Source organism: Bacillus sp. CCNWLW194 (genome assembly GCF_037120585.1).
Lineage (GTDB): Bacteria > Bacillota > Bacilli > Bacillales > Bacillaceae_G > Bacillus_A > Bacillus_A basilensis.
The window spans coordinates 1-56,674 of sequence record NZ_JBBBBL010000026.1 but is presented as its reverse complement, the minus strand read 5'-3'; the positions used below and the strand labels follow the sequence as shown (position 1 = coordinate 56,674).

Annotated in this window: 72 protein-coding genes and 2 other annotated features (1 of these 74 cut by a window edge); of the genes, 1 reads left to right on the top strand and 71 read right to left on the bottom strand. The window is 39.1% G+C overall.

The window, feature by feature from the left end; translation table 11 throughout:
• A protein-coding gene (kbaA, locus tag V7S50_RS32010; protein ID WP_242256471.1) for a KinB signaling pathway activation protein KbaA crosses the window boundary here: on the bottom strand, positions 1-317 show its 5' portion. The gene continues 295 nt to the left of window position 1, outside the view; the window shows 317 of its 612 coding nt (coding positions 1-317); the start codon lies at positions 315-317; its stop codon lies beyond the left edge, outside the window.
• A gap of 139 nt (positions 318-456) precedes the next feature.
• Here kbaA and gerD point away from each other — a divergent pair, with 139 nt between their 5' ends.
• Positions 457-1,074, top strand: a complete 618-nt coding sequence (gene gerD / locus V7S50_RS32005) for a spore germination protein GerD (protein ID WP_048562644.1) — start codon at positions 457-459, stop codon at positions 1,072-1,074.
• A 56-nt stretch (positions 1,075-1,130) separates the two neighbouring features.
• Here gerD and V7S50_RS32000 read toward each other — a convergent pair whose 3' ends face one another.
• The 70 genes from V7S50_RS32000 to ctsR form a co-directional block, all read right to left on the bottom strand.
• Positions 1,131-2,198 carry an Mrp/NBP35 family ATP-binding protein gene (locus V7S50_RS32000; RefSeq protein ID WP_016089666.1) on the bottom strand — a complete coding sequence of 356 codons (1,068 nt, stop codon included), beginning with the start codon at positions 2,196-2,198 and terminating at the stop codon, positions 1,131-1,133.
• A gap of 145 nt (positions 2,199-2,343) precedes the next feature.
• Positions 2,344-3,057, bottom strand: coding sequence for an N-acetylmuramoyl-L-alanine amidase CwlD (gene cwlD / locus V7S50_RS31995; RefSeq protein ID WP_060629217.1), 714 nt, complete (start codon positions 3,055-3,057; stop codon positions 2,344-2,346).
• 66 nt (positions 3,058-3,123) lie between these two features.
• The gene (locus V7S50_RS31990) at positions 3,124-3,552 is read right to left on the bottom strand and encodes a YbaK family protein (RefSeq protein WP_001101006.1); all 429 of its coding nucleotides are present in this window, start codon (positions 3,550-3,552) and stop codon (positions 3,124-3,126) included.
• 162 nt (positions 3,553-3,714) lie between these two features.
• Positions 3,715-4,107, bottom strand: coding sequence for a 30S ribosomal protein S9 (gene rpsI, locus V7S50_RS31985; RefSeq protein WP_000079986.1), 393 nt, complete (start codon positions 4,105-4,107; stop codon positions 3,715-3,717).
• A 21-nt stretch (positions 4,108-4,128) separates the two neighbouring features.
• Positions 4,129-4,566: a 50S ribosomal protein L13 gene (gene rplM, locus V7S50_RS31980; protein WP_001260793.1), complete on the bottom strand. Its 438-nt coding sequence runs from the start codon at positions 4,564-4,566 to the stop codon at positions 4,129-4,131.
• 152 nt (positions 4,567-4,718) lie between these two features.
• Positions 4,719-5,462: a tRNA pseudouridine(38-40) synthase TruA gene (gene truA, locus V7S50_RS31975; protein WP_309259595.1), complete on the bottom strand. Its 744-nt coding sequence runs from the start codon at positions 5,460-5,462 to the stop codon at positions 4,719-4,721.
• 14 nt (positions 5,463-5,476) lie between these two features.
• Positions 5,477-6,271: an energy-coupling factor transporter transmembrane component T family protein gene (locus V7S50_RS31970; RefSeq protein ID WP_242256475.1), complete on the bottom strand. Its 795-nt coding sequence runs from the start codon at positions 6,269-6,271 to the stop codon at positions 5,477-5,479.
• Positions 6,259-7,140, bottom strand: coding sequence for an energy-coupling factor ABC transporter ATP-binding protein (locus V7S50_RS31965; protein ID WP_242256477.1), 882 nt, complete (start codon positions 7,138-7,140; stop codon positions 6,259-6,261). The genes V7S50_RS31970 and V7S50_RS31965 overlap by 13 nt, the downstream gene beginning before the upstream one ends.
• Positions 7,116-7,958, bottom strand: coding sequence for an energy-coupling factor ABC transporter ATP-binding protein (locus V7S50_RS31960; RefSeq protein WP_142332871.1), 843 nt, complete (start codon positions 7,956-7,958; stop codon positions 7,116-7,118). The genes V7S50_RS31965 and V7S50_RS31960 overlap by 25 nt, the downstream gene beginning before the upstream one ends.
• 103 nt (positions 7,959-8,061) lie before the next feature.
• On the bottom strand, positions 8,062-8,424 hold the full coding sequence (gene rplQ / locus V7S50_RS31955) for a 50S ribosomal protein L17 (RefSeq protein WP_000331490.1): 363 nt from the start codon (positions 8,422-8,424) through the stop codon (positions 8,062-8,064).
• Positions 8,425-8,459: 35 nt separating this feature from the next.
• Positions 8,460-9,404, bottom strand: coding sequence for a DNA-directed RNA polymerase subunit alpha (locus V7S50_RS31950; RefSeq protein WP_000569643.1), 945 nt, complete (start codon positions 9,402-9,404; stop codon positions 8,460-8,462).
• A gap of 180 nt (positions 9,405-9,584) precedes the next feature.
• Entirely contained in the window at positions 9,585-9,974 is a 390-nt protein-coding gene (rpsK, locus tag V7S50_RS31945) for a 30S ribosomal protein S11 (RefSeq protein WP_000101797.1), read from the bottom strand.
• A 24-nt stretch (positions 9,975-9,998) separates the two neighbouring features.
• Complete coding sequence (gene rpsM, locus V7S50_RS31940; protein ID WP_000090790.1) at positions 9,999-10,364, bottom strand: 30S ribosomal protein S13; 366 nt, start codon at positions 10,362-10,364, stop codon at positions 9,999-10,001.
• 21 nt (positions 10,365-10,385) lie between these two features.
• Positions 10,386-10,499 (bottom strand): 50S ribosomal protein L36, encoded by a 114-nt coding sequence (gene rpmJ / locus V7S50_RS31935; RefSeq protein ID WP_000868344.1) that lies wholly within the window; start codon positions 10,497-10,499, stop codon positions 10,386-10,388.
• Between the two features lie 35 nt (positions 10,500-10,534).
• A complete protein-coding gene (gene infA / locus V7S50_RS31930; protein WP_001029884.1) occupies positions 10,535-10,753 on the bottom strand; it encodes a translation initiation factor IF-1 in 219 nt (72 codons plus the stop codon).
• Positions 10,754-10,821: 68 nt separating this feature from the next.
• On the bottom strand, positions 10,822-11,568 hold the full coding sequence (gene map / locus V7S50_RS31925; protein ID WP_000582539.1) for a type I methionyl aminopeptidase: 747 nt from the start codon (positions 11,566-11,568) through the stop codon (positions 10,822-10,824).
• Complete coding sequence (locus V7S50_RS31920) at positions 11,568-12,218, bottom strand: adenylate kinase (RefSeq protein ID WP_060629213.1); 651 nt, start codon at positions 12,216-12,218, stop codon at positions 11,568-11,570. Before V7S50_RS31920 ends, map begins: the two co-directional genes overlap by 1 nt.
• Before the next feature lie 56 nt (positions 12,219-12,274).
• Positions 12,275-13,576, bottom strand: coding sequence for a preprotein translocase subunit SecY (gene secY, locus V7S50_RS31915; RefSeq protein WP_060629212.1), 1,302 nt, complete (start codon positions 13,574-13,576; stop codon positions 12,275-12,277).
• Positions 13,576-14,016, bottom strand: a complete 441-nt coding sequence (rplO, locus tag V7S50_RS31910) for a 50S ribosomal protein L15 (RefSeq protein WP_000766083.1) — start codon at positions 14,014-14,016, stop codon at positions 13,576-13,578. The genes secY and rplO overlap by 1 nt, the downstream gene beginning before the upstream one ends.
• 33 nt (positions 14,017-14,049) lie before the next feature.
• Complete coding sequence (rpmD, locus tag V7S50_RS31905) at positions 14,050-14,232, bottom strand: 50S ribosomal protein L30 (protein WP_001085231.1); 183 nt, start codon at positions 14,230-14,232, stop codon at positions 14,050-14,052.
• Between the two features lie 13 nt (positions 14,233-14,245).
• Positions 14,246-14,746 (bottom strand): 30S ribosomal protein S5, encoded by a 501-nt coding sequence (rpsE, locus tag V7S50_RS31900; protein ID WP_000554646.1) that lies wholly within the window; start codon positions 14,744-14,746, stop codon positions 14,246-14,248.
• A 21-nt stretch (positions 14,747-14,767) separates the two neighbouring features.
• Positions 14,768-15,130, bottom strand: a complete 363-nt coding sequence (gene rplR / locus V7S50_RS31895; RefSeq protein WP_000628818.1) for a 50S ribosomal protein L18 — start codon at positions 15,128-15,130, stop codon at positions 14,768-14,770.
• A gap of 31 nt (positions 15,131-15,161) precedes the next feature.
• Positions 15,162-15,701: a 50S ribosomal protein L6 gene (gene rplF / locus V7S50_RS31890; RefSeq protein ID WP_063222355.1), complete on the bottom strand. Its 540-nt coding sequence runs from the start codon at positions 15,699-15,701 to the stop codon at positions 15,162-15,164.
• A 32-nt stretch (positions 15,702-15,733) separates the two neighbouring features.
• Entirely contained in the window at positions 15,734-16,132 is a 399-nt protein-coding gene (gene rpsH / locus V7S50_RS31885; protein WP_000245511.1) for a 30S ribosomal protein S8, read from the bottom strand.
• A 29-nt stretch (positions 16,133-16,161) separates the two neighbouring features.
• Positions 16,162-16,347 (bottom strand): 30S ribosomal protein S14, encoded by a 186-nt coding sequence (gene rpsN / locus V7S50_RS31880; protein ID WP_001085700.1) that lies wholly within the window; start codon positions 16,345-16,347, stop codon positions 16,162-16,164.
• A gap of 33 nt (positions 16,348-16,380) precedes the next feature.
• Complete coding sequence (gene rplE, locus V7S50_RS31875; protein ID WP_001080830.1) at positions 16,381-16,920, bottom strand: 50S ribosomal protein L5; 540 nt, start codon at positions 16,918-16,920, stop codon at positions 16,381-16,383.
• Between the two features lie 26 nt (positions 16,921-16,946).
• Positions 16,947-17,258 carry a 50S ribosomal protein L24 gene (gene rplX / locus V7S50_RS31870; protein ID WP_000558200.1) on the bottom strand — a complete coding sequence of 104 codons (312 nt, stop codon included), beginning with the start codon at positions 17,256-17,258 and terminating at the stop codon, positions 16,947-16,949.
• Between the two features lie 38 nt (positions 17,259-17,296).
• Positions 17,297-17,665 carry a 50S ribosomal protein L14 gene (gene rplN, locus V7S50_RS31865; protein ID WP_000615912.1) on the bottom strand — a complete coding sequence of 123 codons (369 nt, stop codon included), beginning with the start codon at positions 17,663-17,665 and terminating at the stop codon, positions 17,297-17,299.
• 43 nt (positions 17,666-17,708) lie between these two features.
• Positions 17,709-17,972, bottom strand: a complete 264-nt coding sequence (gene rpsQ, locus V7S50_RS31860; protein WP_000004106.1) for a 30S ribosomal protein S17 — start codon at positions 17,970-17,972, stop codon at positions 17,709-17,711.
• 20 nt (positions 17,973-17,992) lie between these two features.
• Positions 17,993-18,193, bottom strand: a complete 201-nt coding sequence (gene rpmC, locus V7S50_RS31855) for a 50S ribosomal protein L29 (RefSeq protein ID WP_000855718.1) — start codon at positions 18,191-18,193, stop codon at positions 17,993-17,995.
• Entirely contained in the window at positions 18,183-18,617 is a 435-nt protein-coding gene (gene rplP / locus V7S50_RS31850) for a 50S ribosomal protein L16 (RefSeq protein WP_000928969.1), read from the bottom strand. The genes rpmC and rplP overlap by 11 nt, the downstream gene beginning before the upstream one ends.
• Before the next feature lies 1 nt (position 18,618).
• Positions 18,619-19,278: a 30S ribosomal protein S3 gene (gene rpsC / locus V7S50_RS31845; protein WP_000529958.1), complete on the bottom strand. Its 660-nt coding sequence runs from the start codon at positions 19,276-19,278 to the stop codon at positions 18,619-18,621.
• A gap of 3 nt (positions 19,279-19,281) precedes the next feature.
• On the bottom strand, positions 19,282-19,623 hold the full coding sequence (rplV, locus tag V7S50_RS31840; protein WP_001148024.1) for a 50S ribosomal protein L22: 342 nt from the start codon (positions 19,621-19,623) through the stop codon (positions 19,282-19,284).
• 17 nt (positions 19,624-19,640) lie between these two features.
• Positions 19,641-19,919 carry a 30S ribosomal protein S19 gene (gene rpsS, locus V7S50_RS31835; RefSeq protein WP_000124454.1) on the bottom strand — a complete coding sequence of 93 codons (279 nt, stop codon included), beginning with the start codon at positions 19,917-19,919 and terminating at the stop codon, positions 19,641-19,643.
• 60 nt (positions 19,920-19,979) lie between these two features.
• Positions 19,980-20,810 carry a 50S ribosomal protein L2 gene (gene rplB, locus V7S50_RS31830; protein ID WP_000511584.1) on the bottom strand — a complete coding sequence of 277 codons (831 nt, stop codon included), beginning with the start codon at positions 20,808-20,810 and terminating at the stop codon, positions 19,980-19,982.
• A 28-nt stretch (positions 20,811-20,838) separates the two neighbouring features.
• On the bottom strand, positions 20,839-21,129 hold the full coding sequence (gene rplW / locus V7S50_RS31825) for a 50S ribosomal protein L23 (protein WP_001205558.1): 291 nt from the start codon (positions 21,127-21,129) through the stop codon (positions 20,839-20,841).
• Positions 21,129-21,752 carry a 50S ribosomal protein L4 gene (rplD, locus tag V7S50_RS31820; protein ID WP_001127258.1) on the bottom strand — a complete coding sequence of 208 codons (624 nt, stop codon included), beginning with the start codon at positions 21,750-21,752 and terminating at the stop codon, positions 21,129-21,131. The genes rplW and rplD overlap by 1 nt, the downstream gene beginning before the upstream one ends.
• A 25-nt stretch (positions 21,753-21,777) precedes the next feature.
• Positions 21,778-22,410, bottom strand: a complete 633-nt coding sequence (gene rplC, locus V7S50_RS31815) for a 50S ribosomal protein L3 (RefSeq protein ID WP_000160209.1) — start codon at positions 22,408-22,410, stop codon at positions 21,778-21,780.
• Positions 22,411-22,444: 34 nt separating this feature from the next.
• Positions 22,445-22,753, bottom strand: a complete 309-nt coding sequence (gene rpsJ / locus V7S50_RS31810; RefSeq protein WP_001040595.1) for a 30S ribosomal protein S10 — start codon at positions 22,751-22,753, stop codon at positions 22,445-22,447.
• 482 nt (positions 22,754-23,235) lie between these two features.
• Positions 23,236-24,423: an elongation factor Tu gene (gene tuf / locus V7S50_RS31805; RefSeq protein WP_001029617.1), complete on the bottom strand. Its 1,188-nt coding sequence runs from the start codon at positions 24,421-24,423 to the stop codon at positions 23,236-23,238.
• A 117-nt stretch (positions 24,424-24,540) separates the two neighbouring features.
• Positions 24,541-26,619, bottom strand: coding sequence for an elongation factor G (gene fusA, locus V7S50_RS31800; protein WP_242256479.1), 2,079 nt, complete (start codon positions 26,617-26,619; stop codon positions 24,541-24,543).
• Between the two features lie 207 nt (positions 26,620-26,826).
• On the bottom strand, positions 26,827-27,297 hold the full coding sequence (gene rpsG / locus V7S50_RS31795; protein WP_063222353.1) for a 30S ribosomal protein S7: 471 nt from the start codon (positions 27,295-27,297) through the stop codon (positions 26,827-26,829).
• 29 nt (positions 27,298-27,326) lie between these two features.
• On the bottom strand, positions 27,327-27,749 hold the full coding sequence (gene rpsL / locus V7S50_RS31790) for a 30S ribosomal protein S12 (RefSeq protein ID WP_001142341.1): 423 nt from the start codon (positions 27,747-27,749) through the stop codon (positions 27,327-27,329).
• Between the two features lie 114 nt (positions 27,750-27,863).
• Entirely contained in the window at positions 27,864-28,112 is a 249-nt protein-coding gene (locus tag V7S50_RS31785) for a 50S ribosomal protein L7ae-like protein (RefSeq protein WP_000121828.1), read from the bottom strand.
• Between the two features lie 113 nt (positions 28,113-28,225).
• A complete protein-coding gene (rpoC, locus tag V7S50_RS31780; protein WP_063222352.1) occupies positions 28,226-31,837 on the bottom strand; it encodes a DNA-directed RNA polymerase subunit beta' in 3,612 nt (1,203 codons plus the stop codon).
• Between the two features lie 37 nt (positions 31,838-31,874).
• A complete protein-coding gene (gene rpoB / locus V7S50_RS31775) occupies positions 31,875-35,408 on the bottom strand; it encodes a DNA-directed RNA polymerase subunit beta (protein ID WP_060629208.1) in 3,534 nt (1,177 codons plus the stop codon).
• Between the two features lie 291 nt (positions 35,409-35,699).
• A complete protein-coding gene (locus tag V7S50_RS31770; protein WP_242256482.1) occupies positions 35,700-36,299 on the bottom strand; it encodes a class I SAM-dependent methyltransferase in 600 nt (199 codons plus the stop codon).
• Between the two features lie 76 nt (positions 36,300-36,375).
• Positions 36,376-36,735, bottom strand: coding sequence for a 50S ribosomal protein L7/L12 (gene rplL / locus V7S50_RS31765; protein ID WP_000159737.1), 360 nt, complete (start codon positions 36,733-36,735; stop codon positions 36,376-36,378).
• A 67-nt stretch (positions 36,736-36,802) separates the two neighbouring features.
• Positions 36,803-37,303 (bottom strand): 50S ribosomal protein L10, encoded by a 501-nt coding sequence (gene rplJ / locus V7S50_RS31760; protein WP_029439120.1) that lies wholly within the window; start codon positions 37,301-37,303, stop codon positions 36,803-36,805.
• 39 nt (positions 37,304-37,342) lie between these two features.
• Positions 37,343-37,486: a sequence feature (ribosomal protein L10 leader region), on the bottom strand.
• 49 nt (positions 37,487-37,535) lie between these two features.
• The gene (rplA, locus tag V7S50_RS31755) at positions 37,536-38,228 is read right to left on the bottom strand and encodes a 50S ribosomal protein L1 (protein WP_063222350.1); all 693 of its coding nucleotides are present in this window, start codon (positions 38,226-38,228) and stop codon (positions 37,536-37,538) included.
• Positions 38,229-38,404: 176 nt separating this feature from the next.
• Positions 38,405-38,830: a 50S ribosomal protein L11 gene (gene rplK, locus V7S50_RS31750; RefSeq protein WP_001085872.1), complete on the bottom strand. Its 426-nt coding sequence runs from the start codon at positions 38,828-38,830 to the stop codon at positions 38,405-38,407.
• Positions 38,831-38,997: 167 nt separating this feature from the next.
• Positions 38,998-39,531 (bottom strand): transcription termination/antitermination protein NusG, encoded by a 534-nt coding sequence (nusG, locus tag V7S50_RS31745; RefSeq protein ID WP_000415794.1) that lies wholly within the window; start codon positions 39,529-39,531, stop codon positions 38,998-39,000.
• 131 nt (positions 39,532-39,662) lie between these two features.
• Complete coding sequence (secE, locus tag V7S50_RS31740) at positions 39,663-39,842, bottom strand: preprotein translocase subunit SecE (protein WP_001241321.1); 180 nt, start codon at positions 39,840-39,842, stop codon at positions 39,663-39,665.
• A gap of 32 nt (positions 39,843-39,874) precedes the next feature.
• Entirely contained in the window at positions 39,875-40,021 is a 147-nt protein-coding gene (gene rpmG, locus V7S50_RS31735; protein WP_002070160.1) for a 50S ribosomal protein L33, read from the bottom strand.
• Between the two features lie 128 nt (positions 40,022-40,149).
• Positions 40,150-40,809: an RNA polymerase sporulation sigma factor SigH gene (locus V7S50_RS31730; protein ID WP_000387198.1), complete on the bottom strand. Its 660-nt coding sequence runs from the start codon at positions 40,807-40,809 to the stop codon at positions 40,150-40,152.
• 67 nt (positions 40,810-40,876) lie between these two features.
• The gene (locus tag V7S50_RS31725; protein WP_063222349.1) at positions 40,877-41,389 is read right to left on the bottom strand and encodes an NYN domain-containing protein; all 513 of its coding nucleotides are present in this window, start codon (positions 41,387-41,389) and stop codon (positions 40,877-40,879) included.
• A gap of 3 nt (positions 41,390-41,392) precedes the next feature.
• Positions 41,393-42,136, bottom strand: a complete 744-nt coding sequence (gene rlmB, locus V7S50_RS31720; RefSeq protein WP_063222348.1) for a 23S rRNA (guanosine(2251)-2'-O)-methyltransferase RlmB — start codon at positions 42,134-42,136, stop codon at positions 41,393-41,395.
• A complete protein-coding gene (locus V7S50_RS31715) occupies positions 42,133-42,540 on the bottom strand; it encodes a Mini-ribonuclease 3 (protein WP_000564261.1) in 408 nt (135 codons plus the stop codon). The genes rlmB and V7S50_RS31715 overlap by 4 nt, the downstream gene beginning before the upstream one ends.
• 2 nt (positions 42,541-42,542) lie before the next feature.
• Entirely contained in the window at positions 42,543-43,940 is a 1,398-nt protein-coding gene (gene cysS, locus V7S50_RS31710; RefSeq protein ID WP_060629205.1) for a cysteine--tRNA ligase, read from the bottom strand.
• Positions 43,921-44,586, bottom strand: a complete 666-nt coding sequence (cysE, locus tag V7S50_RS31705; RefSeq protein ID WP_000476500.1) for a serine O-acetyltransferase — start codon at positions 44,584-44,586, stop codon at positions 43,921-43,923. The genes cysS and cysE overlap by 20 nt, the downstream gene beginning before the upstream one ends.
• Before the next feature lie 146 nt (positions 44,587-44,732).
• Positions 44,733-44,978, bottom strand: a binding site (T-box leader).
• 47 nt (positions 44,979-45,025) lie between these two features.
• The gene (gene gltX, locus V7S50_RS31700) at positions 45,026-46,483 is read right to left on the bottom strand and encodes a glutamate--tRNA ligase (protein WP_098557118.1); all 1,458 of its coding nucleotides are present in this window, start codon (positions 46,481-46,483) and stop codon (positions 45,026-45,028) included.
• 89 nt (positions 46,484-46,572) lie between these two features.
• Positions 46,573-47,049, bottom strand: coding sequence for a 2-C-methyl-D-erythritol 2,4-cyclodiphosphate synthase (gene ispF, locus V7S50_RS31695; RefSeq protein WP_000488386.1), 477 nt, complete (start codon positions 47,047-47,049; stop codon positions 46,573-46,575).
• Positions 47,050-47,164: 115 nt separating this feature from the next.
• A complete protein-coding gene (gene ispD, locus V7S50_RS31690; protein WP_242256484.1) occupies positions 47,165-47,845 on the bottom strand; it encodes a 2-C-methyl-D-erythritol 4-phosphate cytidylyltransferase in 681 nt (226 codons plus the stop codon).
• Positions 47,846-47,861: 16 nt separating this feature from the next.
• Positions 47,862-48,971 carry a PIN/TRAM domain-containing protein gene (locus tag V7S50_RS31685; protein WP_242256486.1) on the bottom strand — a complete coding sequence of 370 codons (1,110 nt, stop codon included), beginning with the start codon at positions 48,969-48,971 and terminating at the stop codon, positions 47,862-47,864.
• A gap of 160 nt (positions 48,972-49,131) precedes the next feature.
• On the bottom strand, positions 49,132-50,205 hold the full coding sequence (gene disA, locus V7S50_RS31680; RefSeq protein ID WP_242256488.1) for a DNA integrity scanning diadenylate cyclase DisA: 1,074 nt from the start codon (positions 50,203-50,205) through the stop codon (positions 49,132-49,134).
• Positions 50,206-50,208: 3 nt separating this feature from the next.
• Entirely contained in the window at positions 50,209-51,585 is a 1,377-nt protein-coding gene (gene radA / locus V7S50_RS31675; RefSeq protein WP_063222341.1) for a DNA repair protein RadA, read from the bottom strand.
• Positions 51,586-51,681: 96 nt separating this feature from the next.
• On the bottom strand, positions 51,682-54,117 hold the full coding sequence (gene clpC / locus V7S50_RS31670) for an ATP-dependent protease ATP-binding subunit ClpC (RefSeq protein ID WP_060629199.1): 2,436 nt from the start codon (positions 54,115-54,117) through the stop codon (positions 51,682-51,684).
• Positions 54,118-54,139: 22 nt separating this feature from the next.
• A complete protein-coding gene (locus tag V7S50_RS31665; RefSeq protein ID WP_242256490.1) occupies positions 54,140-55,204 on the bottom strand; it encodes a protein arginine kinase in 1,065 nt (354 codons plus the stop codon).
• Between the two features lie 4 nt (positions 55,205-55,208).
• Positions 55,209-55,757 carry a UvrB/UvrC motif-containing protein gene (locus V7S50_RS31660; protein ID WP_242256491.1) on the bottom strand — a complete coding sequence of 183 codons (549 nt, stop codon included), beginning with the start codon at positions 55,755-55,757 and terminating at the stop codon, positions 55,209-55,211.
• A gap of 173 nt (positions 55,758-55,930) precedes the next feature.
• Entirely contained in the window at positions 55,931-56,392 is a 462-nt protein-coding gene (gene ctsR, locus V7S50_RS31655) for a transcriptional regulator CtsR (RefSeq protein ID WP_060629196.1), read from the bottom strand.
• Between the last annotated feature and the right edge of the window lie 282 nt (positions 56,393-56,674).

Sequence of the window (56,674 nt, the reverse complement as noted above, 5' to 3'; positions counted from 1 at the left end):
CTTAAATACACGAAATCAAATAAAACAAATGCAATAAAGAAAAGCTGTACTGCATTCCATAAAGAAGATGATCGAAACATACCTAGCCCAAAACGATGGATTGTTAAATAGGCAAAGAACCCCATTTGACTTATAACACTAAAAATAAATCCTACACCCATCAACCAAAAGGAAACTGCTAAAATCTCCTTTCCGTCGAAATTTTGAAAAAATTTAGCGTACTTGTCCCACTCCAAAACAAACCCAATAATGACCGTACTAATCCCACCAAGAAACAACGTCGTAAAAAATAGTCGTACCCACTTGCGGCTATTCACAACACATCCCCCATTATCCTTATATTTCTAATTAAATTGTATCAATGACAATTTCAAAAAGCTAGCCATGTTCATGTATAAATTCCTTAAAGATATTTATATTAAAAAGAGAGAACTGTGCTGAAAGGAGTTCCAACTTATGAAACGGATGCTGCTCGTTTTGACTTCTTCTTTTCTATTTCTTGTACTTGTAGCATGTGCACAAGAAAAAGAAGCAAAGTCCGAACTTGATTATGATCAAACAAAGAAAATGATTGTTGATATTTTAAAAACCGATCAAGGTAAGAAAGCCATTCAAGATGTGTTAACTGATGAAAAAATGAAACAAGCACTCATACTAGATGAAACAGTAGTAAAGAAAACGATTGAAGATGCAATGGTATCCGACAAAGGGCAACAATTCTGGGAAAAGCTCTTTAAAGACCCTGAGTTCTCATCAAAATTTGCTAAAAGTATGGGGAAAGAACAAACAACCTTAATGAAAACATTACTAAAAGACCCAGAATACCAAGCAGGCGTTATAGAAATTATGAAAAACCCTGAAGTAGAAAAAATGATGTTACAAACAATGAAGAGCAAAGAATACCGTCAATATTTACAACAAGTACTAACAGAAACTGCTGAAAGCCCACTCTTCCAAGCTAAGATGATTGATATTATTAGTAAAGGTGTACAAAAAGCCGAAAAAAGTGGATCTGATAAGAAAGAAGCAGGCGGCGAGGGTGGTTCCCAAGACGGTAAAAAGGAACAGCAGTAAAAATAATAACGATAATAATGAGTGGACAATATATGTATCGCCCACTCATTATTATTTTATTTTTGTGCAACAGCTGTTTTATCAATTACTGTCTCAGCTATCGTGCGATAAATAAGACCTGTCGTATGTGTATCTTCATATACTGACGGTGCAAAGTCTTCTTTATTCCAATCGGGTTGTTGAAGCGGGATTCTGCCAAGTACTTCTGTTTGAAGTTCTGTAGCTAATTTATCTCCTCCACCTCTTCCGAACACATATTCTTTTTCACCGGTTGTTTTACTTTCGAAATAAGCCATATTTTCAACAACACCAAGAATACTATGTTCTGTACGTAAAGCCATAGCTCCAGCACGCGCTGCTACAAATGCCGCTGTTGGATGCGGCGTTGTTACAATAATCTCTTTACAAGCCGGCAACATTGAATGTAAATCTAGCGCAACATCACCTGTACCCGGTGGTAAATCTAAAACTAAATAGTCTAAATCGCCCCACTCCACTTCTGTAAAGAAATGATTTAACATTTTCCCAAGCATAGGCCCTCTCCAAATAACCGGTGCATTATCTTCTACAAAGAATCCCATCGAGATTACCTTTACACCTAGACGCTCCACTGGAATTATTTTATCTCCTCTTACAACAGGACGTTTTTCTATCCCCATCATATCCGGTACGCTAAAACCATAAATATCGGCATCAATTATACCAACCTTTTTCCCTAGACGAGCTAAAGCAATGGCAAGGTTAACAGAAACTGTTGATTTTCCGACTCCACCTTTTCCACTCGCTACTGCTAAAAATGTCGTTTTTGAATTTGGCGACAATAAAGATTCATTTTGCTCTTCTTCCTGTTCCGGTGCAAACTGAGCTAATTCCTCTTCTGTAAATTCTGCAAAGCGAAGCCCTACTGTTGCTGCCCCTAGTTCTTTTACTAATTTTACAATTCCAGATTGCAACTGCATTTGTTCCGCAGTACCGGTTTTTACAATTGCAATTTTAACACTTACATGTTCCTTCTCAGGCTTGACTGTTACCTCTTTAATTGCACCTGTTTCTTTTAACGTTTTATGTAAAAACGGATCTACAATCCCTTCTAACGCTTCCACTACTTGCTCTTTCGTTACCATAATTAGCCCAGCCCCCTGTATGAAAAATAACGTAATGTTAAATTAAATGTCTCTCTCTTTATTTTTGAAATAAATGCGTTTACATTTCCAGTATAACATATTTTCGGAAAACTTCGTTAACGAGATAAACTCAAAAAAATCCTCCTTATTCTGGAGGATTTCCTTTTTCCGTGAAATAACGTAATATACCACGATATACTGCAGCCGCTACCTTTTGCTGATATTTCTCCGAATTTAACATATACCTTTCATTTACATTCGATAAAAATCCAGCTTCAATTAAAGCGCCTGGTGTTTTCGCATACTTTAATAAATACACATGAGAAATTGTTTTAGCAGAACGATTTGTATTCTCTAAACTCGTTCTCAATTCAGCTTGTATAAATTTCGCAGCACGTTCATTTTCAATCGAAGAACGGTAATAGAACGTTTGTGCGCCTTTCGATCCACTACTAGTTAAAGCGTTTAAATGAATACTCGCAAAAAAGTCTACATCAGGTTTATTAATAATCTCTACACGCTTTTTTAAATCCTCTGCTTTACGTCTACTATATGATTTTGTATCTTTCTGAGCTAAATCATAATCTCCATCACGCGTTAAAATGACTAGTGCACCTTGCTCTTGTAAATAATCTTGTACCTTCTTTGTAATCTCAAGCGTAATATCCTTTTCTACAATATCCTTTCCACCAACAGCCCCTCCGTCTGGCCCACCATGCCCAGCATCTAATACAATTACTTTCCCTGATAAGGGTAAATTCCAAGCTCGCCACGATTTTGTAATTTGAAACTCTTGTTTGACTAAAAAAAACAAAACAACCGCAGCGAGTGCAAAAGAGATAATTCGAATTCTCTTCATACCTTTCCTCCTCCAGCTAGTCCCTCTAATTACTTATATGGGACAAGAGGAAAGTTTATGCTTGTCTTAATGAAGCTTTAAACGATATCTTCTTTCACCTTTTTCATACCCCTCCTGCCACCATAAGCCGATAAACTGCTGGCAAGATTCAAAAAGCAATTCCTCATCTTGTAACTTAATTTCCCTCATAGTCATGCTAGTTAAAAATTGAAATAGTGTTTCTGTTAATTGTTGCTCTTCTTCTAAGGCTCTATATTTCACATCAAAGAATGATTCACCATAATAACCAAACTTACTGTATCTCGCTCCTAATAAATACGACTCTATCCCTAATTCAATACAATAATCTTCATACTGACGATGAAGTTCCTGCATCTGAAAGGCATCCCTAATATTTGAACGTAATGTTTTTAATGATAATTCTCGCAGCATCTTCCGTTCATATTTCAACTGCTTTTCTTTTTGTTTTTCTTGTAAGCTGACAATGACATTCATAGTACTTATAAACCTCCCTAATACGTATTAGTCTAAACTTCTAAAGAAGAAGCATACGCGAGAGGATAGCACTAAAATATTCCAAACTACAAAAATCACAAAAGAGGAATGAAACATAAAAAAACCCCAACCAAAATGGTTGGGGTTTGTAGTTCGCAAAAATTAACGTTTTGAGAACTGAGGTGCACGACGTGCGCCTTTAAGACCGTATTTTTTACGCTCTTTCATACGTGCGTCACGAGTTAATAGACCTGCACGTTTTAGTGTTAGACGGTATTCTGGATCAGCTTTTAATAAAGCGCGAGAAATACCGTGACGAATAGCACCAGCTTGACCAGTGTATCCACCACCATTTACGTTTACAAGTACATCGTAGTTACCTAAAGTTTCTGTTGCAACTAGAGGTTGTTTCACTACTTCACGTAATGCAGCAAATGGGATATAGTTTTCAAAATCACGACCGTTAATGATAACGCGTCCTTCGCCTGGAACTAGGCGTACGCGCGCTACTGAACTCTTACGACGTCCAGTGCCATAGTATTGAACCTGTGCCAAAGTAAGCCCTCCTTTAATTGATTATCCGCGAAGTTCGTAAACTTCTGGTTTTTGTGCTTGGTGTGGATGCTCTGCTCCAGCATACACGTTTAGTTTCTTAGAAACTTGACGGCCTAAGCGTCCTTTTGGAAGCATGCCTTTAATTGCAAGCTCTAACATTTGTACAGGGTAGTTTGTACGCATTTCTAGAGCTGTTCTTTGTTTAAGTCCACCTGGGTGGTTAGTGTGACGGTAGTAAATTTTATCGTTTAATTTATTACCTGTTAAATGAATTTTCTCAGCGTTAATAATAATTACATGATCACCCGTGTCAACGTGTGGTGTAAATGTAGGTTTGTTTTTACCACGTAAAATGGATGCTACTTCACTAGCAAGGCGACCTAAAGTTTGACCTTCAGCATCAACCACATACCATTTACGCTCAACTTCGTTAGCTTTTGCCATAAAAGTCGTACGCATGTGTTTCCCTCCTCGTTATCTTTTCCATAGAAAAAATCTATTGTTTATCTTAAACACGATTTCCTTCCGGGGCTAATCGTGGTTTTAGAAACAATACCATATGTTATGATATACTTTTGAGTTTCTAATGTCAAGCAAATGTTACACCAGGATTAGTTGTTATAGTTTACCTGCCATAAGTAAAGCCCATGACCTGGAGCCATCTTTCCAGCAAACTGACGATTTTGTTTCGCCAAAATCTCTGGAATGCTATCAGGATCAAGCTTTCCCTGCCCTACGCTAAGCAACGTACCAACAATAATTCTGACCATATTATATAAAAATCCATTCCCTACAAAACGAAAAATTAATTCATCGTCTTGCTCAATTAACTCAATTTCATAAATTGTTCGCACTTTATCTTTTTTGTCAGTTTTTGCCGAACAAAAAGAAGTGAAATCATGCGTTCCGATAAAATAAGGAATCGCTTTTCTTATAGAATTGATTTCGAGCGGATATGGATATTGATATACGTAATTTCTACGGAATACATCCGCAGTCTTTGATAATAATACACGGTAACGATATTCTTTTCTCTCGACACCGTAACGCGCATGAAATTCTTCTGTTTTTTTCTCTACCTGTCTGATAACAATATCATCTGGCAGCATTGTGTTTAATGCATTACTCCATTGCCACTCTTCAAGAGACAACGGTGTATCAAAATGTATGACTTGTCCTTTAGCATGAACGGTAGAATCCGTCCTGCCCGATGCCTGAACACGAACAAGTTCTCCTTTATGCAATTTCTGCAAAGCTTTCTCTATCTCTTGTTGAACAGTACGATGCTGCGGCTGAATTTGATAACCACAAAAATGCAGGCCATCATATGCAACCGTACATTTTATTCTATCCATTTCTCTATTCTCCATTACGATCGCACCCATGCCAAAATACAAGCTAAACAAAGTAAGCTTATAATCGTTACTGTATCGCTTATTTTCCAGCGTAGTTGCCTAAATTTAGTACGTCCTTCGCCACTTTGATATCCACGAGCTTCCATAGCAATTGCTAAGTCCTCTGCACGCTTAAAAGCACTAATAAATAGAGGGACAAGTAGTGAAATAATAGCTTTCATCCTATCTTTTATCGGTCCCCCTGCGAAATCAATACCACGTGACGCTTGTGCCTTCATTATTTTACTCGTTTCATCCATTAATGTCGGGATAAAACGAAGAGAAATTGACATCATTAATGCGATTTCATGAACAGGAACTTTTATACGCTTCAACGGCTTTAATAACGTCTCCAGACCATCTGTAATCTCAATAGGTGTCGTCGTTAGCGTTAATAATGTTGTTATTAAAATAATAACGAAGAATCGTATAGAAATGTATATCCCTTGCTCTAATCCTTTTTCATGTATCGAAAACCAACCAAGCTGGAATAGTACTTCCCCTTCTTTATTTGTAAAAATATGCAGGAAAAATGTAAAAAGAAAAATCCATAGAATTGGTTTTAAGCCCGAAAGTACATAACGAATCGGCACTTTTGCAAAAAATAAAGCAATGAGTGCATATAAAAATAAAAATCCATATGAAATCGCATTATTTGCTAAGAAAACAACAAATACATATAAAAAGACAATCAGCAGCTTCGTACGTGGATCAAGTTGATGAATAAGCGAATTCCCTGGAATATACCTTCCAATAATCAACTGCTGCATGATTCATGACCACCTTTTCGTAATACCTGCACAACTTCATGAGTAAGATCCTCTAAAGATAAGGTAGCCTTTGGAATTGAAATACCAAACTTCTCTTCAATCGCACGTTTATACTTTAAAGACATAGGAAGATCCACGCCAATTTTCTCTAATTCATCAGCATGTGAAAATACTTCCTCTGCACTTCCTTGCAAAAAGACCGTTCCTTTATGCATAACTACAATCTGCTGCGCATATTGAGCAGCATCCTCCATATTATGCGTTACAAGGATAACTGTAAGACCTTTCTCCTTATGAAGCTTATAAAACATCTCCATAAGTTCATTCTGCCCTTTAGGATCTAGTCCAGCTGTAGGTTCATCTAAGACAAGCACTTCAGGTTCCATCGCCAGTACGCCTGCTATCGCAACACGCCTCATTTGCCCACCGCTTAACTCAAATGGCGAACGTGTTAACAGTGCTGGTTCTAATCCTACAAGTTCAATTGCCTCTCTTGCCTTTTGCTTCGCTTCTTCTACAGATACTCCAAAATTAGTAGGGCCGAAACAAACGTCTTTCTCCACAGTCTCTTCAAATAACTGATGTTCTGGGAATTGAAAGACAACCCCTACTTTTTTACGTAGTGGCTTTAGCTTTTTCTCTTTCTTTCCTGCCGAAATAAAATGTTCCCCAATTTGAACGGTACCACTTGTCGGCTGCAATAAACCATTTAAATGTTGAATCATCGTCGACTTACCTGAACCAGTATGACCGATAATGGCATAATAGCCCCCACTTGGAAACGACACGTCCACATCATAAAGTGCGCGTCTTTCAAACGGAGTTTTATATTGATAACGATGTTCTACTTTTTGGAATGTAATCTCCAAAGTTCGTTCACCAAGCTTTCCATTGTAAGATGCGTATTTTGCAAGAGAATTTCATTTCTTTTTAATAATTCTGCTATTTTCACTGAAAATGGTACATCTAATCCAATTTCTTGGAGCATATGAGAGGACTTGAAAATTTGTTCTGGAGTCCCTTCCTCTAATATCTCTCCCTTATTTAAAATAATGACACGGTCTGACTGTGCCGCTTCTTCTAAATCGTGCGTAATTGATAACACGGTAATACCTTTTTCATTAACAAGTTGTCTAACCGTTTCTACTACTTCACGTCTCCCTTGGGGATCTAACATTGAAGTTGCTTCATCTAGTATTAAAATAGATGGCTGAAGTGCTAAAATACCTGCTATTGCCACTCGCTGCTTTTGTCCACCAGATAACGAATGAGGCTCATCATTAAGAAAATCTTCCATACGGACAAGTCGCAAGGCCTGTTCTAATCTTTCTATCATCTGCTCTCTTGGCATTCCGATATTCTCTAAACCAAATACAACATCATCTTGCACTGTTGTTCCAACAAATTGATTATCTGGATTTTGAAATACCATTCCAATTTGTTTTCGAACATCCCATACCGTTTCCTCTGATAAAACCATTGTATCGTTTACTGTAATTGTCCCTGCTTCCGGCAAAAACAAACCATTCAATAATTTTGCAAGTGTAGACTTCCCTGAACCGTTTTGTCCAATAACAGATACCCATTCTCCCTCATATAAGGAAAATGAAACATCTTTTAATGCATAAGTGGCTGCCCCAGGATATTGAAATGATATATTTTCTGTCCGAAGTTTCTCTTTTTTCAATACAAGGCACCCTTTCCTTCGCCAAGTTAACCTATTTTTATATTTAAAAAAAAGGGCCATGACCAGTTTCTTGAAAAGAACTGTCCTGCCCTTTTAATTATCATTATACTAACTCGATAATTACCATTGGTGCTGCGTCTCCGCGACGTGGACCAATTTTTGCAATACGAGTGTATCCGCCTTGGCGCTCAGCATAGCGTGGAGCTACATCAGCGAATAATTTTTGAAGTGCATCTTGACCAGTCTCAGCGTTAGCTACTTCATTGCGAATGAAAGCTGCTGCTTGACGACGAGCATGAAGATCTCCGCGTTTACCTAAAGTGATCATTTTTTCCACTACAGAACGAAGTTCTTTTGCACGAGTTTCTGTCGTTTGGATGCGCTCGTTGATAATTAAATCAGTAGCTAAGTCACGTAACATAGCTTTACGTTGCGCACTTGTACGGCCTAATTTTCTGTATGCCATTCGTAGTTCCCTCCTTTGTTGATGGGTTTAAATCCTCAGTCGTCTTTACGTAAACCTAAACCTAATTCCTCAAGTTTATGTTTAACTTCTTCTAAGGATTTACGTCCTAAGTTACGAACTTTCATCATATCTTCTTCTGTTTTGTTCGCAAGCTCTTGTACAGTATTAATTCCTGCACGTTTTAGGCAATTATAAGAACGAACAGAAAGATCTAGTTCTTCGATAGTCATCTCAAGAACTTTCTCTTTTTGATCTTCTTCCTTCTCGACCATAATCTCAGCATTTTGTGCTTCGTCAGTTAAACCAACAAAGATATTTAAATGCTCAGTTAAGATTTTGGCACCTAAAGAGATAGCTTCTTTTGGCCCGATGCTTCCATCCGTCCATACATCAAGCGTAAGCTTATCATAATTAGCCACTTGTCCGACACGTGTCTTTTCCACTTGATAAGTCACACGTGATACCGGCGTATAAATAGAATCAATAGGAATTACTCCTATTGGTTGATCTTCGCTTTTATTTGCATCAGCTGGCGTATACCCACGGCCACGCTTTGCAGTTAAACGCACGCGGAAATGCGCATCTTTTGCTAACGTTGCAATGTGTAAATCTGGATTTAAGATTTCTACATCACTATCGTGAGTAATATCAGCAGCTGTGACAATACCTTCGCCCTGCACATCAATTTCCAACGTCTTCTCTTCTTCAGAGTAGATTTTAAGAGCTAACTTTTTCAAGTTTAAGATGATCGTCGTAACGTCTTCTACTACGCCCTCAACTGTTGAAAATTCATGTAATACGCCATCGATTTGGATAGCAGTAACAGCGGCACCAGGGAGTGAGGATAAAAGAATACGACGTAAGGAGTTACCCAAAGTAGTACCATATCCACGCTCAAGCGGTTCAATTACGAATTTACCATATTTAGCATCTTCGTTAAGTTCAACCGTTTCGATTTTCGGCTTTTCGATTTCAATCATTAACTAAACCCTCCTTCAAAACGTCGAAACCCCGGTTAAACAAAGGTATAACCTCTGTTTAACCGAAAGTCCCCCTTAGGCAGTTCCCGATTGTGCACAACAAGCGATGTTTCTGTACGAAATTTCTCGATAATGCATCATATCCATTATAGACAAAAGGGAAAATTCTATACAGAAAAATTACACACGACGACGTTTTGGCGGACGACATCCATTATGAGGAACTGGAGTAACATCTCTAATTGCTGTTACTTCTAGACCTGCAGCTTGAAGAGCACGAATTGCAGCTTCACGACCAGCACCAGGACCTTTAACAGTAACCTCTAAAGTTTTTAAACCGTGCTCCATTGCAACTTTAGCAGCAGCTTCAGCAGCCATTTGCGCAGCGAATGGAGTAGATTTACGAGATCCACGGAAACCAAGTGCACCAGCACTAGACCAAGAAAGTGCGTTACCGTGAGTATCTGTAAGTGTTACGATTGTGTTGTTGAAAGTAGAACGAATATGAGCTATACCAGCTTCGATATTCTTTTTCACACGTTTTTTACGAGTGTTTGTTTTACGTGCCATTGTTAGTTCAACCTCCTTTACTTATTATTTCTTTTTATTTGCTACTGTACGACGTGGACCTTTACGTGTACGAGCATTGTTTTTAGAGTTTTGACCACGAACTGGTAAGCCACGACGGTGACGAAGACCACGGTAAGAACCGATCTCCATTAGACGTTTAATGTTAAGAGATACTTCACGACGAAGGTCTCCCTCAACTTTAATACGATCGATGATATCACGGATACGTCCTAATTCGTCTTCCGTTAAATCACGAACTCGTGTTTCTGAAGAAATACCAGCTTCAGTAAGAATTTTTTCAGCAGTTGTGCGACCAATGCCGAATACGTAAGTTAAAGAAATAACAACGCGTTTGTCTCGAGGAATATCTACACCTGCGATACGTGCCATTCTGAATGCACCTCCTTCTGATTAACCTTGTTTTTGTTTATGTTTAGGGTTTTCACAAATAACCATTACTTTTCCACGTCTACGAATAACTTTACATTTTTCGCAGATTGGTTTAACTGACGGTCTTACTTTCATGTCTCGAACCTCCTTAAAGATTACGGAGTGCTATATTATTTAAAACGGTACGTAATACGACCACGATTTAAATCGTACGGAGATAATTCTACCGTAACTTTGTCTCCTGGTAAAATACGAATGAAGTTCATACGGATTTTACCAGAAACGTGAGCCAATACGACATGCCCATTCTCTAATTCTACTTTGAACATAGCATTTGGCAACGTTTCAAGAACGGTACCTTCGACTTCAATTACATCATCTTTAGCCATTCAATAGTTCTCCCTTCTTCAAATCAGTAACATTTTACACTGCTCTGAAATCCCGGAGAGCCAGCTACTTATAAAGTGGTAAGGATTTCGTATCCTGCTTCTGTAAGAGCAATCGTGTGCTCAAAATGGGCACACCATTTACCATCTACCGTTACCACTGTCCAGTCATCAGATAGTGTTTTTACATATCGTCTTCCTTGATTCACCATCGGCTCAACACAGATGACCATTCCCGGCTTTAATCTAGGGCCTCTATTTGGTGGACCATAGTGCGGGATTTGAGGGTCCTCATGTAAGTCTTGCCCGATTCCGTGACCAACATACTCCCTAACGATTGAGAATCCATTCTCTTCAGCATGGGTTTGAACCGCATGTGAGATATTTGATAATCTTTCGCCTGGTTTTACTTGTTCTAGACCAAGATACAACGATTTTTCTGTGACATCAAGTAGCTTTTGAACAGATTCAGAAATGTTTCCAACTGGATACGTCCATGCAGAATCTCCATGGTACCCATTGTATTTCGCACCAATATCGATACTGATGATATCGCCCTCTTTGAGCTTGCGCTTCCCTGGAATTCCGTGTACAAGCTCTTCATTTACAGAAGCACATATGCTCCCCGGAAATCCGTTGTATCCTTTAAAAGATGGCGTAGCACCATATTTTTGAATCGTCTTTTCCGCTATTTGATCGAGCTCTTTCGTTGTAATTCCTGGAGTAATGTGCTGTTTTAACTCTTGATGAGTTAAAGCAACGATCCTGCCAGCTTCTCGCATGATTTCTATCTCGCGAGGAGTTTTGCAGATTATCATTACGCTAAGCCTCCGATGAGAACATCGATATCAGCAAATACTTTATTGATATCTTGCTCACCATTAATGCTTTCTAAGTAACCAAGCTCCTCGTAGAAATCAAGCAAAGGTTTTGTTTGCTTAATATTTACATCTAAACGATTTGCTACAGTTTCTTCATTGTCATCAGAGCGTTGGTATAATTCGCCACCACATTTATCGCACACATCAGCTTTCGCTGGTGGATTGAATTCTAAGTGGTAAGTCGCACCGCACTCTTTACAAATGCGACGGCCTGTAAGACGTTTTAATAACAACCCTGAATCCACATTAATGTTTAAAACATAGTCGATTTTTTTGCCAAGATCTTTCATAATTTCTTCAAGAGCTGATGCTTGTGCAACAGTTCGTGGGAAACCGTCTAGTAAGAATCCTCTTACGCAGTCTTCTTGGCTTAAACGATCACGAACGATTCCGATTGTAACTTCATCTGGGACAAGAGCACCTTTATCAATAAAAGATTTAGCTTGTAAACCCATTTCAGTTTCAGCCTTCATAGCTGCACGGAACATATCTCCTGTTGAAATGTGAGGGATGTTATACTTGGCAACAATCTGTTCGGCTTGTGTACCTTTACCAGCACCAGGAAGCCCCATTAAAATTAAGTTCATCCTTGTTCCCCCTCAGAGTACATGAGCATGTAGGGAAGACGCTTCTTCCCACTTACTCACTGCTTGATAAACCCTTTGTAATGGCGTTTTACCAGTTGGCTTTCTAGCTGCTTCATTGTTTCTAAAGCAACGCCGACAACGATTAACATACTCGTTCCACCAATCTGTGCAGATGGAGGAAGATTTCCCAGTTTCGTAAAGATAACTGGTAAGATTGCAATCGCTGCTAGGAAAATTGATCCTACAAAGGTCAAACGATACAAGATTTTTGTTAGATATTGTTCCGTATTCTTACCCGGACGAATACCTGGAACATATCCACCTTGCTTGTTTAGATTCTCTGACATCTGCTCTGGATTAACCTGAACAAACGCATAGAAATATGTGAAGGCTACAATGAGCGCAACATATATGATCATTCCCACTGGGTGAGAATAGTTAAAGTTTGCAATAATCCACTGCGATACATCATGTTTCGGGAAGAACTGTGCAATAGTTGGTGGTGTAATTAAGAATGAAACAGCAAAAATGACTGGAATAACACCCGCACTATTTACCTTAAGTGGTAAATGAGTGTTTTGTGCTCCAGCATGATTCCCATTCGCTCCTGTTACACGCTTCGCATATTGAATTGGGATCTTTCTAACAGCCTGTTGAATGAAAATAACACCCACAATAACTGCTAGCACAGCTAGTAAGATCAATGCAACTTTAACGATACTCATGAACAATTGATCTCCGATATTTTGAAACTGTTGCTGATACACTTGAGATATAACACTTGGGATCGCTGCGGCAATACCACCAAAGATAAGGATGGAAATACCATTACCTACACCTTTAGCTGTAATCTGTTCACCTAACCACATTAAAAATGCAGTACCAGCAGTCAGTACCGTAGCAATGTATAAATAAGTGCTCCAACCAGGATTCAAAATTAATTGCCCACCTACCATACCGTTAAAACCGATTGACATACCAAACCCCTGAATAAACGCAAGAACAATTGTAAAGTAACGCGTGAATTGCGTTAGTTTACGACGGCCCATTTCACCTTGCTTTGACCATTCCGAAAATTTAGGAACAACATCCATCTGCAATAATTGCACGATGATGGATGCTGTAATATACGGCATGATTCCCATCGCGAAGATGGAAAAGTTTTTCAAGGCGCCACCGCCAAATGTATTTAGGATACCTAAGGCATTTAATTGATCTTGTGCTTTCAGTACGTCTCCATTTGTAAATGGCACGGGGATAAACGTGCCAATCCTGAATACGATTAACATCGCTAAAGTGAATAATATTTTACGTCTTATCTCAGCAACGCGCATAAAGTTGGAGATTGTACGAAACATTAGATCACCTCAACTGATCCGCCAGCTGCTTCAATTGCTTCTTTAGCACTTGAAGAGAACTTGTGCGCTTTAACAGTTAATTTTTTCTCTACTGCTCCGCTTGCAAGAATTTTAACACCGTCGTTTAACTTGCTGATAACGCCAGTTTCCAGCAATAATTCAGGTGTTACTTCTGTACCATCTTCAAAACGATTTAACGTTGATAAGTTTACAATAGTAAACTCTTTACGGTTAATGTTTGTGAAGCCGCGTTTTGGTAAACGACGGAATAATGGAGTTTGACCACCTTCGAAGCCAAGACGAACACCGCCACCAGAACGTGCGTTTTGTCCTTTATGACCTTTACCAGCAGTTTTACCGTTACCAGAACCGATACCACGACCGACACGGTTACGTACTTTACGAGAACCTTCTGCAGGTTTTAATTCATGAAGTTTCATTCCCAGGCACCTCCTTATATTAATGAGTTATCCTTAAGCTTCTTTTACAGTTATAAGGTGAGAAACTTTGTTGATCATACCAAGAATAGCAGGAGTTTCTTCCTTAACTACAGTTGAATTCAACTTTTTAAGACCTAAAGCTTCTACCGTCGCACGTTGATCTTGTGGACGACCAATTACACTACGAGTGAGGGTAATTTCTAACTTTTTCGCCATTTGTTTTCCCTCCTTAACCTAGTAGCTCTTCTACAGATTTACCGCGTAATTTTGCAACATCTTCAGCGCGCTTAAGTTCGCTTAATCCGTTCACAGTAGCGCGAATCATGTTGATTGGTGTGTTAGAACCAAGAGATTTCGAAAGAATATCTTGTACACCAGCTAATTCAAGTACCGCACGAACAGGTCCACCTGCAATAACACCAGTACCTTCAGCAGCAGGTTTTAAGAATACTTCACCAGCTCCAAAATGACCGTTGATTGTGTGTGGAATTGTTGTACCAACTAATGGTACAGCGATTAAGTTTTTCTTAGCGTCTTCGATAGCTTTGCGAATTGCGTCTGGTACCTCTTGTGCTTTACCAGTACCGAATCCAACATGACCGTTTTTATCGCCAACTACAACTAGTGCAGCAAAGCGGAAACGACGACCACCCTTAACAACTTTCGCGACACGATTTATCGTAACTACACGTTCTTCAAGTTCTAATTTACTTGGGTCAATGCGATGCATCAATTTTCCCTCCTTTGACCATTAAAATTGTAATCCAGCCTCACGAGCAGCTTCAGCTAGAGCTTTAACACGGCCATGGTATAAGTAACCACCGCGATCAAATACTACTTCTTTAACGCCTTTCTCTACAGCACGCTTAGCAACTGATTCTCCTACTTTCGTAGCAGCTTCAGTATTGCTAGTACCGTTAAGAGCAAGGTCTTTATCAAGAGTAGATGCACTTACTAACGTTACACCATTCACATCATCAATAACTTGAGCGTAAATATGTTGATTAGAACGGAACACGTTTAAACGTGGACGTTCTGCAGTACCAGTAAGTTTAGCACGTACACGTGCATGTCTTTTCTTACGAGTCGCATTTTTATCAGCTTTAGTGATCATTCTTGTCACTCCTTTCTCTCACCTAACGGGTTTACTTAGCAGTTTTACCTTCTTTACGACGAACAACTTCGCCTTCGTAACGAATACCTTTACCTTTATATGGCTCAGGAGCACGTACAGCACGGATGTTAGCAGCAAATTCGCCAACACGTTGCTTGTCGATACCTTTGATTACGATTTTAGTTGGTGCAGGTACTTCAACTTCAAGACCTGCTTCCGGAGTCATTTCTACTGGATGAGAATAACCTACGCTTAATACAAGTTTATCTCCTTGTTTTTGAGCACGGTAACCAACACCGACTAATTCAAGTCCGCGTGCGAAACCTGTAGTTACACCTTCAACCATGTTTCCGATTAAAGCACGAGTTGTACCGTGTAATGCACGGTGTTCCTTCTGTTCAGATGGACGCTCAACTGTTAGTGTATTTTCTTCAATTTTGATAGACATATCAGCATTGAATTTACGAGTTAATTCACCTTTAGGGCCTTTTACTGTTACAGTATTGTCTTCTGCAATTGTAATAGTAACACCTGCAGGGATTTCAAGAATCTTTTTACCAATACGAGACATGTGGTCACACCTCCGTTCGTTTTAAATATATATTACCAAACGTATGCTACTACTTCTCCACCAGTTTGTAATTGACGAGCGTCTTTATCTGTCATTACTCCCTTAGATGTAGAAACAAGAGCGATACCTAATCCGTTAAGTACACGTGGTACTTCATCAGCTTTAGCGTAAACGCGTAAGCCAGGTTTACTGATACGTTTTAATCCAGTGATTACACGTTCATTGTTTGCACCATATTTCAGGAAAATACGAAGGATACCTTGTTTGTTATCCTCGATGTATTCTACATCACGAATGAAACCTTCACGTTTTAAAAGTTCAGCGATCTCTTTTTTGATTTTAGAAGCAGGAACCTCTAATTTCTCATGACGTACCATGTTCGCATTACGGATGCGAGTAAGCATGTCTGCAATTGGATCTGTCATCACCATGTGTTTTACCTCCTTCCCATTTGTGGGTTTTACCAACTAGCTTTTTTAACACCAGGAATTTGACCTTTATATGCAAGTTCACGGAAACAAATACGGCAAAGCTTAAATTTGCGGTATACAGAATGCGGACGACCGCAGCGTTCGCAACGTGTATACTCTTGTACTTTAAACTTAGGAGTACGCTTTTGTTTCGCTATCATAGATTTTTTAGCCACGTTTTCGCCTCCTCTACTTAGCGTTGGCTTCCATTATTTTTGGAATGGCATACCGAATTGTGTTAAAAGTTCACGAGCTTCTTCATCAGTTTTCGCTGTAGTAACGATTACGATGTCCATACCGCGGACTTTGCTTACTTTATCATAATCAATCTCAGGGAAGATAAGTTGCTCTTTAACACCTAATGTGTAGTTCCCACGACCATCAAATGATTTCTTAGAAACACCACGGAAATCACGTACACGTGGTAAAGAAACTGATACTAATTTGTCGAAGAACTCATACATTTGTTGTCCGCGTAAAGTTACTTTTGCACCGATTGGCATACCTTCACGAAGACGGAAACCAGCGATTGATTTTTTAGCACGAGTTACAACAGGCTTTTGACCTGCGATTTGTGTTAATTCTTCTACTGCATTGTCTAAAGCTTTTGAGTTAGATACCGCGTCACCAACACCAGTGTTGATTACGATCTTTTCGATTTTCGGTACTTCCATCACAGATTTATAGTTAAACTTGCTCACTAGAGCAGGAGTAATTTCCTTTTGGAACTTCTCTTTAAGGCGATTCAATGAAGTGACCTCCTTTCTTAAGAAAATTATTTATCTAATAATTCACCAGATTTTTTTGCAATACGAACTTTTTTACCATCTTCTACTTTGAAGCCTACGCGAGTAGGTTCACCTGTTTTCGGATCTAAAATCATAACGTTAGAAACGTGAATAGGTGCTTCTTTAGTAATAATTCCACCTTGTGGATTTAATTGAGATGGCTTAGAGTGTTTTTTAACGATGTTAACACCCTCAACGATAACACGGTTTTGCTTTGGGAAAGCCACAAGGATAACGCCTTGTTTTCCTTTGTCTTTTCCAGTGATTACCTGTACTTTATCACCTTTTTTTACATGCATCTTAATTCTGCACCTCCTTAGCAAGGCAATACCTTAAATTATAGAACTTCTGGAGCTAAAGAAACGATCTTCATGAAGTTGCTATCACGTAATTCACGAGCTACTGGTCCGAAGATACGAGTACCACGTGGGCTCTTATCGTCTTTGATGATAACCGCTGCGTTTTCATCAAATTTGATATAAGAACCGTCCGGACGACGAGCTCCGCTCTTCGTACGTACTACTACTGCTTTAACAACGTCACCTTTTTTAACAACGCCACCTGGTGTTGCTTGTTTTACCGTAGCAACGATAATGTCACCAATGTTAGCATATTTACGACCAGAGCCGCCTAATACTTTAATTGTTAAAAGTTCACGTGCACCAGAGTTGTCAGCAACTTTCAAACGAGATTCTTGTTGGATCATGTTATGAAACCTCCCTTCGGACTAAAAATTCCGATTCGTCTATTTAGATAATAACCGCTTCTTCAACGATTTCAACTAAACGGAAACGCTTAGTAGCAGAAAGCGGGCGAGTTTCCATGATTTTAACGATATCGCCAAGTTTCGCTTGGTTTTGCTCATCATGGGCTTTGTACTTTTTAGAATACTTAACACGTTTTCCGTACAAGGAATGAGTTTTGTAAGTTTCAACTAAAACTGTAATCGTTTTGTCCATTTTATCAGACACAACACGACCAGTATAAACTTTGCGTTGGTTACGTTCGCTCACTATGCAAACCTCCCCTCAATTTATCGATTAATTCCGATCTCTCTTTCACGAACTACAGTTTTCATACGAGCAATCGCTTTACGCACTTCACGGATGCGAGTTGGATTCTCTAATTGTCCTGTAGCAAGTTGGAAGCGAAGATTGAACAATTCTTCCTTTAAAGCTTTAACTTTTGTTTCGATTTCGGCAGTGGTTAATTCACGAATATCATTAGTTTTCATTAGATTCACCACCATTTTCTTCACGTTTTACGAATTTACATTTCACAGGTAACTTGTGAGCTGCAAGACGTAATGCTTCGCGTGCTACCTCTTCAGATACACCCGCGATTTCAAACATAATTTTCCCAGGTTTTACTACTGCTACCCAGCCTTCTGGTGCCCCTTTACCGGAACCCATACGTACTTCTAGAGGTTTTGCAGTGTAAGGTTTAGAAGGGAAAATTTTAATCCATACTTTACCGCCACGTTTCATGTAACGAGTCATTGCACGACGAGCAGCTTCGATTTGACGGTTTGTAATCCATGAAGCAGCTTGTGCTTGTAGACCGAATTCACCGAAAGCAATTTCAGTTCCACCTTTTGCACGACCACGCATTTTACCACGATGCTCTCTACGATATTTTACGCGTTTTGGCATTAACATATTATTTTCCTCCTTCCTCAGAAGCTTTCTTTTTTGTAGGAAGGACTTCTCCACGGTAGATCCATACTTTTACGCCTAATTTACCGTATGTTGTATCAGCTTCAACTGCTGCATAGTCAATATCAGCGCGAAGTGTATGAAGTGGAACAGTTCCTTCACTGTAAGATTCTGCACGAGCGATATCAGCTCCGCCAAGACGACCAGAAACCTGTGTTTTAATACCTTTAGCACCTGCACGCATAGCACGTTGAATAACTTGCTTTTGTGCACGACGGAATGATACACGGTTTTCTAATTGACGAGCGATGTTTTCGCCTACTAATTTAGCGTTAAGATCAGCTCTCTTAACTTCTAAAATATTGATGTGTACACGCTTGCCTGTTAATTGGTTAAGAGCTTTACGAAGTGCTTCAACTTCAGTACCACCTTTACCAATTACCATACCAGGTTTTGCAGTGTGAATTGTAACATTTACACGATTTGCTGCACGTTCGATTTCTACTTTAGCAACAGCAGAATCTTTTAAGCGTACAGTAATGTACTCACGGATTTTGATGTCTTCATGTAATAATGTAGCGTAATCTTTCTCAGCGAACCAACGAGATTCCCAGTCACGGATAACACCGACACGAAGACCAATTGGATTAACCTTCTGACCCATCGATTATCCCTCCTTCTTTTCTGATACCACAACTGTGATGTGGCTTGTGCGTTTGTTAATTTGGCTTGCACGACCCATTGCACGTGGACGGAAACGTTTCAACGTTGGACCTTCGTCAACGAATACTTTTTCAACAACTAAGTTGTTAATATCCATCTCATAATTGTGCTCTGCATTTGCGATTGCAGATTTTAAAACTTTTTCTACAACTGGAGAAGCAGTTTTTGGTGTGTGGTTAAGGATAGCAATCGCTTCACCCACTTGCTTACCTCGGATTAAGTCTACTACTAAACGAACTTTACGAGGAGCAATACGAACTGTTCTCGCTACTGCTTTAGCTTGCATTGAAGTGCCTCCTCTCATTATCTTCTAGTTTTCTTATCGTCAGCAAGGTGACCTTTATACGTACGAGTTGGTGCGAATTCACCTAACTTATGGCCAACCATATCCTCAGTGATGTACACAGGTACGTGTTTACGACCATCATATACAGCGATTGTGTGTCCGATGAACTGAGGGAAGATAGTTGAACGGCGAGACCAAGTTTTAACAACTTGTTTTTGCTCAGATGCAACTAATTTTTCCATTTTGCTCATTAAGTGATCATCGACAAATGGTCCTTTTTTTAAGCTACGAGCCATTTTGGTGCCTCCCTTCGTGATTGGCGTACGGTTCTTGAAACGAACCGTACTACAATCCCATTATTTTTTACGACGACGAACGATAAATTTATCAGACGCTTTGTTTTTCTTACGAGTCTTGAATCCAAGAGTTGGTTTACCCCATGGAGACATTGGAGACTTACGTCCGATTGGAGAGCGTCCTTCACCACCACCGTGTGGGTGATCAACCGGGTTCATTACAGAACCACGAACTGTTGGGCGCTTACCTAACCAGCGTGAGCGACCTGCTTTACCGATTTTGATAAGTTCGTGTTGTTCGTTACCAACTTGACCGATTGAAGCGCGACAAGCAGATAATACAAGACGTACTTCACCAGAAGTTAAACGTACAAGTACGTATTTTCCTTCTTTACCAAGTACTTGAGCAGATGTACCAGCAGAACGAACTAATTGTCCGCCACGACCAGGCTTAAGCTCGATGTTATGAACAACAGTACCTACTGGAATGTTGATTAATGGTAATGCGTTACCGATTTTAATGTCAGCTTCAGGGCCAGACATAACTTCCATACCTACTTCTAAAGTTTTAGGAGCAAGAATGTAACGTTTTTCACCGTCAACGTAGTTAATTAATGCGATGTTCGCAGAGCGGTTTGGATCGTATTCGATCGTAGCAACGCGTCCTGGAATTCCATCTTTGTTACGCTTAAAGTCGATGATACGGTATTGACGCTTATGTCCGCCACCTTGATGACGTACAGTAATTTTACCTTGGTTATTACGACCCGCCTTCTTGCTTAAAGGAGCAAGTAATGACTTTTCGGGTCTGTCAGTCGTGATTTCAGCGAAATCATTCGTAGTCATATTACGACGACCGTTAGTAGTTGGATTATACTTTTTAATTCCCATCTCAATTTCCCTCCTTCTTTAGTAAGAATTAAACGCCTTGGAAGATTTCGATTTCTTTGCTGTCAGCAGTTAGCTTAACGATTGCTTTACGACGACGGCTAGTAAAACCAGCGTGACGACCAACGCGTTTTGCTTTCGGCTTGTAGTTCATGATGTTCACTTTTTCTACTTTAACACCAAAGATCGCTTCAAGAGCATCTTTAACTTCTGTTTTATTAGATTTAACGTCCACATCGAACGTGTATTTTTTTTCAGCCATCATTTCCATAGAACGTTCAGTGATAACTGGGCGCTTAATGATATCACGAGGATCTCTCATTATGCAAGCACCTCCTCTACTTTTTCCACTGCCGCTTTTGTCATGATTAGCTTATCATGATGAAGCACGTCTAAAACGTTTACGCCATCAGCAGTGATTACTGTTACTCCAGGGATATTGCGAGCAGATAACTCTACAGATTCGTTTGCATCAGCAGTTACGATAAGAGCTTTCTTCTCAACAGTTAATCCTTTAAGTACTGCTAGCATATCTTTTGTTTTTGGTGCATTTAACACTAGGTCTTCAAGAACTACAATGTTGTTCTCAACTACTTTAGTAGCTAATGCAGATTTGATTGCTAAACGACGAACTTTCTTAGGAAGTTTGTACGCATAGCTTCTTGGTGTAGGTCCGAATACCGTACCACCACCACGCCATTGAGGAGAGCGGATAGACCCTTGACGAGCACGTCCAGTTCCTTTTTGACGCCATGGTTTACGACCACCACCGCGAACTTCAGAGCGAGTTTTTACTTTGTGTGTACCTTGACGTAAAGATGCACGTTGCATCATTACAGCTTCAAAAAGTACAGCTTCATTTGGTTCGATACCGAAAATAGCTTCAGCTAATTCGATTTCACCAACCTGTGAACCAGTTTGGTTATATACAGTAACTTTTGGCATTGGAATTCCTCCTTCCTATTGTGAATTATTTGCTAACCTTCACAGCGCCTTGAACAACTACAAGAGATTTCTTAGCACCTGGAACGTTACCTTTTACTAGTAATAAGTTGCGCTCAGTGTCAACTTGAACGATTTCTAAGTTTTGGATAGTAACTTGGTCTCCACCCATACGTCCAGCAAGTTTTTTGCCTTTGAATACACGGTTCGGAGCAACTGGGCCCATTGAACCTGGACGACGGTGATAGCGAGAACCATGAGACATAGGTCCGCGAGATTGTCCGTGGCGTTTGATAACACCTTGGAAACCTTTACCTTTAGAAATTCCTGTTACGTCAACGATTTCACCTGCAGCGAAAACTTCAACTTTTACCTCTTGACCAACCTCTAATCCGTCCACGTCTGCATCGCGGATTTCGCGAATGAAGCGCTTAGGAGTTGTAGATGCTTTAGCAGTGTGGCCTTGTTCAGGTTTGTTAGTTAACTTTTCACGTTTATCTTCAAATCCTAACTGGATTGCATTGTAGCCATCAGTTTCAGTTGTTTTCTTTTGAAGAACAACGTTTGGATTAGCAGCGATAACTGTTACTGGGATTAACTCACCGTTCTCAGCAAATACTTGAGTCATACCGATCTTTCTTCCTAAGATTCCTTTGGTCATGAGTTACACCTCCTACATTTTTAAGTTATATAATTTATAGTTTGATTTCGATATCTACACCAGACGGTAAGTCTAAACGCATTAATGAATCTACTGTTTGTGGAGTAGGACTCACGATATCGATTAAACGTTTGTGTGTGCGCATTTCGAATTGCTCACGAGAATCTTTGTACTTATGAACAGCACGAAGAATTGTGTAAATAGTCTTCTCAGTTGGTAATGGGATCGGACCAGAAACTGTTGCCCCAGAACGCTTAGCTGTTTCTACAATTTTCTCAGCTGATTGATCAAGAATACGGTGATCATAAGCTTTTAAACGGATACGAATTTTTTCTTTTGCCATTATTTTCCCTCCTTCGTTCGCCTATTTCTAAAATAGACCTTCTCCATGGAAATTTCCCCACACCATGCCATGGCAAAGCGGCCGGGTGTGTCAGCAACCTTCCACTTCATCGCAGTCAAAGACCAACATTGTCTATTATACAATGTTATTCGTCTAGATGCAAGCATCTTTTTGTTTGCATCTGCTTTTCTCTACTTTTGCTATTATACATGGCACTTTAAAGAATTTCAAGTTTTCATCTACCAGAATTCATTTTACAGTTTCTGGGTTTGTTTTATTACTTTTTTATATACAATAGAAGAAACTCGTCAAAACATAAAAATATAATTCATTCATTATATAAAGCGAAACTTTGATCATTGGGTTTTTGTTCATCCCCCAATGATTATTAATTGAACCATTCAGCGTGCTCGTTAATACTCGATAACGGCAAACAAAAACCCCAAGGGAAAATCCCTTGGGGTTTTTTATATCAGTTAAGATTACTCAACGATAGTAGCAACTACGCCGTAACCTACTGTACGTCCACCTTCACGAATAGAGAATTTAGTTCCCTCTTCGATAGCGATTGGAGCGATAAGTTCGATAGTCATTTCGATGTTGTCACCAGGCATTACCATTTCAGTACCTTCTGGTAATTGGATGATACCAGTTACGTCAGTTGTACGGAAGTAGAACTGAGGACGGTAGTTAGCGAAGAATGGAGTGTGACGTCCACCTTCTTCTTTAGATAATACGAAAACTTCAGCTTTGAATTTAGCGTGTGCTTTTACAGAGCCAGTTTTAGCAAGAACTTGTCCACGTTGGATGTCTTCACGAGCAACCCCACGAAGAAGAGCACCAATGTTGTCTCCAGCTTGAGCTTGGTCAAGAAGTTTACGGAACATTTCTACACCAGTTACAGTTGTAGAAGCATTCTCTTCAGCAAGACCGATGATTTCTACTACGTCACCAACTTTAACGATTCCGCGCTCTACACGACCAGTTGCAACTGTACCACGACCTGTGATAGAGAATACATCCTCGATAGGCATTAAGAATGGTTTGTCAGTTTCACGTTCTGGAGTTGGGATGTAAGCATCAACTTCAGTCATTAATTCAATGATTTTTGCTTCCCAATCAGCTTCTCCTTGAAGAGCTTTAAGAGCAGAACCTTTGATTACAGGAATGTCGTCGCCTGGGAATCCGTATTCAGATAATAGGTCACGAACTTCCATTTCAACTAATTCTAATAATTCTTCGTCGTCTACCATGTCGCATTTGTTTAAGAATACAACGATGTAAGGAACACCTACTTGACGAGAAAGAAGGATGTGCTCACGTGTTTGAGGCATTGGGCCATCAGCAGCAGATACTACTAAGATACCGCCGTCCATTTGAGCAGCACCAGTGATCATGTTTTTAACATAGTCAGCGTGACCTGGGCAGTCAACGTGTGCATAGTGACGAGTTTCAGTTTCGTACTCAACGTGTGCAGTTGAGATTGTGATTCCGCGCTCTCTTTCTTCTGGAGCAGCGTCGATTTGATCGTATCCGCGTGCTTCAGCACCACCAGCTTTTGCAAGAACTGTAGTGATCGCAGCAGTTAATGTAGTTTTACCATGGTCAACGTGGCCGATTGTACCGATGTTAACATGGGGTTTAGAACGTTCGAATTTAGCTTTAGCCATTCTAAATTCCTCCTTAGTTTATATAGGTTATTTTATATTTAGACTAGAAAGCGAAACTTGCGTCTCACTTTCTAAGCTTACATAAGTAGTTATACTTGAACAATCGATAAAAATCAATTATTCACCTTTATTTTTTTTAATAATTTCTTCAGAAACAGACTTCGGTACTTCTTCATAATGATCAAATGTCATTGAGAATGTTCCGCGTCCTTGAGTGTTAGAACGTAATGCCGTCGCATAACCGAACATTTCAGAAAGTGGAACCATAGCGCGAACAACTTGTGCGTTACCGCGAGCTTCCATACCTTCTACACGTCCACGACGAGATGTTACGTCACCCATGATGTCTCCCATGTACTCTTCAGGAATTACAACTTCAACTTTCATCATTGGCTCAAGAATTACTGGGTTACATTTAGAAACCGCAGCTTTAAGTGCCATAGATGCAGCGATTTTGAACGCCATCTCAGATGAATCGACATCATGGTAAGAACCGTCAACTAATGCTGCTTTAATGTCAACTAGTGGGTAACCAGCTAGTACACCATTTTTAAGTGAGTCTTCAAGACCCGCTCCAACAGCTGGGATGTATTCACGTGGAACTACACCGCCGACGATTTTGTTTTCGAATTCAAATCCTTTACCTTCTTCGTTAGGTGCAAACTCAATCCAAACGTGACCGAATTGTCCACGTCCACCAGATTGACGAGCAAACTTACCTTCAACTTTCGCAGCAGCGCGGAAAGTTTCACGGTATGCTACCTGAGGAGCACCAACGTTTGCTTCGACTTTGAATTCACGGCGCATACGATCAACGATGATATCAAGGTGAAGTTCACCCATACCAGCGATGATAGTTTGGCCAGTTTCTTGGTCAGTGTGAGCACGGAATGTTGGATCTTCTTCAGAAAGCTTAGATAATGCTGTACCCATTTTATCTTGGTCAGCTTTAGATTTTGGTTCGATAGCTACAGAGATAACTGGCTCTGGGAATTCCATAGACTCAAGGATAACAAGGCTCTTCTCGTCACAAAGAGTATCACCAGTAGTAGTATCTTTTAAACCTACAGCAGCAGCGATATCACCAGCGTAAACTGTTGAGATCTCTTCACGGCTGTTAGCGTGCATTTGTAGGATACGACCTACACGCTCACGCTTACCTTTAGTTGAGTTTTTCACGTATGATCCAGAGTTTAACACACCAGAGTACACACGGAAGAACGTTAACTTACCAACATAAGGGTCAGTCATGATTTTGAATGCTAGAGCTGCGAATGGTTCTTCATCGCTAGACTTACGTTCTACTTCTTCATCTGTATCCGGAAGAGTACCTTTAATAGCAGGTACGTCTAATGGAGATGGTAGGTAGTCGATAACTGCGTCTAACAGAATTTGAACACCTTTGTTTTTGAATGCAGAACCACAGATTACTGGGAAGAATTCTACAGAAGTTGTAGCCTTACGGATACCAGCTTTAAGCTCTTCTACAGTGATTTCTTCACCTTCTAGGTACTTCATCATCATTTCTTCATCAAGCTCAGCTACCGCTTCAATAAGTTTTCCACGGTATTCTGCAGCTAATTCTTTGTGCTCTTCAGGAATTTCAACACGTTGAATGTCTGTTCCTAAATCGTTACCGTACATGTAAGCACATTCTTCAACAAGGTCAATGATACCATTGAACTCATCTTCAGCACCGATTGGTAACTGAATTGGGTGTGCGTTTGCTTGTAAACGATCGTGGATTGTTCCTACAGAGTATAAGAAATCTGCGCCGATTTTATCCATTTTGTTAACGAATACGATACGAGGTACGCCGTAAGTAGTAGCCTGACGCCAAACAGTTTCTGTTTGTGGTTCTACACCAGATTGTGCATCAAGTACTGCTACTGCGCCATCAAGTACGCGTAAAGAACGTTCTACTTCTACTGTGAAATCTACGTGTCCTGGAGTGTCAATGATGTTTACGCGATGACCTTTCCATTGTGCTGTAGTTGCAGCAGAAGTAATTGTGATACCACGCTCTTGCTCTTGCTCCATCCAGTCCATCTGAGATGCACCTTCGTGAGTTTCACCGATTTTATGAATACGTCCTGTGTAATACAGAATACGCTCAGTTGCTGTTGTTTTACCAGCATCGATGTGAGCCATGATACCAATATTACGAGTGTTTTCTAAAGAGAACTCTCTTGCCATTTGGTGTCTTGCTCCTTCCATATATGGATTGGATTTTTTATTTTAAGTAGCAAAAAAGCCACTTTATATTGTTACACATGTCAGTATGTCCAGTACCCTCATTATGTAAAACGAGCGCCCAACGAAAGGGAGAGGCATTCTCCCTCTCCACACTTCCATAAGCGACAAATAAAGCGGTTTATGCTTACATTTATTTTACGTTGAATCCTACCAACGGTAATGAGCAAATGCTTTGTTAGCTTCTGCCATTTTATGAGTATCTTCACGTTTCTTAACAGATGCACCAGCGTTGTTAGCTGCATCTAAGATTTCGTAAGCTAGACGCTCTTCCATAGTTTTTTCACCACGAAGACGAGCATAGTTTACTAACCAGCGAAGACCTAAAGTTGTACGGCGTTCTGGACGAACCTCAACTGGAACTTGGTAGTTAGCACCACCAACACGACGAGCACGTACTTCAAGAACAGGCATGATGTTCTTAAGAGCTTGCTCGAATACTTCCATAGGGTCTTTATCTGAACGTTCACGAACGATATCGAAAGCGTTATAAAGAATTGTTTGAGATTTACCTTTTTTACCGTCAACCATCATTTTGTTGATAAGGCGTGTTACTAGCTTAGAATTGTACATTGGATCTGGTAACACGTCACGTTTCGCAACAGGTCCTTTACGAGGCATATTGAGTTCCTCCTTTCATTTTAAAGTTATTATTTTTTAGCAGGTTTTGGTCGCTTAGTACCATATTTAGAACGTCCTTGCATACGTTTGTCAACACCAGCTGTGTCAAGCGCACCACGAACGATGTGGTAACGTACTCCCGGTAAATCCTTTACACGACCACCGCGAATTAATACTACGCTATGCTCTTGTAGGTTATGACCGATACCTGGGATGTAAGCTGTAACCTCGATACCGTTTGTTAAACGTACACGAGCGTATTTACGTAACGCTGAGTTAGGTTTCTTTGGAGTCATTGTACCAACACGAGTACATACACCACGTTTTTGAGGTGCAGAGATATCAGTTGATTTTTTCTTTAAAGAGTTGAACCCTTTGTTTAACGCAGGTGATTTAGATTTCCATACTTTATCAGTACGACCATTTCTCACTAATTGGTTAATAGTAGGCATTTGATTATCCTCCCTTCGCATGTTTGTATGACCACATATCCAGGTGGTTCATTATTAGTTGAAAACAAAGTTTTTGCAAGGGAGAGCAAATGCTCTCTCCTCACAAAAACAGTTTTAACTTATTATTCCTATTGCTGAAGCTCCCACTTGAATCCCCGAAACTTTTCCAAGCTTACGAACTGATTCAACTTTAGTTATGGGTATGTTATGTTGCAAGGCAGTACGAATGATCATATGGGTTAACCGCATATCAGCATCTTCCGCAATGACAACTTCTTTAACTATACCATTTTTGATTGCTTCCAATGTGCGTTTATGACCAACGACTACATTTTCAGCATTTGACACTTTTTGATAAGACATATAAATATCCTCCAAAGCATCGTTCAGGAGCAACCTTGATTATAGTAACATTTTGACTCATACAATGTCAACTAGGATTAACTGTTTTTATACAAAATTTACGACGGAAAATTTTACTGTTCCACATAAACTTCATCGTTTTCTACATTCATGTCATCTTGTGTTGTTTTAACAAGATCCACTTTGCGATAACGATTCATACCTGTTCCAGCAGGAACAAGTTTACCGATAATAACATTTTCTTTCAATCCTAGAAGCTCATCGCGCTTACCTTTAATTGCTGCATCAGTTAAGACACGAGTTGTTTCTTGGAACGATGCTGCAGATAAGAATGAATCTGTTTCAAGTGAAGCTTTTGTAATACCAAGTAGAACAGGTCTAGCTGTCGCTGGCTGTTTACCTTGCAGTAACACCTTCGCATTCGCATCAGTAAACTGATGGATATCTAGTAATGTTCCTGGTAATACATCTGTTTCACCTGCATCACTTACACGAACTTTACGTAACATTTGACGTACCATTACTTCTACGTGTTTGTCACCAATTTCTACCCCTTGCATACGGTATACTTTTTGAACTTCACGTAATAAGTATTCTTGAACTGCCGTAATGTCCGTTACTTTTAGTAATTCTTTCGGATCAATAGAACCTTCTGTTAACTCTTTACCGTGGCTAATTTGCTGTCCTGGAGTTACTTTCAGACGAGCACCGTAAGGAATAGCATACGTACGAGCTTCAACTTCACCCTGTACTACTACTTCTTGGCGATCTTTAACATCGTTGATCGCTGCGATAACACCGTCGATTTCACTGATAACTGCCTGACCTTTCGGATTACGAGCTTCGAAGATCTCCTGGATACGAGGTAAACCTTGTGTGATATCATCTCCGGCAACCCCACCTGTATGGAACGTACGCATCGTTAACTGTGTACCTGGCTCACCGATAGATTGAGCTGCGATAATACCTACCGCTTCCCCTACTTCTACGTCTGTTCCAGTTGCTAAGTTACGACCGTAACACTTCTTACATACACCGTGGCGAGTGTTACACGTGAACGCTGAACGAATGTTTACAGTTTCAACACCCGAATTTTCAACGATATGAGCAATATCTTCAGTAATTAATTGATTTTCAGCAACTAATACTTCACCTGTTTCAGGATGTTTTACAGTTTTTCTTGCAAAACGTCCAACAAGACGATCATATAATGACTCAATAACTTCATTACCCTCTTTAATCGCACCAATTAATAAACCACGATCTGTTCCACAATCATCTTCACGAACGATTACATCTTGTGCAACGTCAACAAGACGACGTGTTAAGTAACCAGAATCGGCAGTTTTTAGTGCTGTATCGGCAAGACCTTTACGCGCACCATGCGTAGAGATGAAGTACTCAAGTACTGTTAAACCTTCACGGAAACTTGATTTGATTGGAAGTTCGATGATACGACCAGATGGATTGGCCATCAGACCACGCATACCAGCAAGCTGAGTAAAGTTCGATGCGTTACCACGGGCACCGGAATCACTCATCATGAAGATTGGGTTGCGTTTATTCAAGGATTTCATCAGTTTTCCTTGAATAACATCTTTTGCATTACTCCAAATAGAGATAACGCGATCGTAACGTTCTTCTTCCGTGATTAAACCGCGACGGAATTGTTTAATTACATTATCTACTTTTGCTTGTGCTTCGTGGAGAATTTCATCTTTTTCGCCTAATACAAGAATGTCAGATACCCCAACTGTAATACCAGCTTTTGTAGAGTACTTGAATCCTAAGTTTTTCATACGGTCAAGCATGCGAGACGTTTCTGTAATTTTGAAACGTTTAAACACTTCCGCAATGATATTACCAAGGATTTTCTTGCTGAATGGCGCCACTTCTTCGCGACTAGCAATAATTTCTTTAATGTTCGCACCTTTTTCAACGAAATATTCCGCTGGTGTTTCTTTTTCAAGGTTTGAGTTTGTCGGTTCGTTAATATAAGGGAACGACTCTGGTAAGATTTCGTTAAATATTAATTTACCAACTGTTGTTAATAGAAGCTTACCTTTTTGCTCTTCAGTAAATGTTACGTTATTTACTGAACTTGCAGCAACTGCAACACGTGTGTGCAGATGTACATACCCATTTTGGTATGCAAGTATCGCTTCGTTTGCATCCTTGAAGACCATACCTTCACCGATTGCGCCTTCACGCTCAAGTGTTAAGTAGTAGTTACCTAATACCATATCCTGAGATGGAGTAACAACTGGTTTTCCGTCTTTTGGATTCAAGATGTTTTGTGCCGCTAACATAAGAATACGAGCTTCTGCTTGTGCCTCTGATGATAACGGAACGTGAACCGCCATTTGGTCACCGTCAAAGTCCGCGTTGTATGCAGTACATACAAGTGGGTGAAGACGAATTGCGCGACCTTCTACTAATGTAGGTTCAAACGCCTGGATACCAAGACGGTGAAGTGTTGGTGCGCGGTTTAGAAGTACTGGATGCTCTTTGATCACAGATTCTAAAACGTCCCAAACTTCAGGTTGTACACGCTCGATTTTACGTTTCGCACTCTTAATGTTGTGTGCTAATCCTTTTTCAACTAACTCTTTCATTACGAAAGGTTTGAACAGTTCAAGCGCCATCTCTTTCGGTAATCCACATTGATACATCTTTAAGTTCGGTCCTACAACGATTACAGAACGACCAGAGTAGTCAACACGTTTACCTAATAAGTTTTGACGGAAACGTCCTTGTTTACCTTTAAGCATGTGAGATAGTGATTTTAATGGACGGTTACCTGGTCCAGTAACTGGACGGCCACGGCGACCATTATCGATTAATGCGTCTACAGCTTCTTGTAACATACGTTTTTCGTTTTGAACGATGATGCTTGGTGCACCTAAGTCCAATAGACGTTTTAAACGATTATTACGGTTAATTACACGACGGTATAAGTCGTTTAAGTCAGAAGTAGCAAAACGTCCACCATCCAACTGTACCATTGGGCGTAGTTCTGGTGGGATAACTGGAAGAACATCTAGGATCATCCAAGATGGGTGATTTCCAGAGTTACGGAATGCTTCTAATACTTCTAGACGTTTAATAGCACGAGTACGGCGTTGTCCTTGTGCTGTTTTTAATTCTTCTTTTAAGAAGTCTACTTCTTTATCTAAATCGATGTCTTGTAGTAGCTTTTTAATCGCTTCTGCACCCATAGCAGCTTGGAATGTGCTACCATATCGATCACGATATGCACGGTATTCTTTTTCAGAAAGTAATTGCTTCTTATCAAGTGGTGTATCTCCACTTTCTGTTACAACATAAGAAGCGAAATAAATTACTTCTTCAAGCGCGCGAGGGGACATGTCTAAGACAAGTCCCATGCGGCTCGGGATACCTTTGAAATACCAAATATGAGATACAGGAGCAGCTAATTCGATATGACCCATACGTTCACGACGAACTTTTGCACGCGTTACTTCAACGCCACATCGATCACAAACTACACCTTTATAACGTACACGTTTGTATTTTCCGCAATGACATTCCCAGTCCTTTTGTGGTCCGAAAATACGCTCACAGAACAAGCCATCTTTTTCAGGCTTTAACGTACGATAGTTAATTGTTTCTGGTTTCTTAACTTCACCGTATGACCAAGAACGAATCTTGTCAGGTGAAGCAAGTCCAATCTTCATATATTCAAAGTTATTTACATCTATCAAGGGGCCTACCTCCCTTTTAGTCTACAGGTTATCCCAATTATTCCTTAGTTGTCTCAACTTCGACATTCAATTTATCTGCTGATTGATGATCATCGTCATCTTCCGTATCACGCATTTCAATCTCTGTATCGTCGCTAGACATCATTTTAACGTCCATACCTAAACTTTGCAGCTCTTTAATCAATACTTTGAATGATTCAGGAACGCCTGGTTCTGGAACATTTTCACCTTTAACAATTGCTTCATATGTCTTAACACGTCCAACAACATCATCAGATTTCACTGTTAAGATTTCTTGAAGAGTATAAGCAGCACCGTAAGCTTCAAGTGCCCAAACCTCCATCTCACCGAAACGCTGTCCACCGAACTGAGCTTTACCTCCAAGAGGCTGCTGCGTTACAAGTGAGTATGGTCCAGTAGAACGAGCATGAAGTTTATCGTCAACCATGTGCGCAAGTTTGATCATATACATGACACCAACAGATACGCGGTTATCGAATGGTTCACCAGTACGTCCGTCATACAGGATTGTTTTCGCGTCATTTGCCATACCAGCTTCTTCAATTGTGCCCCAAACATCTTCCTCACGAGCACCATCGAATACTGGTGTTGCAATGTGAATGCCAAGGTATCTTGCTGCCATACCAAGATGAAGCTCTAATACCTGACCGATATTCATACGAGATGGTACCCCTAATGGGTTTAACATGATATCGATTGGTGTACCGTCTGGTAAGTAAGGCATATCTTCTTCTGGTAAGATACGAGAGATAACACCTTTGTTACCGTGACGTCCGGCCATCTTGTCACCTTCAGAAATTTTACGTTTTTGAACGATATATGCACGTACAAGTTGATTCACGCCTGGTGGCAATTCATCGCCATCTTCACGGTTGAATACTTTTACGTCTAAGATAATACCGCCACCACCGTGTGGTACACGTAGTGATGTATCACGTACTTCACGTGCCTTTTCACCGAAGATCGCATGTAATAGACGTTCTTCTGCTGTTAACTCTGTTACACCTTTAGGTGTTACTTTACCAACAAGTAGGTCTCCATCTTTTACTTCAGCACCAACGCGGATAATACCGCGCTCGTCAAGGTTGCGTAATGCATCTTCCCCAACGTTCGGAATGTCACGTGTAATTTCTTCTGGTCCAAGCTTCGTATCACGAGCTTCTGATTCATATTCTTCAATATGAATAGAAGTGTACACATCATCTTTTACAAGGCGCTCACTCATAATGATCGCATCCTCATAGTTATAACCGTCCCAAGTCATGAAGCCAACAAGCACGTTACGTCCAAGTGCTAGTTCACCTAATTCCATAGAAGGACCATCCGCAAGGATTTCACCTTTTACAACTTCATTTCCAACACTTACGATTGGACGTTGGTTGTAGCAAGTTCCTTGGTTAGAACGAATGAATTTTTGCATTTTGTAGCGATCTAAGTCGCCTTTTACTGTTTGACCGTCAACTTCTACATAGCGACGTACCCAAACTTCACGTGCTTCTACGCGTTCAACAACACCAGGGTGTTTACAGATTACTGCAGCACCTGAGTCTTTTGCTGATACGTACTCCATACCTGTACCTACAATCGGAGATTCCGGATTCATTAACGGAACCGCCTGACGTTGCATGTTCGCTCCCATAAGTGCGCGGTTAGAGTCATCGTTTTCTAAGAACGGAATACAAGCTGTCGCTGCCGACACTACTTGTTTTGGAGATACATCCATGTAGTCGATGCGTTCTTTATTTGTAACAATGTTTTCACCACGGAAACGAGCTACGATATCTTCACTAAGGAATTCTCCTTCTTCAGATAACTTCATATTCGCTTGGGCTACAACATAATTATCTTCTTCATCTGCTGTTAAATAATCAACCTGCCCTGTTACAAGACCAGTTTCTGGGTCAACACGACGGTATGGTGTTTCAATGAAACCAAACTCATTTACTTTCGCGAACGAAGATAATGAGTTAATCAAACCGATGTTTGGTCCCTCTGGTGTTTCAATCGGACACATACGACCATAGTGAGAGTAGTGAACGTCACGTACTTCAAAGCCTGCGCGCTCACGCGTTAAACCACCGGGTCCTAATGCAGATAGTCTTCGTTTGTGAGTTAACTCTGCTAATGGGTTTGTTTGGTCCATGAACTGAGATAACTGAGAACTTCCGAAGAACTCTTTAATAGATGCAATAACAGGACGAATATTAATTAGTGCCTGTGGTGTAATTGCATTTGTATCTTGGATCGACATTCTCTCACGAACAACACGTTCCATACGAGAAAGACCGATACGGAATTGATTTTGTAATAGTTCTCCAACAGAACGCAGACGACGGTTTCCTAAGTGGTCGATATCATCTGTATCCCCTACTTTATACAGTAGGTTGAAGAAGTAACTGATAGAAGCAAGGATATCGCCTGGTGTGATGTGTTTTACATCACGAGTAATATTTGCATTACCAATTACATTAATTACGCGTTCGCCTTCTGACTCAGGAGCATAAATCTTAATAGATTGCAGCTCAACATCGCCTTCTACCACTCCACCCATTGGTTTCGCTGTTTTGAATCCAATGTTTTTCTCTAAGTAAGGTAAAATGCGATCAAGTGTACGACGATCTAAGATTGTTCCTTCTGCCGCTAAAATTTCACCAGTTTCTGGATCTACTAATGTTTCAGCTAAACGTTGGTTAAACAATCTGTTTTTAATGTGTAACTTCTTGTTGATCTTATAGCGACCTACATTTGCTAAATCGTAGCGCTTTGGATCGAAGAAACGAGACACAAGTAAGCTCTTTGCATTTTCTACTGTTGGTGGTTCACCAGGGCGTAGACGCTCATAAATTTCAAGCAATGCTTTTTCTGTGCTATCTGTGTTGTCTTTTTCTAACGTGTTGCTTAAGTATTCGTTATCACCTAAAAGCTCGGTGATTTCTTGATCAGAGCCAAACCCTAATGCGCGTAACAAAACAGTTACAGGAAGTTTACGCGTACGGTCAATACGCACATATACAACATCCTTAGCATCTGTCTCATACTCTAACCAAGCTCCGCGGTTTGGAATTACAGTAGCAGTAAAACCACGTTTTCCGTTTTTATCCACTTTGCCACTATAGTATACGCTTGGAGAGCGAACTAACTGGGAAACGATAACACGTTCTGCACCGTTAATTACGAATGTTCCAGTCTCTGTCATGAGTGGGAAATCTCCCATGAACACATCTTGTTCTTTTACTTCACCAGTTTCCTTGTTGATTAGACGCACTTTTACACGAAGTGGTGCTGCATACGTCACATCACGCTCTTTGCATTCGTCTACAGAGTATTTAGGTTCACCTAAGCTGTAGTCGATAAATTCAAGCGATAGATTTCCCGTAAAGTCTTCAATCGGAGAAATGTCTTGGAACATTTCTCGCAAACCCTCATCAAGAAACCACTGATAAGAAGAGGTTTGAATTTCGATAAGATTTGGTAACTCTAATACTTCACTAATACGGGCATAACTTCTTCGTTGGCGGTGGCGTCCGTATTGAACTAGTTGACCTGTCAACTGCTTCACCCCTCAAATCATGAGTATTATAAATGCACAAAAAAATTTGTGCAAAATCACAAATAAATACAACTACTGCTATTAGCGTAGTTTCTTTCTCTTAAAGATAAATACGTTGAGTCTTTCTACCTGCTCAAAAAAGAAAAATGGCTTCTAGAAGAAAACCATCATTCTGTTTCATAATCTGCTGATTTTACTATCTTTTCCAAGAGAAACAAAAATATACATCTTTCTCAACGCAGAAAATCATATATTGGCATTGTATAATGTTAACATAGCCAAAAATAACCGTCAACGTTTTTTTGATTTTATGATATAATATCCTTTTTTCTTTTCTACAACTTCGACTTCAGAAAATACTTCTTCTAGTTTCTTCAGTGCAGATGGTGCACCTTGCTTCTTTTGAATAACAATCCACAACTCTCCACCTGGAACTAAATACTCTAGAGCCTTTTCTAAAATCTCATGCACGATATCCTTACCTGCACGAATTGGAGGATTAGATAGAATAGCAGCATACATACCATCTACATTTTCATAGACGCTACTTTGAGAAATGTGTACATTTCCAATTCTATTGTTAGCGGCATTTTCTTTCGCAAGCTCAAGTGCCCTTTCATTCACATCCACCATGTGAACTTTACGGTCTTGAAACTCTTTCGCCAACGATAAACCAATCGGTCCATATCCACAACCTACGTCTAATATATCACCTTTAATATCCGGCACTTGAAACGCTTCAATTAAAAGACGAGAACCAAAGTCCACTTCGTTTTTCGAGAACACCCCACGGTCAGATAAGAAAGTAAATTGAGATCCACGAAGTGTAAATTCCCATCGCTTACGATCACTTTTACTAGAAGGGTCGTTAGAAAAATAATGGTCTGCCATATGGCCACCTCTTTTCTTTACAGTTAAAAAAAAAGCTCGCATGAGAGCGAGCTTTTTTTAAAGCATCAAAAGTTAATTACTTAACTTCTACAGCAGCGCCAACTTCTTCAAGTTTAGCTTTCATTTCTTCAGCTTCCTCTTTAGAAACGCCTTCTTTGATTGCTTTTGGAGTGTTGTCAACTAATTCTTTAGCTTCTTTTAAGCCAAGACCAGTGATTTCACGTACAGCTTTGATAACTTTGATTTTTTGAGCGCCAGCACTTGCAAGTACTACGTCAAACTCAGTTTTCTCAGCAGCAGCTTCACCAGCGCCACCAGCTACAGCTACAGGAGCAGCAGCAGTTACGCCGAATTCTTCCTCGATAGCTTTTACTAAGTCGTTAAGTTCTAATACAGTCATAGATTTAACTGCTTCAATGATTTGTTCTTTAGTCATTGTAAATATCCTCCCTTAAATAGGTTTGTATTGTTTTATCGATAATACGTAATTATCTTTTAAAAAATTAAGCGCCTTGCTCTTCCTTTTGGTCTGCAACTGCTTTAGTAGCAAGTGCAAGGTTACGGATTGGAGCTTGAAGAACGCTAAGAAGCATAGAAAGTAAGCCTTCACGTGATGGAAGAGTAGCGATAGCTTTAACCTCATCAAGTGTTACAAGTTTACCTTCGATTACGCCCGCTTTAATTTCTAAAGCTTCATGATCTTTAGCGAAGTCGTTTAATACTTTCGCAGGAGCAACTACATCCTCGTTACTGAACGCGATTGCGTTTGGTCCTGTTAAGAATTCATTTAACTCAGCCATTTCAGCAGATTCTGCAGCACGACGAGTTAGAGAGTTTTTGTAAACTTTGAACTCAACGCCAGCTTCACGTAAGTTCTTACGTAATTCTGTTGCTTCAGAAACTGTTAAACCACGGTAGTCAACAACGATTGTAGATTTACTAGCGCGAAGTTTGTCCGCGATTTCAGTCACAACTTGTTGTTTAGTTTCGATTACTTTGCTCATGTTATTACACCTCCTGTAGATTATATAGAAGATGTACCGAAAGTGCACTAAAAACCTCCATGCCCAACTTGTAGACATGGAGGCATATAGTCACAGAAAAAATTTCCGCTTCGTATATTAACACCTAGGTAGGAAATTAAGTCTATTGACACCTACTGTCTACGGTACACTATTTAAATTCACAACATAAATGATTATATAAAAACTTCTTTATGAAGTCAACTTCCAAAATTTACGCTAATGTAGAAACGTCTACACGTACGCCAGGTCCCATTGTAGAAGCAACTGTTACGTTCTTCATGTAAGTACCTTTTGCAGCAGCTGGCTTAACTTTTTGTAAAGTGTCAGCAATTGTTCTGAAGTTCTCTACTAATTTAGCATCTTCGAAAGATACTTTACCGATTGGAACGTGGATGTTACCAGCTTTATCAACGCGGTATTCAACTTTACCAGCTTTGATTTCGTTAACAGCTTTAGTTACATCGAAAGTAACTGTTCCAGTTTTAGGGTTTGGCATTAAACCTTTAGGTCCTAATACGCGACCAAGTTTACCAACTTCACCCATCATGTCAGGAGTTGCTACTACTACATCGAAATCGAACCAACCTTGTTGGATTTTACCGATGTAATCTGTATCGCCTACGAAGTCAGCTCCAGCAGCTTCAGCTTCTTTAGCTTTTTCGCCTTTAGCGAATACTAATACACGTTGTACTTTACCAGTACCGTGTGGAAGAACTACTGCACCACGGATTTGTTGGTCAGCTTTCTTAGGGTCAACACCTAAACGGAATGCAGCTTCTACAGTTGCATCAAATTTAGCTGTGTTTGTTTTCTTTACTAATTCTACTGCTTCTGTTGCAGAGTAAGCAGCTGCACGATCAACAAGCTTTGCAGCTTCCACGTACTTTTTACCTCTTTTAGCCATTTTTATTTCCTCCTCGAATGTGGTTTTAGCGGAATAACCTCCCACGTTTACGCTTATTTTCAGGTATAACCTGAGGATGCGCGCCATCCATTTATTTAAAAACGATAATCATTTACGATAATAAAGGTTGCGAATTGGAATTCCAGACCCGCAACCTTTTTTAAAAACAAATCGAATTAGTCTTCGATAACGATGCCCATACTGCGTGCAGTACCTTCAACCATACGCATTGCAGCTTCTACGCTAGCAGCGTTTAGGTCAGGCATTTTAGTTTCAGCGATTTCGCGTACTTTATCACGCTTAACAGTTGCCACTTTATTACGGTTTGGTTCACCAGAACCAGACTCAATACCAGCTACTTTCTTAAGAAGAACAGCAGCAGGAGGAGTTTTAGTAATGAAAGTGAATGAACGGTCCTCAAATACCGTAATTTCAACAGGGATGATAAGACCAGCTTGATCTGCTGTACGAGCGTTAAACTCTTTACAGAAGCCCATGATGTTAACACCTGCTTGTCCTAATGCTGGACCAACCGGTGGAGCTGGGTTAGCTTTACCTGCAGGAATTTGAAGTTTTACCATTTTAATTACCTTTTTAGCCACGAGACACACCTCCTTAAGTCCGTGATGTGGTCAATTGGACAGTGATTTGCCCTCCCACGTCATATTTTATCTGTAAGGATAAAATCTTTCAAAAAACGTCTCCGATAACGAAGACGTACTGACTTAAAAGATATTATCACTTTTTACAAATCATTTCAAGTTTCATTTTATAATTTTTCAATTTGATGGAAGTCAAGTTCAACTGGAGTCTCGCGACCAAACATGTCCACAAGCACGCTAACCTTTTTCTTCTCCACATCAATTTCTTCGATAGCACCTGTATAATCTGCGAATGGTCCCTCATTTACACGTACTGTCTCATGAAGTTCAAAGTCGAAATCAACCACTTCGTTGTCCATTCCCATATGTTTCATAATGGTAACAACTTCCTCTTCTAATAGAGGTGATGGTTTAGATCCAGAACCAGAAGAACCAACGAACCCAGTTACACCTGGCGTGTTACGTACAACATACCAAGAATCATCAGTCATGATCAATTCTACTAATACATAACCTGGGAACACTTTCCTTTTCATTAATTTTTCTTTACCGTTTTTCATTTCTACTTCTACTTCTTCCGGGACAACAACACGGAAAATTTTATCTTGCATACCCATTGATTCTACACGTTTCTCTAGGTTTGCTTTTACTTTATTTTCATATCCAGAATAAGTATGGACAACATACCAACTTTTTTCCATTCATTTAGGACGAGCGTCCTTCCCTCCCTGACGTACATTTTTTTGCGCAAATGAAAAAACCCGTTCACCGGGCTTTTACACAGTTCTTATAAATAACATTATATCATGGATAAGTGCTTCTTATTCAAGAATTAACCAAGAATTAACCGAATTAAAGAAGAAATGCCCATATCAACCACTGCGAAGAAAATCGCAAAGAAGACAACTGTAGCGATAACAGTCGCTGTTGAACGGAGTAATTCATCTTTTTTAGGCCAACTTACTTTTTTCATTTCGCGACCTACATCGCCGAAAAAGTTCGTTAAACGCATCTACGGGACCTCCAGTGTATTATTTCAATTATTTATTTTGTTTCCTTGTGAACTGTATGCTGATTGCATGTTTTACAGAATTTCTTTATTTCAAGTCGCTCTACCGAGCTCGTATCTTTCATCGTAGAGTAGTTTCGATTTTTACACTCTTCACATGAGAGTACAACTTTTTTCCTCATTAGTTACACCAACCTTGTAACATTATGTCCCTAAAAATGTATCATACAACAAAAGACAATGTCAATGACATGCCTTTTGTACTCTCTGCAAAAAGAAAACAGGTGATTTTTTACACCTGTAGCACTTGTTATGAATTTAAAGTGGTACTCTCTCTCATTTCCATATATCGTTCCAATTTCCGCTTCACCCTCTGTAAAGCATTATCAATAGATTTCACATGTCTATTTAACTGTTCCGAAATCTCTTGATAAGAACGACCGTCTAGATATAAAGAAAGCACTTTCCTTTCTAAATCGCTTAATAATTCAGATATTTTAGATTCTATGTCTGTATATTCTTCCTGACTTATAATCATTTCTTCAGGATCAGTTACCTTCGCTTCCGAAATAACATCTAATAATGTCCGATCAGATTCCTCATCATAAATCGGCTTATCTAAAGACACATACGAATTTAACGGAATATGTTTTTGCCTGGTTGCTGTTTTAATAGCGGTAATAATTTGTCGAGTGATACACAGCTCAGCAAATGCTTTGAATGAAGACAGCTTGTCCTCTTTATAATCACGAATCGCTTTAAACAATCCAATCATACCTTCTTGCACAATATCTTCTCGATCGGCACCCACTAAGAAATAAGATCTTGATTTGGCGCGAACAAAGTTCTTATATTTGTGAATCAAATATTCTAGAGCGTCAGTATTACCTTTTCGAACTAACTCAACGATTGCCTCATCCTCTAAATCACGAAATGTAACGTCGCCTACACTTACGAAGCCTGCTTCCACCTTGATCCCTCCGACCGCTATTTATTTAGCAATATTATACAGTAAAAAGATAAAGAGCGTCAATGCTTCAACGCTCTCCTCTTCTTAATTTTTCTAATTTTTCTGTAATATCTTTACTAAATATCTTTCGCATGGCGGGTTGCTTTTCTTTTGTGTCTTGTGTACGCCTTCTTACTTGTTGCTCCATCGCTTGTACTTCTAACTCTAATTCACGTGCAGATTTTCGAAGAGCACCTTGTGCAAATATAACCCATTGTTCCGTATAATCAGAAGTCGCAACATATATTTGCGTATTTATATTTCTAAGCTCGATCGCAAGCTGCTCTATCTTTTCATCTGCAGTTTGATTCTTCCTCGTGAATATGACTTCCACATGCGATTGTTTCATCTTTTTTTCAATACCGTGGACTGTATAAGCATCAAAAACTATCATTACCTTTGTACCTGTGTACCCTTGGTAATCCGCCATCTTATCAATCAGTGCATCTCTTGATGATTGCAAATCTACATCCCGTAGTTTCTTCAATTCTCCCCAAGCTCCGATAATGTTGTAACCGTCAACGATTAAAATATCGTTCATTTTTTATTTACCAATTTCGTGACGTTTACGATATACCTCATACATTAACAAACTTGCGGCTACTGAAGCATTTAAGGATGTAACTTTACCGACCATCGGTAAAGTTATTAGGAAATCACATTTTTCACCAATAATACGACTCATACCTTTTCCTTCACTGCCAATTACTAATCCAATTGGCATTTTACCATCTAAATTACGGTAATCCGTTTTCCCTTTTGCATCCGTACCAGCGATCCAAAGTCCACGTTCTTTTAATTCATCAATTGTACGAGATAAATTCGTTACGCGTGCAACGGGAATATATTCAATTGCTCCAGTAGATGCTTTCGCAACTGATGCTGTAAGTCCCACAGCTCTTCTTTTTGGAATAATAATTCCATGAGCTCCTGTTGCATCCGCAGTACGCATAATAGAACCTAGGTTATGCGGGTCTTCAATTTCATCTAAAATTAAGAAGAACGGATCTTCATTACGCTTCTCTGCTACTTTGAATAGATCTTCTAACTCAGCATATTGATAGGCAGCCACTTGAGCAATTACCCCTTGATGGTTCCCCTCAACTAATTGATCTAACTTCTTTTTTGGTGCATGTTGTAAAATAATCTTATTTTCTTTCGCTAGTGCTAGTACAATTTGTACTTGTCCTTTGGCAGCACCTTCTGCAACCCAAATTTTATTGATATCTCTTCCTGATCGTAACGCTTCAATTACAGGGTTACGTCCGATAATATATTCACTACTCATGATGATGTGCCCCCTTCCTTCTCTTCTAAAACAGCAATTGCCTTATATACAATTTCGTCTAATCTTTCACGATTATTTAATAAGTGATGATAGCCAATTAGCGCTTCAAATGCTGTACTATGTCGATATGTTTGTACATCCGTATTTTTCGGAACAGTACCTGAGTTTGCATTACGCCCTCTTCTTAGTACCGCTTCTTCTTCCTCAGTTAAAAATGCTGTCTCTAATAAATGATAAACAACTTTCGCCTGTGCTTTTGCCGAAACAAAGCTCGTCCCTAATCGATGCAATTGATTAGGACGAACTTTCCCTTTTTGAAGTAGGTGATAGCGGATATATTGTTCATATACCGCATCACCCATATATGCTAACGCTAAGCTGTTTAATTGCTTTGCATCAATCATTCTTATCCTCTTTTCCATCTTGTACCTTGAGCGGTATCTTCTAAAATAATATTACGGTCTTTTAAATCATCGCGAATTTTATCTGATAACGCAAAATCACGATTTTTACGAGCTTCAATGCGTTTTTGAATAAGCGCTTCAATTTCTTCATCAAGCAACTCGTCTTGCGCTAATTCTAACCCTAGAATATCAAATAATGTTTCAAGTTGTTTTACATAAGCTTCAATTACCACTTTAGACGTATGCTCTTCCAGTAAATATTGATTCGCATGATTTGCTACATTATATAATTCAGTGATTGCATTAGCAGTGTTGAAGTCATCATTCATTGCTTCTTCAAATGCAGTCTGGAATTTTTCCAGCTCAGCTAACCATTTCTCATTATGATCTGTTAAATCCGTACTACTTTCCATACGGTGTTTTAAGTTACCGTAAGCCGTTTTAATTCTTTCCAGTCCGTTATTTGTGCTTTGTAATAACTCTTCACTGAAATTAATTGGGTGACGGTAATGTACTGATAGCATAAAGAATCTAATTAACTGTGGATCATATTGCTTAATGATATCGTGAACCAAAATGAAGTTCCCAAGTGACTTAGACATCTTCTCATTATTAATATTAATATATCCATTGTGCATCCAATAACGTGCAAATGTTTTTCCTGTTAACGCCTCAGACTGCGCAATTTCATTCTCATGATGAGGAAATGCCAAGTCTTGACCACCAGCGTGAATATCGATTGTATCTCCTAAGTATTTACGTGCCATTGCCGAGCATTCAATATGCCACCCTGGACGACCTTTACCCCAAGGGCTTTCCCAGAAGATTTCTCCTTCTTTCGCAGCTTTCCATAAAGCAAAATCAAGAGGGTCTTGTTTCTTTTCTCCTACTTCAATACGCGCACCGTGGCGTAAGTCTGCGATTGGTTGATGCGATAATTTACCGTACCCTTCGAATTCCTTCGTTCTAAAGTACACATCGCCTTCTGATTCATATGCATATCCTTTATTCACAAGTTCTTGAATAAATTCAATAATGATATCCATATTTTCCGTTACACGCGGATGAACCGTTGCATGTTTGCAACCTAGTGCTGTTACATCTTCAAAGTACGCTTCAACGAAACGGTCAGCAATTGTCGGCACATCTTCACCTAATTCATTTGCTGCTTTAATTAACTTATCATCTACGTCAGTAAAGTTAGATACGTACTGCACATCATACCCTTTATATTCTAAATAACGGCGTACTGTATCAAATACCATAGGTGGTCTTGCATTCCCAATGTGAATATAGTTATAAACTGTAGGTCCACATACATACATCTTTACCTTATTTTCTTCTAATGGAGTAAACTCTTCCTTTTGACGTGTTAACGTATTATAAATGTGAATAGTCATTTTTATCCTTCCTTTCTACCTTTACTTCAAGTTGTTTTTTCAATTTATCAAGTTCTACTTCCATGACCTTTAATTTATCAAAAATTGGGTCTGGAAGGTCAGAATGATTTAATTCTTGACCGATCTTTACTCCATTTTGAATAACGACTCGGCCAGGTATACCTACAACTGTAGAATGCGCAGGGACTTCTTTTAATACGACAGACCCCGCTCCAATTTTAGAATTCTCTCCAACTGTAATAGAACCTAGTACCTTAGCACCTGTTGCAATTAATACATTATCCTGAATTGTAGGGTGCCTCTTTCCCTTTTCTTTACCTGTACCACCTAATGTAACTCCTTGATAGATTGTTACATTATCACCAATTTCACACGTTTCTCCAATTACAACCCCCATTCCATGGTCTATGAAAAAACGACGACCAATTGTTGCTCCTGGATGAATCTCAATGCCAGTAAAGAAACGACTAACCTGTGAGATCCAACGTGCAATAAAGAAGAAATTCTTTTTATAAAAAGCATGTGCAATTCGATGGGCCCAAACTGCATGTAATCCAGAGTAAGTCAAAATGACTTCGAAATAACTTCTTGCCGCTGGATCCTGTTCAAAAACGACTTCAATATCTTCCCGAAGCCTCTTAAACATCGACGTTCCCTCCCCTTTATGGGATGCTTTTTCGAGCGAACTAACTCCCTTAACTCCCTACTTATTCCCCTAAATCTTTGTGCACGGGGATAAAACTTATACTCATACCCATTTTTACAGTATAAAAAAGACGCCTCTGTCATATTGACAGAGACGCCTTATAAGCGCGGTTCCACTCTGTTTAGGCTAAAGAAGCCTCAAACTCATCTCTGATAACGGTACACACCGCTTCTGCTTACTTTACGCCCTAAGACGTTTCACAAAACAATTTGCTGTTCAGCAGAAGACTCGAAGGGGCATTTCAAAAATCCGCTTATAAACCACTTCCAGCCTAAAGGTGGTTCTCTCTGTAAAAAGCCTGATTTTCTACTTCTCCTTCTCGTCGCTTTTCCTTATTAGGTTTTAAGTATACTTATTATATTTCTAAACCTAGAAAATGTTAACCAATTACTTTTTGAAGACGATTTAACACTTTTTCTTTTCCAAGAAGTACAATAGCATTAGGAAGTTCTGGACCATGTGTTTGACCAGTAGTTGCAACACGGATTGGCATAAATAAGTTTTTACCTTTATGACCTGTTTCCTTTTGGACTGCTTTAATAGCCGCCTTAATTGCTGCTGGTTCCATCGCTTCTAGTGCTTCTACTTGACCGGCAAATGCACGAAGTACTTCTGGTACTTGTTCACCTTTTAATACTTCTTGTCCTTCTTCTTCATAATCAACATGATCTTTGAAGAACATTTCAGAAAGCTCTACAATTTCAGCTCCAAAACTCATTTGGTCATGATATAAAGCAATTACATCACGAATCCAAGCTTGTTCTTGTTCACTTAAAGTTTCACCTATACGTCCAGCTTTCACTAGATGCGGTAAGCTTAATTCTACCACCGTATCTAAATCTTGCTTTTTCATATATTGGTTGTTCATCCATTTTAGTTTTTGAGAATCAAATAGTGCAGGTGATTTTGATAAACGAGCTGCATCGAACATTTTGATAAACTCTTCTTGAGAGAAGATTTCTTCTTCTCCTACTGGCGACCAACCTAGTAATGCAATAAAGTTAAAGATTGCTTCTGGAAGATATCCAAGCTCTTTATATTGCTCAATAAATTGAATAATAGATTCATCACGCTTACTTAATTTTTTACGGCTTTCATTTACAATTAAAGTCATATGACCGAATTGCGGAATATCCCAACCGAAAGCTTCATAAATCATCATTTGTTTTGGCGTGTTTGAAATATGATCATCACCACGAAGTACGTGTGTAATTTCCATTAAGTGATCATCTACTGCTACCGCAAAGTTATAAGTTGGAATTCCATCTTTTTTCACGATAACGAAATCACCGAAATCATTTGAATGGAATGCAACTTCATCTTTTACAATATCTTTAAATGTGTAATCACGGTCAGCTGGTACACGGAAACGAATACTCGGAATACGTCCCTCAGCTTCAAATTCTTTCACTTGTGCTTCAGTTAAATCACGGTGGTTACCTGCGTAACGAGGTGTTTCACCACGAGCGATTTGCCCTTCACGTTCCGCTTCTAGCTCTTCTTCTGTCATATAACATTTGTAAGCTAAACCACGCTCTAATAAATCTTCATATAATTTTTTATACATATCTAAACGCTCTGTTTGACGATATGGTCCAAATTCACCACCAACATCAACACCTTCATCCCAGTCCATACCGAGCCATTTCAAGTATTTTAATTGGCTTTCTTCTCCACCAGCAACATTACGTTTTACATCAGTATCTTCAATACGAATAATAAACTTACCATCTTGATGACGAGCAAATAAATAATTAAATAATGCCGTACGCGCATTTCCGATATGTAAGTGTCCTGTTGGACTTGGCGCATAGCGCACTCTCACTTGCTTTTCCATAATTGGTACACCTTCCATTCTTAATGTCAACACATTCTATAATTGTACACCAAAAAAATGTGATTATCCATCTTACGAATTAAAAACCATTATTTTTTCTGTAATAAAACAACTGCTTGAGAAGCAATTCCTTCTTCCCTACCTGTAAATCCTAATTTTTCTGTTGTTGTTGCCTTTACATTGATATTATCAATAGACGTTTCTAATAGTTCGCTAATGCGTTTACGCATACTTTCAATATGTGGTGCCATTTTCGGCTTTTGGGCGATAATTGTACAATCTAGGTTCCCTAGCTCATAACCTTGTTCACGTACAAATTCCCAAACCTTCTGTAACAACACAGCTGAATCCGCATCTTTAAAGGCAGGGTCTGTATCAGGGAAATGTTTTCCAATATCACCTGCCGCAATTGCACCTAAACATGCGTCTGCGATCGTATGTAATAGTACATCTGCATCCGAGTGACCGATCAATCCCTTCTCATGAGGAATTGTAATTCCACCGATAATTAACGGTCTACCTTCCGCAAATTCATGTACGTCAAAACCTTGTCCAATTCGAAACATTCTTTACATCCTCCTCAAGCTAAACTACTAAGCTTTATGACTCTATATTATATCGCTATCCCTATAAAGAAAAGCCCGGCCTTTGCCGAGCTTTTCTTCGCTATAATCCTTGCTATTATTTCTTTTGAACGTGAAGAAAGCTTTCAGCAATTAGTAAATCCTCTGGAGTCGTCACTTTAATATTATAGTAACTCCCCTCTACTACACCTACTTGCTTCCCGATACGTTCCACGAGACTTGCATCATCTGTACCAAGGAAACAACTCTGCTTCGCACTTCTATGAGCTTCTAACAAAAGAGAAACAGAGAACCCTTGCGGTGTTTGTACAGCTTTAAGCTGAGATCTTTCTACTGTTTCGACAACAACACCCTGCTGTACTTTCTTAACGGTATCTTTCACTGGCACCGCACAAATGGAAGCTCCATATTTTTCTGCTGCAGTTAATACATCTTGGATCACTTTATTTGTTACGAACGGGCGCGCACCGTCATGTACAAGAACATACCCAACATCACTCGTATGCTGAATCGCGTTATACACACTATCTTGTCTTTCAGCTCCACCCTGAATAAATTGTACTGGCTTTTCAACCGGATACTTCTGCATTAGCTCTTCAAAATATGGGCGCTCTTCTTCGTTAATTGCCATGATAATATTTTTACATGCTTTATCCTTTTCAAAAGCACGTAACGTATGCACAATAATCGGTACTTCATTAATAAGTAAAAACAACTTATTTTTGCCAGCACCCATTCGCTTTCCTTGACCAGCTGCTGGAATAATTAATGTATACATATTAATAATCCTCTACTTATAATGCTTTTTCTAATAATTTACGTTTGGCGAAAATCATACGACCAGCTGATGTTTGTAACACACTCGTAACAAGTACATTGAGTTGCGAACCTACGTATTCTCTACCATCTTCTACTACAATCATCGTGCCATCATCTAAATATGCAACACCTTGATTTTGTTCTTTTCCATCTTTTACAACATAAACGCTTAGTTCTTCACCTGGGAGTACAACAGGTTTAATCGCATTAGCTAAATCGTTAATGTTTAACACCGTTACCCCTTGTAATTCAGAGACTTTATTTAAGTTGAAATCATTCGTTACTACCGTTCCACCAGTAATTTTCGCCAACTTTACAAGTTTGCTATCCACTTCTTGAATATCATCAAAATCACCTTCATAAATTTCTACCGGAATCGGCATCTCTTTTTGAATACGATTTAAAATATCTAATCCTCTGCGACCACGATTACGCTTTAAAGCATCAGAAGAATCGGCAATGTGCTGAAGTTCTTCTAACACGAATTGTGGAATCACAATTGTTCCTTCTAAAAACTTTGTTTGGCAAATATCAGCAATACGTCCATCGATAATTACACTAGTATCAAGAATTTTCCAATGAGTTGTAGATTCTTCTACCTCAGTTTCAGTTTCTTCATTCTCACTATTATTATTTTTCTTCTTCCCACGTTGTGGTAATGTAAATAATCCTAGCAATTCATTCCTCTTCTTAAACCCTACTTGGAATCCTAAGTATCCAAGTAAAAGAGTAAAGAACACTTGCAACACTGTACTAATAACTGGAATTGTAAATTCACGAATTGGTATTAAAATTAAATATGCAACAATAAGACCAGAGATTAACCCTAATGTACCAAATAAAACATCCGCTACAGGCGCCTTTACAAGGGCCTCTTCAATATGCTTAATAAGTTGAACGATATAATCTACAAGCCAAAATGTTGTTAAAAATAAAATAATTGCACCAATAATTGCACGAACATACGATCCTTCCAATAAAGGAACGGCACCCATGTCTAATACATTAATAACTTTTGGGATTAAGTAAATCCCTAATGCTCCCCCGATTACTAAAAAGAAGAGCTGTACAATCCGTTTTAACATCCAACCACCTCCTACTCATTATTAACCATTGTTTCGCTAATCAAAACGCCGAATGCAAAAGCGGACGTGTTTTTTTATAAATAGTTTTATTTACCAATATATCATATCATATACCAAAAGTGTTCTAGTGTCGTTATATTATGGAATCAATGTAATATTCTTAATTGTGTCTACTCATATAGAGATGCTCTTGAATTCTTTTTAGGCCTTCTCGTATTTTCTTCGCCCTGACTTCCCCAATTCCTTCCACATCATCTAATTCATTAATAGTTGCCCGACAAACACCTTGCAAAGTTTTAAATCGATTAATTAAATTTTCAATGATAAGTGGTGGAACACGTGAAATTTTGCTGGTGATTCGGTATCCTCTCGGTGTCACACTTTCTTCTAAACTCGTTTGCCCTGAATATCCAAGCAATTTAACTAAATCACTATCCTCTAGAAGTTGTGTATTTGCAAGTTCTTGTAACTTTTTCAAAATTTGATGATGGTCTTGTGTTTTTTCTTGATGGTAATCTTTTATTAATAGCGCTGCCTCTGCTTCTAAATCAGCTAGTAGTTCAGTAAGTTGTAAACGAATTAACCTACCTTCTGTTCCTAGTTCATGAATATAGCTCAATATTTCATTTTTAATACGTAGTACCATTTCAACACTATGTAAAACATGAACCACCTCGGACATTGTAACAACCTCTTCAAATTCTAGAATGCCCAAATTTGTAATCCCATCATTCCATACAGCTTTATATTTTTCTAACGTTTGAATAGCTTGGTTTGCCTTTGTTAAAATAACACCTATATCTTTTAGTGTATAACGTAAATTCCCTTGATATAGTGTAATTACGTTACGTCTTTGTGAAATAGCCACAACAAGGCTACCTGTCTGCTTCGCTACACGCTCTGCCGTTCGGTGACGCATTCCCGTTTCAATAGAATCAATAGATGCCTCTGGAACTAATTGTGCGTTCGCAATTAAAATTTTACTTCCCGTTTCATTTAAAATAAGTGCCCCATCCATTTTTGCTAACTCGTATAAACTAGCAGGAGAGAATGCACAATTAATATGAAAACCTCCATCGACAATACTTTTAATCTGCTCGTTATATCCAAGAACAATTAATCCCCCTGTTTGTGCGCGAAGTACATTATCTATCCCTTCGCGCAGTGGTGTTCCCGGAGCCACGAGCTGTAAAATATTAATCATACTTTTGACACGTTGCTTGTTTTCTTCCATAGCCTAGCCTCCTAATGTCAAACGAAGCGCTTCTCCCAAATTAGATACACCTACTACCTCAATCCCATCCGGAATTGTCCATCCTCCCAAATTTTTTCTAGGAATAATAGCACGTTGAAATCCTAATTTAGCCGCTTCTTGTACACGTTGTTCAATTCTTGATACTCTTCTTATTTCTCCAGTTAATCCTACTTCTCCTATTACTGCATCGGTTGGTGCCGTAGATTTATCTCTAAAACTTGAAGCTATACTTAAAGCCACAGCTAAATCAATTGCTGGTTCATCTAATTTCAAACCACCTGCTACTTTTAAATATGCGTCTTGATTTTGCAATAATAAACCTGTTCTTTTTTCTAACACTGCCATAATAAGTGATACACGGTTATGATCAATTCCCGTCGCCATTCTTCGAGGGTTTCCAAAACTAGTAGGGGAGATTAATGCTTGTATTTCTACTAAAACTGGTCTTGTTCCTTCCATTGAGGCTACCACTGTTGATCCTGCAACCCCAACAGGTCTTTCCTCAAGGAAAATTTCAGAAGGGTTTAAGACTTCCGCAAGGCCAAGTTCTTTCATTTCAAAAATACCCATTTCATTCGTGGAACCAAAACGATTCTTCACAGCTCGCAAAATACGATATGTATGATGACGGTCTCCTTCAAAGTAAAGAACTGCATCGACCATATGTTCTAACATACGAGGTCCTGCAATTGCACCTTCTTTTGTCACATGTCCGACGATAAAAATAGGGATTCCTTTCGTTTTTGCAAGTTTCATTAATTCTGCTGTACATTCACGTACTTGTGCCACGCTTCCCGGTGCTGACGTCACCTCAGGTAAATGTATCGTTTGAATAGAATCAATAACAACAAAAGCTGGATTCATCTCTTCAATGTGTGCTGCAATTCGCTGTAAATCCGTTTCTGCTACAACAAATAGATTACTACCCTTTACATGCAAACGATCTGCACGAAGTTTAATCTGCTTTGCTGACTCCTCACCCGATATGTATAGTACATCATATGAAGAATCCGCTAATTGTGATGAAATCTGTAATAACAATGTTGATTTTCCAATCCCAGGATCTCCACCAATAAGTACTAAGGACCCATCTACAATCCCGCCTCCAAGTACACGGTTAAACTCTTGAAATTTTGTTTCAATACGCGCCTCAGACTTTGTTTCTACTTCAGTAAGACGTCTTGGCTTTGTTACTTCTGTTTGAATCGCATTGGCATAATTAAGGCGCCTTGATGATATAACCGGCTCCATCTCTTCAACAAGCGTATTCCATTGACCACATCCAGGGCATTTCCCCATATATTTCGGTGACTGATAACCACACTCTTGACATGTGAATTTTGTTTTCTTTTTAGCCATATCGTTTTATATTTCACTTCACTTTCATCTATAAACAATTTATCCTTCTCGTACAAGAAAGAGGGCTATCTCGTAGCCCTCTTAGTTTGTCTATACTTATTTTACCTTTTCAGCACTATGAATGACAAATGATTCTCCTTCAACATCAAAGATAACTTTTTGTCCTTTCTCAATAGCACCTTTTAAAAGTTCTTCCGATAGTCTATCTTCTACATGTTTCTGAATTGCTCTACGAAGTGGGCGAGCACCGTACTCTCGGTCAAACCCTTTATCAGCAATGGCTGAAATCGCTCCTTCTGTTAAATGCAATTCAATCTCTTGCTCTTTTAAGCGATTCACTAACTGATTCACCATAAGTGTTACAATCTCTTGAATATGTTTTTTCTCAAGCATATGGAACACGATAATTTCATCAATACGGTTTAAGAATTCTGGACGAAATGCCTTTTTCAGTTCATCCATTACTTTACCTTTCATATCTGAATAATCGCGGCTCTCATCTTGTACGTTAAATCCAAGATGTTTATTACGTTTTAACGCGTCTGCACCAACGTTAGATGTCATAATAACAATTGTATTACGGAAATCAACCGTACGCCCTTTAGAATCCGTTAAGCGACCATCTTCTAATACTTGTAGTAAAATATTAAACACATCAGGATGAGCTTTCTCTACTTCATCTAATAGGACAACTGAATATGGCTTACGGCGAACCTTTTCTGTTAATTGTCCACCTTCTTCATATCCAACATATCCTGGAGGAGATCCAACTAAACGAGAGGTAGAATGCTTCTCCATGTACTCAGACATATCGATGCGAATCATTGCATCCTCATCACCGAACATAGATTCCGCTAACGCTCTTGCTAGCTCCGTCTTACCTACACCTGTTGGTCCTAAGAAAATAAATGAACCAATCGGACGTTTCGGATCTTTCAATCCTGCTCTAGCACGACGAACGGCTTTCGCTACAGCTACTACCGCTTCATCTTGACCAATAACACGATCGTGAAGAATGGATTCTAAGTTTAATAATTTATCAGTCTCTGTTTGTGCAAGTTTAGAAACCGGAATACGCGTCCACGTAGATACGACATTTGCAATATCTTCTACTGTTACTTCTGAGTTTTCTTGTCCTTGTTTCTCTTTCCACTGACGCTTCGTATCTTCTAACTTCTCACGCAAGCGTTGTTCCATATCACGTAAGGAAGCAGCTTTTTCAAATTCTTGACTTTGTACAGCTGCATCTTTTTCTTTTCTAATTTCCTCAAGCTTCACTTCAAGCTCTTTTAAATTTGGTGGTGTTGTATAAGAGCGTAAGCGAACCTTAGAAGCAGCTTCATCAATTAAATCAATTGCTTTATCTGGTAAGAAACGATCTGTAATATAACGATCTGAAAGCTTTACAGCTGCATCAATTGCATCATCTGTAATAGATACGCGGTGATGTGCCTCATAGCGATCACGTAAACCTTTCAAGATTTGAGTTGATTCGTCTAAACTTGGCTCATCAACATGAATTGGTTGGAAACGTCTCTCTAAAGCCGCGTCTTTTTCAATATATTTGCGATATTCATCTAACGTTGTCGCCCCAATACATTGTAACTCCCCGCGAGCTAAAGAAGGTTTTAAAATGTTCGATGCATCAATAGCACCTTCTGCTCCACCTGCACCAATTAATGTATGAAGTTCATCAATAAATAGAATAATATTTCCTGCCTGACGGATTTCATCCATTACTTTCTTCAAACGATCTTCAAATTCACCACGATATTTCGTTCCAGCTACCACTGTACCCATATCTAATGTCATAACACGCTTATCTCTTAAAGTTTCAGGAACTTCATTATTTACGATTTGTTGTGCTAATCCTTCAGCAATCGCCGTTTTACCTACACCAGGCTCTCCAATTAATACAGGATTGTTTTTTGTTCTACGGCTTAACACTTCAATTACACGTTGAATTTCTTTACCACGCCCAATAACAGGGTCTAAACGATTTTCACGTGCAACAACTGTTAAATCACGTGCTAAGCTATCCAGTGTTGGTGTATTTGCATTTGTTGAAGAACCACCTTGGTGACCTGAACTTGCTTCATTACTTCCAAGAAGTTGCAATACTTGTTGTCTTGCTTTATTTAGGCTAACACCTAAGTTATTTAAAACACGTGCCGCTACACCTTCACCTTCACGGATTAAACCAAGTAAGATATGTTCTGTTCCAACGTAAGAATGACCTAATTTACGAGCTTCATCCATAGACAACTCAATAACCTTTTTAGCACGCGGTGTATAATGTACCGTTTGAGACGCTTCTGTTCCGCGTCCAATTAACGCTTCTACTTCTTTTTGAACTTTCTCTGGACTTAATCCTAGAGCAATCAACGCTTTTGCTGCAATTCCTTCCCCTTCGCGTACAAGCCCAAGTAAAATATGTTCTGTTCCAATATTATTATGCCCAATGCGAATTGCTTCCTCTTGAGATAAAGCTAATACTTTTTGTGCTCTTTCTGTAAATCTTCCAAACATCATAGAAATCGCCTCCTACTTGCGCTTAGTTTTTTTCAATACGTAATCGCTCACGGATTAAGGTTGCTCTTCGATAATCTCTTTCTTCTGGTCCTAAAGGTCCTCCTGCATATTGTTGTAAAATGCCTGGTTGTGTAAGGACCATTAGCTCAGTCAAAATATTTCTCGATACACCTTTTATATATCCTAAATCAATACCAAGTCGTACATCTGATAAGCAAGTGGCTGCTTCCGCAGATTGAATTAACCGACTGTTTGCTAGTATGCCATAAGAGCGATAAACTTTATCTTCAAGCTCAATGCTTGAATTTTGTAAAATTAATTCTCTAGCCATTTTTTCTTGTTGTATAATTTGTTGAATGACACTCTTTAAATCTGCAATAATATCTTCTTCAGATTTTCCTAGCGTCATTTGATTTGACACTTGAAATATATTACCTAACGCTTCGCTACCTTCACCGTATATTCCTCTTACTACTAACCCTAATTTCTGAATTACTTGTATAATACGGCTAATTCTTTTCGTTAAAACAAGTCCCGGTAAGTGAATCATTACAGAAGCCCTTAATCCAGTACCAACGTTAGTAGGACAACTTGTAATATATCCAAGTGATTCATCAAAAGCATATTCAACCTCTTCCTCTATCCAATTATCTATTTGATTGGCACTTTGAAGAGCCTCTGATAATTGCAATCCTGAAAATAAGCACTGAATCCGAATATGGTCTTCTTCATTAAGCATAACACTAATATGTTCGCTTTCTGACAATAGACATGCTCCATATTCTGTTCCTGCAAGGTTGGGACTAATTAAATGCTTTTCAACTAATACTCTCCTTTGAAGAGGTGTTAATTCATTCATTTTTAATAGTTCAAACTCTCCAAAAGGTTCTACCGTTTTATTTATAAATTCCTTTTTAAATAATTCATGAATCTGTTTAGCTTCTTCTTCGCTTTGCATAGTAGAGAATTGATATTTTTTAAAATTACGAGCCAAACGAATTCGACTACTTAAAACAATATCAGAATCAGGGCCATCCCCCTTCATCCATGGACTAATCGCTTCATTCATAATTTTGTCCAGTGACATAGAACTATTCCCCCTCTCTATGCTCACTAAGCTGATTTTCAAGACCTCGAATTTTATCCCTTACTTCAGCAGCTTTCTCAAACTCCTCTTTCTGTACGTATTGTTTCAGAATGAGTTTTAGTTCATCTAATTCTTTCTTTAAGTGAACATTTCCTTCTATACGTTCCGGAATTTTTCCACAATGATCTGTATGTCCCCCGTGAAGACGTTTTAATAATGGCTTTAAATGTTCCTTAAATGTATCGTAACAAGAAGCACATCCAAAGCGTCCCACCTTTGTAAATTGTTCATATGTCATCTTACAATCTGGGCACTTTAATATACTTGTATTCGAAAACCCGTTTTTTCCTTCTTCAAACATTGTTGATTCACCGTGTAATAACCCAGCAAATAAATCATGAAATGAAAAGTTAGACTGCGATGATTGAAAGAAAGACGTATAGCCACTTTGTTCTGCACATTGCTCACAAAGATGAACTTCCGCCTTCTTTTCGTTGATTACTTTTGTATAATGTAAAGTTGCTGGTCTTATATTACAGTTTTGACAAGTCATCACTATCCCCACCTTTATAACAGGAACGATCTATCTCATAGTACTTTTCATACATTACTAGATGGTTCACTTTCCTTTATTCGTTTAAATAAAAGTGCGTGTTCTTTTTTCAAAACCTCTACAATATTTAACTACCTTATCTCTTAGTTATTATTCTTTTACAACAGCTGTATTTATTTATATTTCAGTGTTCTTAACATTGCGCATAATATTCGAGCCCTAAGTTCATCTCGAGAAGGAACATCCATTGATAATACAGAACGATCTAGTACACTTAGCATAAGTTTAGCTTCACGATTTGTTATGATTCCCTCTTCTATTAAACGTATAATCATACTCTCTGCATTCCCTTGTGCAATGCTATGATCAATCATATGAAGCATTTGATCAATAATGTCTATATCATCATGCAGTTTGACTTTTATAATGCGAATGTAACCTCCTCCACCACGTTTACTTTCTACTACAAATCCTCTTTCTAACGTAAAACGGGTATTGATTACATAATTGATTTGAGATGGTACGCACTCGAATCGATCCGCAATCTCATTTCTTTTGATTTCAATCACATTATTATTACTTAAGTCAATAACTTGCTTTAGATATTGCTCAATGATATCAGATATATTTCTCATTTATCCGCCACCTTTATTGACTTTGACTATCTTTGACTTTAATTATATACGTATTAATAAAATTTGCAACTCTTTTGCTTATTCACTATCCTAGCCACGTTCCCTTGTATTTAATCAAAATAATTATTATTTAAACACATTTTTTAATTACTATGGATTATAAAAGAAAACACGAAAAAACACGAGTCATTTGACTCGTGTTTAGTTGCTTGGCGACGTCCTACTCTCACAGGGACAAGGTCCCAACTACCATCGGCGCTAGAGAGCTTAACTTCCGTGTTC

Excerpts from the sequence above, each read along its gene's own strand:
- gerD (WP_048562644.1), top strand. The coding sequence starts at position 457 with ATGAAACGGATGCTGCTCGTTTTGACTTCTTCTTTTCTATTTCTTGTA.
- V7S50_RS32000 (WP_016089666.1), bottom strand. The coding sequence starts at position 2,198 with ATGGTAACGAAAGAGCAAGTAGTGGAAGCGTTAGAAGGGATTGTAGAT.
- cwlD (WP_060629217.1), bottom strand. The coding sequence starts at position 3,057 with ATGAAGAGAATTCGAATTATCTCTTTTGCACTCGCTGCGGTTGTTTTG.
- V7S50_RS31990 (WP_001101006.1), bottom strand. The coding sequence starts at position 3,552 with ATGAATGTCATTGTCAGCTTACAAGAAAAACAAAAAGAAAAGCAGTTG.
- rplM (WP_001260793.1), bottom strand. The coding sequence starts at position 4,566 with ATGCGTACGACTTTTATGGCAAAAGCTAACGAAGTTGAGCGTAAATGG.
- truA (WP_309259595.1), bottom strand. The coding sequence starts at position 5,462 with ATGGATAGAATAAAATGTACGGTTGCATATGATGGCCTGCATTTTTGT.
- V7S50_RS31970 (WP_242256475.1), bottom strand. The coding sequence starts at position 6,271 with ATGCAGCAGTTGATTATTGGAAGGTATATTCCAGGGAATTCGCTTATT.
- rplQ (WP_000331490.1), bottom strand. The coding sequence starts at position 8,424 with ATGGCATACAGAAAATTAGGCCGTACAAGTGCGCAACGTAAAGCTATG.
- V7S50_RS31950 (WP_000569643.1), bottom strand. The coding sequence starts at position 9,404 with ATGATTGAAATCGAAAAGCCGAAAATCGAAACGGTTGAACTTAACGAA.
- rpsK (WP_000101797.1), bottom strand. The coding sequence starts at position 9,974 with ATGGCACGTAAAACAAACACTCGTAAAAAACGTGTGAAAAAGAATATC.
- rpsM (WP_000090790.1), bottom strand. The coding sequence starts at position 10,364 with ATGGCACGTATCGCAGGTGTAGATATTCCTCGAGACAAACGCGTTGTT.
- rpmJ (WP_000868344.1), bottom strand. The coding sequence starts at position 10,499 with ATGAAAGTAAGACCGTCAGTTAAACCAATCTGCGAAAAATGTAAAGTT.
- infA (WP_001029884.1), bottom strand. The coding sequence starts at position 10,753 with ATGGCTAAAGATGATGTAATTGAAGTCGAAGGTACCGTTCTTGAAACG.
- map (WP_000582539.1), bottom strand. The coding sequence starts at position 11,568 with ATGATAATCTGCAAAACTCCTCGCGAGATAGAAATCATGCGAGAAGCT.
- V7S50_RS31920 (WP_060629213.1), bottom strand. The coding sequence starts at position 12,218 with ATGAACTTAATTTTAATGGGGCTTCCTGGTGCTGGTAAAGGTACACAA.
- secY (WP_060629212.1), bottom strand. The coding sequence starts at position 13,576 with ATGTTTCGTACAATCTCCAACTTTATGCGCGTTGCTGAGATAAGACGT.
- rplO (WP_000766083.1), bottom strand. The coding sequence starts at position 14,016 with ATGAAACTTCATGAATTAAAACCTGCAGAAGGTTCTCGTAAAGTACGT.
- rpmD (WP_001085231.1), bottom strand. The coding sequence starts at position 14,232 with ATGGCGAAAAAGTTAGAAATTACCCTCACTCGTAGTGTAATTGGTCGT.
- rpsE (WP_000554646.1), bottom strand. The coding sequence starts at position 14,746 with ATGCATCGCATTGACCCAAGTAAATTAGAACTTGAAGAACGTGTAGTT.
- rplR (WP_000628818.1), bottom strand. The coding sequence starts at position 15,130 with ATGATCACTAAAGCTGATAAAAATGCGACTCGTAAGAAAAGACATGCA.
- rplF (WP_063222355.1), bottom strand. The coding sequence starts at position 15,701 with ATGTCTCGTATTGGTAAAAAGATTCTTGAAATCCCTGCAGGTGTTACT.
- rpsH (WP_000245511.1), bottom strand. The coding sequence starts at position 16,132 with ATGGTGATGACAGATCCAATTGCAGACATGCTTACTCGCATCCGTAAT.
- rplX (WP_000558200.1), bottom strand. The coding sequence starts at position 17,258 with ATGCATGTAAAAAAAGGTGATAAAGTACAGGTAATCACTGGAAAAGAC.
- rplN (WP_000615912.1), bottom strand. The coding sequence starts at position 17,665 with ATGATCCAACAAGAATCTCGTTTGAAAGTTGCTGACAACTCTGGTGCA.
- rpmC (WP_000855718.1), bottom strand. The coding sequence starts at position 18,193 with ATGAAAACTAATGATATTCGTGAATTAACCACTGCCGAAATCGAAACA.
- rplP (WP_000928969.1), bottom strand. The coding sequence starts at position 18,617 with ATGTTAATGCCAAAACGCGTAAAATATCGTAGAGAGCATCGTGGTAAA.
- rpsC (WP_000529958.1), bottom strand. The coding sequence starts at position 19,278 with ATGGGTCAGAAGGTTAATCCAATTGGTCTTCGTGTCGGTGTTATCCGT.
- rplV (WP_001148024.1), bottom strand. The coding sequence starts at position 19,623 with ATGCAAGCTAAAGCAGTAGCGAGAACAGTTCGTATTGCTCCTCGTAAA.
- rpsS (WP_000124454.1), bottom strand. The coding sequence starts at position 19,919 with ATGGCTCGTAGCTTAAAAAAAGGACCATTTGTCGATGATCACTTAATG.
- rplB (WP_000511584.1), bottom strand. The coding sequence starts at position 20,810 with ATGGGAATTAAAAAGTATAATCCAACTACTAACGGTCGTCGTAATATG.
- rplW (WP_001205558.1), bottom strand. The coding sequence starts at position 21,129 with ATGAGAGATCCTCGTGATATCATTAAGCGCCCAGTTATCACTGAACGT.
- rplD (WP_001127258.1), bottom strand. The coding sequence starts at position 21,752 with ATGCCAAAAGTTACTGTATATAACCAAACTGGTTCACAGGTTGGTGAA.
- rplC (WP_000160209.1), bottom strand. The coding sequence starts at position 22,410 with ATGACCAAAGGAATCTTAGGAAGAAAGATCGGTATGACTCAAGTATTT.
- rpsJ (WP_001040595.1), bottom strand. The coding sequence starts at position 22,753 with ATGGCAAAAGAAAAAATTCGTATCCGTTTAAAAGCTTATGATCACCGT.
- tuf (WP_001029617.1), bottom strand. The coding sequence starts at position 24,423 with ATGGCTAAAGCTAAATTCGAACGTTCTAAACCCCATGTTAACATCGGT.
- fusA (WP_242256479.1), bottom strand. The coding sequence starts at position 26,619 with ATGGCAAGAGAGTTCTCTTTAGAAAACACTCGTAATATTGGTATCATG.
- rpsG (WP_063222353.1), bottom strand. The coding sequence starts at position 27,297 with ATGCCTCGTAAAGGACCTGTTGCGAAACGTGACGTGTTACCAGATCCA.
- rpsL (WP_001142341.1), bottom strand. The coding sequence starts at position 27,749 with ATGCCTACTATTAACCAATTAGTGAGAAATGGTCGTACTGATAAAGTA.
- V7S50_RS31785 (WP_000121828.1), bottom strand. The coding sequence starts at position 28,112 with ATGTCTTATCAAAAAGTGTCAAATGCTGAAAATGTAGTCGTTGGTCAT.
- V7S50_RS31770 (WP_242256482.1), bottom strand. The coding sequence starts at position 36,299 with ATGGCAGACCATTATTTTTCTAACGACCCTTCTAGTAAAAGTGATCGT.
- rplL (WP_000159737.1), bottom strand. The coding sequence starts at position 36,735 with ATGACTAAAGAACAAATCATTGAAGCAGTTAAATCTATGACTGTATTA.
- rplJ (WP_029439120.1), bottom strand. The coding sequence starts at position 37,303 with ATGAGCAAAGTAATCGAAACTAAACAACAAGTTGTGACTGAAATCGCG.
- rplA (WP_063222350.1), bottom strand. The coding sequence starts at position 38,228 with ATGGCTAAAAGAGGTAAAAAGTACGTGGAAGCTGCAAAGCTTGTTGAT.
- nusG (WP_000415794.1), bottom strand. The coding sequence starts at position 39,531 with ATGGAAAAAAGTTGGTATGTTGTCCATACTTATTCTGGATATGAAAAT.
- secE (WP_001241321.1), bottom strand. The coding sequence starts at position 39,842 with ATGCGTTTAACGAACTTTTTCGGCGATGTAGGTCGCGAAATGAAAAAA.
- rpmG (WP_002070160.1), bottom strand. The coding sequence starts at position 40,021 with ATGAGGAAAAAAGTTGTACTCTCATGTGAAGAGTGTAAAAATCGAAAC.
- V7S50_RS31725 (WP_063222349.1), bottom strand. The coding sequence starts at position 41,389 with ATGAACGATATTTTAATCGTTGACGGTTACAACATTATCGGAGCTTGG.
- rlmB (WP_063222348.1), bottom strand. The coding sequence starts at position 42,136 with ATGAGTAGTGAATATATTATCGGACGTAACCCTGTAATTGAAGCGTTA.
- V7S50_RS31715 (WP_000564261.1), bottom strand. The coding sequence starts at position 42,540 with ATGATTGATGCAAAGCAATTAAACAGCTTAGCGTTAGCATATATGGGT.
- cysS (WP_060629205.1), bottom strand. The coding sequence starts at position 43,940 with ATGACTATTCACATTTATAATACGTTAACACGTCAAAAGGAAGAGTTT.
- cysE (WP_000476500.1), bottom strand. The coding sequence starts at position 44,586 with ATGTTTAAGAGGCTTCGGGAAGATATTGAAGTCGTTTTTGAACAGGAT.
- gltX (WP_098557118.1), bottom strand. The coding sequence starts at position 46,483 with ATGGAAAAGCAAGTGAGAGTGCGCTATGCGCCAAGTCCAACAGGACAC.
- ispF (WP_000488386.1), bottom strand. The coding sequence starts at position 47,049 with ATGTTTCGAATTGGACAAGGTTTTGACGTACATGAATTTGCGGAAGGT.
- ispD (WP_242256484.1), bottom strand. The coding sequence starts at position 47,845 with ATGTATACATTAATTATTCCAGCAGCTGGTCAAGGAAAGCGAATGGGT.
- V7S50_RS31685 (WP_242256486.1), bottom strand. The coding sequence starts at position 48,971 with ATGTTAAAACGGATTGTACAGCTCTTCTTTTTAGTAATCGGGGGAGCA.
- disA (WP_242256488.1), bottom strand. The coding sequence starts at position 50,205 with ATGGAAGAAAACAAGCAACGTGTCAAAAGTATGATTAATATTTTACAG.
- radA (WP_063222341.1), bottom strand. The coding sequence starts at position 51,585 with ATGGCTAAAAAGAAAACAAAATTCACATGTCAAGAGTGTGGTTATCAG.
- clpC (WP_060629199.1), bottom strand. The coding sequence starts at position 54,117 with ATGATGTTTGGAAGATTTACAGAAAGAGCACAAAAAGTATTAGCTTTA.
- V7S50_RS31665 (WP_242256490.1), bottom strand. The coding sequence starts at position 55,204 with ATGTCACTGGACAAAATTATGAATGAAGCGATTAGTCCATGGATGAAG.
- V7S50_RS31660 (WP_242256491.1), bottom strand. The coding sequence starts at position 55,757 with ATGACTTGTCAAAACTGTAATATAAGACCAGCAACTTTACATTATACA.
- ctsR (WP_060629196.1), bottom strand. The coding sequence starts at position 56,392 with ATGAGAAATATATCTGATATCATTGAGCAATATCTAAAGCAAGTTATT.